General features: G+C 74.1%; 54 protein-coding genes (1 of these 54 running past the window's edge). 28 read left to right on the forward strand and 26 right to left on the reverse strand.

Translation table 11 applies throughout. The annotated features are described in order from the left end of the window. The coding region (locus AB0927_RS09185) for a leucine zipper domain-containing protein (protein WP_366666901.1) at positions 1-288 on the reverse strand (288 nt) is incomplete at its 3' end. A gap of 226 nt (positions 289-514) precedes the next feature. Between AB0927_RS09185 and AB0927_RS09190 the strand changes: the two genes are divergently transcribed. After that, positions 515-1,630 (forward strand): IS630 family transposase, encoded by a 1,116-nt coding sequence (locus tag AB0927_RS09190; protein WP_366666902.1) that lies wholly within the window; start codon positions 515-517, stop codon positions 1,628-1,630. A gap of 37 nt (positions 1,631-1,667) precedes the next feature. Here the strand turns inward: AB0927_RS09190 and AB0927_RS09195 are convergent, their stop codons facing one another. Next, positions 1,668-2,141 (reverse strand): GNAT family N-acetyltransferase, encoded by a 474-nt coding sequence (locus tag AB0927_RS09195; RefSeq protein WP_366666903.1) that lies wholly within the window; start codon positions 2,139-2,141, stop codon positions 1,668-1,670. Between the two features lie 235 nt (positions 2,142-2,376). On the opposite strand from AB0927_RS09195, the gene AB0927_RS09200 reads away from it, so the two are divergent. Beyond that, entirely contained in the window at positions 2,377-2,766 is a 390-nt protein-coding gene (locus AB0927_RS09200; protein WP_366666904.1) for a PPOX class F420-dependent oxidoreductase, read from the forward strand. 23 nt (positions 2,767-2,789) lie between these two features. On the opposite strand, the gene AB0927_RS09205 is transcribed toward AB0927_RS09200, so the two are convergent. The 3 genes from AB0927_RS09205 to AB0927_RS09215 all read right to left on the reverse strand — a co-directional run bounded on the left by AB0927_RS09205 (position 2,790) and on the right by AB0927_RS09215 (position 5,406). Beyond that, positions 2,790-3,206 (reverse strand): zinc ribbon domain-containing protein, encoded by a 417-nt coding sequence (locus tag AB0927_RS09205; protein WP_366666905.1) that lies wholly within the window; start codon positions 3,204-3,206, stop codon positions 2,790-2,792. A 178-nt stretch (positions 3,207-3,384) separates the two neighbouring features. Further along, positions 3,385-4,137 carry a TetR family transcriptional regulator gene (locus tag AB0927_RS09210; protein ID WP_366666906.1) on the reverse strand — a complete coding sequence of 251 codons (753 nt, stop codon included), beginning with the start codon at positions 4,135-4,137 and terminating at the stop codon, positions 3,385-3,387. Between the two features lie 114 nt (positions 4,138-4,251). Then, positions 4,252-5,406, reverse strand: a complete 1,155-nt coding sequence (locus AB0927_RS09215; protein WP_366666907.1) for a CoA transferase — start codon at positions 5,404-5,406, stop codon at positions 4,252-4,254. 536 nt (positions 5,407-5,942) lie between these two features. Between AB0927_RS09215 and AB0927_RS09220 the strand changes: the two genes are divergently transcribed. Further along, the gene (locus AB0927_RS09220; RefSeq protein WP_366666908.1) at positions 5,943-6,785 is read left to right on the forward strand and encodes a hypothetical protein; all 843 of its coding nucleotides are present in this window, start codon (positions 5,943-5,945) and stop codon (positions 6,783-6,785) included. Positions 6,786-7,008: 223 nt separating this feature from the next. Continuing rightward, positions 7,009-7,494 (forward strand): flavin reductase family protein, encoded by a 486-nt coding sequence (locus AB0927_RS09225; protein ID WP_366666909.1) that lies wholly within the window; start codon positions 7,009-7,011, stop codon positions 7,492-7,494. 68 nt (positions 7,495-7,562) lie between these two features. On the opposite strand, the gene AB0927_RS09230 is transcribed toward AB0927_RS09225, so the two are convergent. The 4 genes from AB0927_RS09230 to AB0927_RS09245 all read right to left on the reverse strand — a co-directional run bounded on the left by AB0927_RS09230 (position 7,563) and on the right by AB0927_RS09245 (position 12,562). After that, positions 7,563-10,028: a SpoIIE family protein phosphatase gene (locus AB0927_RS09230; RefSeq protein ID WP_366667098.1), complete on the reverse strand. Its 2,466-nt coding sequence runs from the start codon at positions 10,026-10,028 to the stop codon at positions 7,563-7,565. Between the two features lie 149 nt (positions 10,029-10,177). After that, positions 10,178-10,546: a hypothetical protein gene (locus AB0927_RS09235; RefSeq protein ID WP_366666910.1), complete on the reverse strand. Its 369-nt coding sequence runs from the start codon at positions 10,544-10,546 to the stop codon at positions 10,178-10,180. A 289-nt stretch (positions 10,547-10,835) separates the two neighbouring features. Beyond that, the gene (locus AB0927_RS09240) at positions 10,836-11,753 is read right to left on the reverse strand and encodes a MurR/RpiR family transcriptional regulator (protein WP_366666911.1); all 918 of its coding nucleotides are present in this window, start codon (positions 11,751-11,753) and stop codon (positions 10,836-10,838) included. A gap of 158 nt (positions 11,754-11,911) precedes the next feature. Beyond that, positions 11,912-12,562 (reverse strand): nucleoside/nucleotide kinase family protein, encoded by a 651-nt coding sequence (locus AB0927_RS09245; protein WP_366667099.1) that lies wholly within the window; start codon positions 12,560-12,562, stop codon positions 11,912-11,914. A gap of 124 nt (positions 12,563-12,686) precedes the next feature. On the opposite strand from AB0927_RS09245, the gene AB0927_RS09250 reads away from it, so the two are divergent. Beyond that, a complete protein-coding gene (locus tag AB0927_RS09250) occupies positions 12,687-13,427 on the forward strand; it encodes a beta-phosphoglucomutase family hydrolase (protein ID WP_366666912.1) in 741 nt (246 codons plus the stop codon). Beyond that, positions 13,424-15,781: a glycosyl hydrolase family 65 protein gene (locus AB0927_RS09255; protein WP_366666914.1), complete on the forward strand. Its 2,358-nt coding sequence runs from the start codon at positions 13,424-13,426 to the stop codon at positions 15,779-15,781. Before AB0927_RS09250 ends, AB0927_RS09255 begins: the two co-directional genes overlap by 4 nt. A gap of 14 nt (positions 15,782-15,795) precedes the next feature. Here the strand turns inward: AB0927_RS09255 and AB0927_RS09260 are convergent, their stop codons facing one another. Both AB0927_RS09260 and AB0927_RS09265 read right to left on the reverse strand, forming a co-directional pair. Then, a complete protein-coding gene (locus AB0927_RS09260; protein ID WP_366666915.1) occupies positions 15,796-16,692 on the reverse strand; it encodes a M48 family metalloprotease in 897 nt (298 codons plus the stop codon). Positions 16,693-16,869: 177 nt separating this feature from the next. After that, positions 16,870-17,253: a BlaI/MecI/CopY family transcriptional regulator gene (locus AB0927_RS09265; RefSeq protein WP_366666916.1), complete on the reverse strand. Its 384-nt coding sequence runs from the start codon at positions 17,251-17,253 to the stop codon at positions 16,870-16,872. Between the two features lie 121 nt (positions 17,254-17,374). Between AB0927_RS09265 and AB0927_RS09270 the strand changes: the two genes are divergently transcribed. From AB0927_RS09270 to AB0927_RS09280, 3 genes are all read left to right on the forward strand, one after another. Then, complete coding sequence (locus AB0927_RS09270) at positions 17,375-18,892, forward strand: hypothetical protein (RefSeq protein ID WP_366666917.1); 1,518 nt, start codon at positions 17,375-17,377, stop codon at positions 18,890-18,892. 26 nt (positions 18,893-18,918) lie between these two features. Next, a complete protein-coding gene (gene prcB, locus AB0927_RS09275; RefSeq protein ID WP_366666918.1) occupies positions 18,919-19,773 on the forward strand; it encodes a proteasome subunit beta in 855 nt (284 codons plus the stop codon). 243 nt (positions 19,774-20,016) lie between these two features. Continuing rightward, complete coding sequence (locus tag AB0927_RS09280) at positions 20,017-20,484, forward strand: ALF repeat-containing protein (RefSeq protein ID WP_366666919.1); 468 nt, start codon at positions 20,017-20,019, stop codon at positions 20,482-20,484. A 33-nt stretch (positions 20,485-20,517) separates the two neighbouring features. On the opposite strand, the gene AB0927_RS09285 is transcribed toward AB0927_RS09280, so the two are convergent. The 4 genes from AB0927_RS09285 to AB0927_RS09300 all read right to left on the reverse strand — a co-directional run bounded on the left by AB0927_RS09285 (position 20,518) and on the right by AB0927_RS09300 (position 22,674). Beyond that, positions 20,518-21,078, reverse strand: coding sequence for a YbhB/YbcL family Raf kinase inhibitor-like protein (locus tag AB0927_RS09285; protein WP_366666920.1), 561 nt, complete (start codon positions 21,076-21,078; stop codon positions 20,518-20,520). Continuing rightward, positions 21,075-21,197: a hypothetical protein gene (locus AB0927_RS09290; protein ID WP_366666921.1), complete on the reverse strand. Its 123-nt coding sequence runs from the start codon at positions 21,195-21,197 to the stop codon at positions 21,075-21,077. The genes AB0927_RS09285 and AB0927_RS09290 overlap by 4 nt, the downstream gene beginning before the upstream one ends. 87 nt (positions 21,198-21,284) lie before the next feature. Continuing rightward, positions 21,285-21,971 carry a phosphatase PAP2 family protein gene (locus tag AB0927_RS09295; RefSeq protein ID WP_366666922.1) on the reverse strand — a complete coding sequence of 229 codons (687 nt, stop codon included), beginning with the start codon at positions 21,969-21,971 and terminating at the stop codon, positions 21,285-21,287. A 40-nt stretch (positions 21,972-22,011) separates the two neighbouring features. Continuing rightward, positions 22,012-22,674 carry a DedA family protein gene (locus AB0927_RS09300; protein ID WP_366666923.1) on the reverse strand — a complete coding sequence of 221 codons (663 nt, stop codon included), beginning with the start codon at positions 22,672-22,674 and terminating at the stop codon, positions 22,012-22,014. Positions 22,675-22,885: 211 nt separating this feature from the next. On the opposite strand from AB0927_RS09300, the gene efeU reads away from it, so the two are divergent. The 4 genes from efeU to AB0927_RS09320 all read left to right on the forward strand — a co-directional run bounded on the left by efeU (position 22,886) and on the right by AB0927_RS09320 (position 28,168). Beyond that, positions 22,886-24,925, forward strand: coding sequence for an iron uptake transporter permease EfeU (gene efeU, locus AB0927_RS09305; RefSeq protein WP_366666924.1), 2,040 nt, complete (start codon positions 22,886-22,888; stop codon positions 24,923-24,925). A gap of 38 nt (positions 24,926-24,963) precedes the next feature. Further along, the gene (gene efeB / locus AB0927_RS09310; RefSeq protein ID WP_366666925.1) at positions 24,964-26,235 is read left to right on the forward strand and encodes an iron uptake transporter deferrochelatase/peroxidase subunit; all 1,272 of its coding nucleotides are present in this window, start codon (positions 24,964-24,966) and stop codon (positions 26,233-26,235) included. A 185-nt stretch (positions 26,236-26,420) separates the two neighbouring features. Next, entirely contained in the window at positions 26,421-27,572 is a 1,152-nt protein-coding gene (locus AB0927_RS09315; protein ID WP_366667100.1) for a HoxN/HupN/NixA family nickel/cobalt transporter, read from the forward strand. Between the two features lie 113 nt (positions 27,573-27,685). Beyond that, positions 27,686-28,168 (forward strand): DUF5709 domain-containing protein, encoded by a 483-nt coding sequence (locus AB0927_RS09320; protein WP_366666926.1) that lies wholly within the window; start codon positions 27,686-27,688, stop codon positions 28,166-28,168. Between the two features lie 124 nt (positions 28,169-28,292). On the opposite strand, the gene AB0927_RS09325 is transcribed toward AB0927_RS09320, so the two are convergent. After that, positions 28,293-28,499: a hypothetical protein gene (locus tag AB0927_RS09325; protein ID WP_366666927.1), complete on the reverse strand. Its 207-nt coding sequence runs from the start codon at positions 28,497-28,499 to the stop codon at positions 28,293-28,295. A 208-nt stretch (positions 28,500-28,707) separates the two neighbouring features. Between AB0927_RS09325 and AB0927_RS09330 the strand changes: the two genes are divergently transcribed. Then, positions 28,708-30,552 (forward strand): glycoside hydrolase family 15 protein, encoded by a 1,845-nt coding sequence (locus AB0927_RS09330; RefSeq protein ID WP_366666928.1) that lies wholly within the window; start codon positions 28,708-28,710, stop codon positions 30,550-30,552. Between the two features lie 87 nt (positions 30,553-30,639). Continuing rightward, entirely contained in the window at positions 30,640-30,873 is a 234-nt protein-coding gene (locus AB0927_RS09335) for a hypothetical protein (protein WP_366666929.1), read from the forward strand. A 60-nt stretch (positions 30,874-30,933) separates the two neighbouring features. On the opposite strand, the gene AB0927_RS09340 is transcribed toward AB0927_RS09335, so the two are convergent. Continuing rightward, on the reverse strand, positions 30,934-33,555 hold the full coding sequence (locus AB0927_RS09340) for a SpoIIE family protein phosphatase (RefSeq protein WP_366667101.1): 2,622 nt from the start codon (positions 33,553-33,555) through the stop codon (positions 30,934-30,936). A 364-nt stretch (positions 33,556-33,919) separates the two neighbouring features. Between AB0927_RS09340 and AB0927_RS09345 the strand changes: the two genes are divergently transcribed. After that, the gene (locus AB0927_RS09345) at positions 33,920-35,080 is read left to right on the forward strand and encodes a hypothetical protein (RefSeq protein ID WP_366666930.1); all 1,161 of its coding nucleotides are present in this window, start codon (positions 33,920-33,922) and stop codon (positions 35,078-35,080) included. A gap of 1 nt (position 35,081) precedes the next feature. Here the strand turns inward: AB0927_RS09345 and AB0927_RS09350 are convergent, their stop codons facing one another. The 6 genes from AB0927_RS09350 to AB0927_RS09375 form a co-directional block, all read right to left on the reverse strand. After that, positions 35,082-35,780: a 2-phosphosulfolactate phosphatase gene (locus AB0927_RS09350; RefSeq protein WP_366666931.1), complete on the reverse strand. Its 699-nt coding sequence runs from the start codon at positions 35,778-35,780 to the stop codon at positions 35,082-35,084. A gap of 28 nt (positions 35,781-35,808) precedes the next feature. Beyond that, a complete protein-coding gene (locus tag AB0927_RS09355; protein WP_366666932.1) occupies positions 35,809-36,099 on the reverse strand; it encodes a hypothetical protein in 291 nt (96 codons plus the stop codon). Positions 36,100-36,124: 25 nt separating this feature from the next. Next, positions 36,125-37,309: a hypothetical protein gene (locus AB0927_RS09360; protein ID WP_366666933.1), complete on the reverse strand. Its 1,185-nt coding sequence runs from the start codon at positions 37,307-37,309 to the stop codon at positions 36,125-36,127. Between the two features lie 183 nt (positions 37,310-37,492). After that, positions 37,493-38,857: an FAD-dependent oxidoreductase gene (locus AB0927_RS09365; RefSeq protein WP_366666934.1), complete on the reverse strand. Its 1,365-nt coding sequence runs from the start codon at positions 38,855-38,857 to the stop codon at positions 37,493-37,495. 171 nt (positions 38,858-39,028) lie between these two features. After that, a complete protein-coding gene (locus tag AB0927_RS09370) occupies positions 39,029-39,721 on the reverse strand; it encodes a lipoprotein (RefSeq protein WP_366666935.1) in 693 nt (230 codons plus the stop codon). 63 nt (positions 39,722-39,784) lie between these two features. After that, positions 39,785-40,426, reverse strand: coding sequence for a class I SAM-dependent methyltransferase (locus AB0927_RS09375; protein WP_366666936.1), 642 nt, complete (start codon positions 40,424-40,426; stop codon positions 39,785-39,787). Positions 40,427-40,652: 226 nt separating this feature from the next. On the opposite strand from AB0927_RS09375, the gene AB0927_RS09380 reads away from it, so the two are divergent. Continuing rightward, positions 40,653-41,105, forward strand: coding sequence for an NAD(P)H-dependent oxidoreductase (locus AB0927_RS09380; protein ID WP_366666937.1), 453 nt, complete (start codon positions 40,653-40,655; stop codon positions 41,103-41,105). A 9-nt stretch (positions 41,106-41,114) separates the two neighbouring features. On the opposite strand, the gene AB0927_RS09385 is transcribed toward AB0927_RS09380, so the two are convergent. Continuing rightward, positions 41,115-41,861 carry a polysaccharide deacetylase family protein gene (locus AB0927_RS09385; protein ID WP_366666938.1) on the reverse strand — a complete coding sequence of 249 codons (747 nt, stop codon included), beginning with the start codon at positions 41,859-41,861 and terminating at the stop codon, positions 41,115-41,117. Continuing rightward, positions 41,858-43,282 carry a UDP-N-acetylglucosamine--N-acetylglucosamine transferase gene (locus AB0927_RS09390; protein ID WP_366666939.1) on the reverse strand — a complete coding sequence of 475 codons (1,425 nt, stop codon included), beginning with the start codon at positions 43,280-43,282 and terminating at the stop codon, positions 41,858-41,860. The genes AB0927_RS09385 and AB0927_RS09390 overlap by 4 nt, the downstream gene beginning before the upstream one ends. A gap of 192 nt (positions 43,283-43,474) precedes the next feature. Between AB0927_RS09390 and AB0927_RS09395 the strand changes: the two genes are divergently transcribed. The 10 genes from AB0927_RS09395 to AB0927_RS09440 all read left to right on the forward strand — a co-directional run bounded on the left by AB0927_RS09395 (position 43,475) and on the right by AB0927_RS09440 (position 53,849). Further along, the gene (locus tag AB0927_RS09395; RefSeq protein WP_366666940.1) at positions 43,475-43,888 is read left to right on the forward strand and encodes a BlaI/MecI/CopY family transcriptional regulator; all 414 of its coding nucleotides are present in this window, start codon (positions 43,475-43,477) and stop codon (positions 43,886-43,888) included. Positions 43,889-43,892: 4 nt separating this feature from the next. Beyond that, positions 43,893-44,936, forward strand: coding sequence for a M56 family metallopeptidase (locus tag AB0927_RS09400; RefSeq protein WP_366666941.1), 1,044 nt, complete (start codon positions 43,893-43,895; stop codon positions 44,934-44,936). Between the two features lie 156 nt (positions 44,937-45,092). Continuing rightward, positions 45,093-46,082: an ATP-binding cassette domain-containing protein gene (locus AB0927_RS09405; protein WP_366666942.1), complete on the forward strand. Its 990-nt coding sequence runs from the start codon at positions 45,093-45,095 to the stop codon at positions 46,080-46,082. Continuing rightward, positions 46,079-46,927, forward strand: coding sequence for an ABC transporter permease (locus AB0927_RS09410; protein WP_366666943.1), 849 nt, complete (start codon positions 46,079-46,081; stop codon positions 46,925-46,927). Before AB0927_RS09405 ends, AB0927_RS09410 begins: the two co-directional genes overlap by 4 nt. 23 nt (positions 46,928-46,950) lie before the next feature. Then, complete coding sequence (locus AB0927_RS09415) at positions 46,951-48,294, forward strand: sensor histidine kinase (protein WP_366667102.1); 1,344 nt, start codon at positions 46,951-46,953, stop codon at positions 48,292-48,294. Continuing rightward, positions 48,291-48,947 carry a response regulator transcription factor gene (locus AB0927_RS09420; RefSeq protein ID WP_366666944.1) on the forward strand — a complete coding sequence of 219 codons (657 nt, stop codon included), beginning with the start codon at positions 48,291-48,293 and terminating at the stop codon, positions 48,945-48,947. Before AB0927_RS09415 ends, AB0927_RS09420 begins: the two co-directional genes overlap by 4 nt. Before the next feature lie 281 nt (positions 48,948-49,228). Next, the gene (locus tag AB0927_RS09425; protein WP_366666945.1) at positions 49,229-51,304 is read left to right on the forward strand and encodes an acetoacetate decarboxylase family protein; all 2,076 of its coding nucleotides are present in this window, start codon (positions 49,229-49,231) and stop codon (positions 51,302-51,304) included. A gap of 42 nt (positions 51,305-51,346) precedes the next feature. Beyond that, entirely contained in the window at positions 51,347-51,637 is a 291-nt protein-coding gene (locus tag AB0927_RS09430; protein ID WP_366666946.1) for a hypothetical protein, read from the forward strand. Between the two features lie 652 nt (positions 51,638-52,289). Continuing rightward, entirely contained in the window at positions 52,290-53,165 is an 876-nt protein-coding gene (locus AB0927_RS09435) for a helix-turn-helix transcriptional regulator (RefSeq protein ID WP_366666947.1), read from the forward strand. A gap of 198 nt (positions 53,166-53,363) precedes the next feature. Continuing rightward, positions 53,364-53,849 carry a hypothetical protein gene (locus AB0927_RS09440; RefSeq protein WP_366666948.1) on the forward strand — a complete coding sequence of 162 codons (486 nt, stop codon included), beginning with the start codon at positions 53,364-53,366 and terminating at the stop codon, positions 53,847-53,849. Positions 53,850-53,892: 43 nt separating this feature from the next. Here the strand turns inward: AB0927_RS09440 and AB0927_RS09445 are convergent, their stop codons facing one another. Then, on the reverse strand, positions 53,893-55,083 hold the full coding sequence (locus AB0927_RS09445) for a PP2C family protein-serine/threonine phosphatase (protein WP_366666949.1): 1,191 nt from the start codon (positions 55,081-55,083) through the stop codon (positions 53,893-53,895). A 176-nt stretch (positions 55,084-55,259) separates the two neighbouring features. Here AB0927_RS09445 and AB0927_RS09450 point away from each other — a divergent pair, with 176 nt between their 5' ends. After that, positions 55,260-55,976, forward strand: partial view of a hypothetical protein gene (locus AB0927_RS09450; protein WP_366666950.1) — the 5' portion only. 96 nt of this gene lie beyond the right edge of the window; the window shows 717 of its 813 coding nt (coding positions 1-717); its start codon is at positions 55,260-55,262; its stop codon lies off the right edge, out of view.

Here is a 55,976-nt window from a genome sequence, read left to right on the forward strand (position 1 = left end):
CAGCAGGTGCGCGATGCGGGCCGGTCCCCACCGGCGCAGGACGCGGATCTTGATGATGCGGCGCTCGGTGCGGGTCGGGGTACGGCGGGGGCTGGAGTGCGGGCGGGAGGAGCGGTCGCGCATACCTGCCTCGCCGAGCTGCCGGTAGCGGTCGGCCCATCGCTGGGCCGTGGTCGGCGAGACCTGGAAGCGTTCGGCGGCCCGGCGCAGGGGCCAGCCGTCCTCGACCACGCAGCGGGCCAGACGCAGGCGACCGGTCTCGGTCAGGGGTGCATTACGGTGGACCACGAGGGCCTTTCTGGTTGGTGTAGACGTCGCAATCCACACCGAACCGGAAGGGCCCTCACCCGTTCAAGATCCCTCAGCCGAGACCTGGCTCACCCGTCCACAACCTCCCCGGACAGAACAGCTAGTGCTGCGACCGGGATGGTTCACCGTGTTGCGGCTCGCGGTGGCGGGTGCCGGGCCGGTTGGATGTGAGGCGACGACGACCCGTCCGACAGGTGGAGGTGCGGTGGCAGAGCCCGTTCGAGTCCGCAGACTGTCCGATCAGGAGGGCCAGCGACTGCAGCAGATCGTGCGCCGGGGTAGCACCAACTCGGTGCGCTACCGGCGCGCGATGATGCTGCTGGCCTCGGCAGGCGGGAACCGAGTGCCGGTGATCGCCAAGCTGGTGCAGGCCGATGAGGACACAGTGCGCGACGTGATCCACCGGTTCAACGAGATCGGGCTGGCCTGCCTGGACCCTCGATGGGCGGGAGGCCGTCCCCGCCTGCTCAGCCCTGACGACGAAGATTTCGTCGTGGCGACGGCCACCACCCGCCCAGCGAAACTCGGCCAGCCCTTCACCCGCTGGTCGTTACGCAAGCTCGCCGCCTACCTGCGCCGTGTCCACGGGCGGCTAATCCGCATCGGCCGCGAGGCCCTGCGCTGCCTGCTCGCCCGCCGCGGCATCACCTTCCAGCGGACCAAAACGTGGAAGGAGTCCACCGATCCCGAGCGCGACAGCAAGCTGGACCGCATCGAGCATGTCCTGGAGCATTTCCCCGACCGCACCTTCGCATTCGACGAGTTCGGCCCGCTGGGCATCCGCCCCACCGGCGGGTCCTGCTGGGCCGGACAAGGCCACCCCGACCGGGTCCCGGCGACCTATCACCGTACCCACGGAGTCACCTACTTCCACGGCTGCTACTCGGTCGGTGACGACACACTCTGGGGCGTCAACCGCCGCCGCAAAGGCGCGGCCAATACCCTCGCGGCCCTGAAGTCGATCCGGGCCGCCCGCCCGGACGGCGCCCCGATCTACGTGATCCTCGACAACCTCTCCGCACACAAGGGCGCCAAGATCCGCGCCTGGGCCCGGAAAAACCGGGTCGAGCTGTGCTTCACCCCGACCAACGCCTCCTGGGCCAACCCCATCGAGGCTCACTTCGGACCGCTGAGGCAGTTCACCCTGGCCAACTCCCACCATCCGAACCACACCGTCCAGACCCGGGCCCTGCACGACTACCTGCGCTGGCGCAACGCCAACGCCCGCCATCCCGACGTGCTGGCCGCCCAACGCCGCGAACGCGCCCGGATCCGCAGCGAGAAAGGCATCCGCTGGGGCGGTCGCCCCCTCGCGGCCTGACCCGATCAGTAAGGCCCCCGGGGCCGCCGGGGCGCGGTCAACGTGCGTTGTTCGGTGTCCAGCGAAGGGTCATGTCGGGCAGATTCTCCATGTTCCGGCGGCCGTCGCTGGTGTCGAGGACAGTGAAGCCGTGACGTTCGTAGAATGCGCGGGCATCGGTGTTCTGCTCAAAGACGTGCAGGGACACGCCGTCAGGGCTGTGCCGTCTGACCTCGTCGAGCAGTAGCGTGCCGATGCCTTGGCGGCGGACGTCCGGCCGCAGATAGAGGTGTTCGAGCATGTCACCCTCAAGGGCGGCATAGCCGAGGATCTCCGCATCGCGCACCGCCACCCACAGGCGGCATGTCTTGAGCAGAACGTCCTCGATCCACCGGGTGACCTGGTCGTGACTGCGCTTTTGCGGGGGCAGGTACGGCATCGCCGCCACTCGCGAGGCCATGTGGATGCGTGCGATCACCGCCGCGTCTGCCGCATCAGCGAGCCGGATCTCTGTCACGCCAACATCGCTCATGGCCGGCGAATCTACAAGACCAGCCGAGACGCAGCCAACGGATAACCCGGTGAACCATCCCGGTCACAGCACTAGATCGGGACAAACACCGTTGCCCGCGCCCCGGATCCGGCCGTAACCTCACCATCCACTCCCGCTCAACAGGGCACCCAGCACGTGAAGTTGCCACGTTTTCGCAGGTCACGTCGGAGTTGCGGTAGAGCGTAGTCCGGAGGCGCGGTCTAGACTCCCTGTCATGGACGACGACTCGCGGTCGGCCCGGCTCGCTGCCGGAAAGTACCTGCTCATCACCAGCTACCGCAGGAACGGCACTCCGGTCGCCACCCCGGTGTGGGTGGTCCGGGACGGCGGGAGTCTCGGCGTCTGGACGGCCGCCGACAGCTTCAAGGTCAAGCGCATCCGCAACCGCGCGGACATCCTCGCCGGCCCCTGCGACCTGCGCGGCAACCCCACCGGCGACCAGCTCCCCGCCACCGCCGAGATCGCCGACCCGGCCACCACCGCCCGCTACCGCACCCTGATCGCCCGCAAGTATGGCCTCCTCGGCCGCCTCACCCTCCTGGGCAGCCGGCTGCGGCGCGGTGTGGACGGCACGGTCGGCATCCGGGTGACCCTCGGCGACTGACGGGGAGCGGGCGTGCGGGTCGCTCAGGTCCAGGCCCGGTACGGCTCGTCCACCAGCTGGAAGACCGGCTCGCCGCGCACCGGGTCCTTGGTGGTCGACAGCCGCACCCGGTCACCGCTGTGGATGCCGACCGGCGGGCCCATGACGCGGCCCCGTACGACGAAGCCCTCGGCCATCTCGATCAGCGAGACGTTGCGCGCCGCCGGGGTGTTGCGGTGCACGACCGAGGAGTGGCGGACGGTGCCGGTCCCCTCGCTGCGCTCGGTGCACAGCTCGCTGCCCTGGCACACCGGGCACAGCAGCCGGTGGTACATCGCGGTCCCGCACCAGGTGCAGCGCTGGAAGAGGATGGCGTCCCTGGACTCCGCGGGGACGGGATCGAGCACGCCCGCCGCGGAGCCGGCCGCCGGATGCGGGGCGCTCGCTGAGTGGTGGTACATCCTGGTCAACTCCCTGCACTCGGCCGGAATCCCGCGTGCGCGTCCCGTGCACGCGTGCGCCCGGCGGCCCGACCGCCGCGCACGACCGACAGGGTATGGCACTCAGTGTCATGCGTAAAGGTACTGGGTGCCGCAAAAATGAACCCGAGGCCACCGGGGCGACCAGGGCGCGGCACACTCAGCCGCGATCCAGTGCCGTCTCCAGCTCCTGCACCACCCGCCACAGCGGCGCGTCCCGGCGCGTGACGAGGACCAGCACGTCGTCCGGGCGAGGGGAGCCCTCGTCGTCCGGCGCGGACTCGCGCCCTACCAGGACAGGGCCGTCCACCGGGTCGGCAGGGCTCCCGAACTCCCGCTGCACGTAGTCGAGAGCGTGGTCCACCGCCGCGACCGCGTCGCCCTTGCCGTCCGAACGCAGCCAGGAGCGCAGGGCGTTGTTGTGCGCGGCGACCACCGAGGCCGCGATCACATCGGCCCGCAGTGTCCCGTCGGGGCGCCCCGCGAACCGGCCGCGCAGGTACTCGGCCATCGCGCGCTCGTAGCGCCACACCACCGACAGCTCGGACGCCCGCAGGCCCGGCACCTTCCGGGTGAGGCGGTAGCGCTGCACCGAGAACTCCGGGTTCTCCGTGTACATGTGCAGCACCATCCGGGCCGCGTCGCACACCCGCCGCACCGGCTCGCCCTCCTCGCCGTCCGCCGCGAGGAAGGCGGTCATGCCGGCGAGGCAGCGCTCGTGGTCGGGGAAGACCACGTCCTCCTTGGCGGGGAAGTAGCGGAAGAAGGAACGCCGGCCGACCCCGGCCAGGGACACGATGTCGTCCACCGTGGTCTGTTCGTAGCCGTGTTCCGAGAAGAGCCGGAAGGCCGCCGCGACCAGGGCGTCCCGCATCGGCGGTTTCGCGGCCGGCGCCGCGCTGCTGGACCTCATGGACGGGAACGTAGCATCCGGAGCAGCTTGGTGACACTCAGTGCAGCAACTGGCAGGGATGTGAGGGAACTGAGTGCTGTGTGAGGGGGCGTTCGCAACTCCTGGCCCGCCGGGTCAGGAGTCCAGCCAGTCGGTGATCTCGCCGGTGTGCTCGCCGAGGCGGGGCGGGCGCCGGTCGTAGCGGGGCGGGGTGCGGGACAGGGAGATCGGGTTGGCGACGAGATCCAGGGCGGCTCCGTCGCCGCCGTCCACCGAGGCCCGCGGCGCCAGGCCGAGCCGGTCGGCGAGGGCGAAGGCCTGCGCGAGGTCGTTGACCGGGCCGCAGGGGACACCGAGGGGCGTGAGGTGCTCGAACCACTCGGCGGCGGTCCGGCGCGCGAGCGACTCGCCCAGTTTCCCGGCCAGTTCGTCGACGTGGGCCACCCGGTCGGCGTTGGTGGCGAAGCGCGCGTCCTCGGCCAGCTCGGGCGCGCCGATGCCGTGGCAGAGCGCCGCGAACTGGCGGTCGTTCCCGACGGCGATCACCAGCGGCTGGTCCTTGGCCCGGTACACCTCGTAGGGGGCGATGGAGGGGTGCCGGTTGCCCATGATGCCCGGCACCCGGCCGGCCAGGGTGTATCCGGCGGACTGGTTGACCAGGCTCGACAGCAGGGTGGTCAGCAGATCGACCTCGATGAGCTGTCCCTCGCCGGTCGCGTCCCGGTGCCGCAGCGCGGCCAGCACGCCGACCGCGGCGTGCAGCCCGGTGAGCACGTCCACCAGCGCCACCCCGGTCTTCACCGGCTCCCCGGGCGCGGGTCCGGTGACGCTCATCAGCCCGCCCACGGCCTGGATCAGCAGGTCGTACCCGGGCAGCGCGGCCCCCGGCCCGGACCCGAAGCCGGTGATCGAGCAGTACACGATGCCCGGATTGGCGGCGCGCACCTCGTCGTAGCCGAGTCCGTACTTGCGCAGCGTCCCCGGCCGGAAGTTCTCGAACAGCACATCGGCGCGGCGCGCCAGTTCGGCGGCCCGGCGCCGGTCGGCCTCCTCGCGCAGATCGAGGGAGACCGAGCGCTTGTTGCGGTTGACGGACAGGAAGTAGGTGGCCTCGCCGTGCGCGTGCGGCGGGCCCCACGCCCGGGTGTCGTCACCGCCCGCCGGATGCTCCACCTTGATCACGTCGGCGCCCAGGTCGGCGAGGAGCATCGTCGCGTAGGGCGCGGCGAGCACCCGCCCGAAGTCGGCGACGAGGACGCCGCCCAGCGGCAGCGGGTTGGCGGCGCTCATGACTTCGTCCCTCCGGAGGCGTGCGGATGACCGGGGGTCCTAGGGCCTCTCGTCTGGATCATGCCGGGCTCGCGGGCTCTGGCATCGCTCCCTGATCCGGCCTGATCCAGACGAAAGGCCCTGGGCCGCCGGACCGATCCGGTCCGCGTCGCTCCACCGCCTGCGATGGGCCGCAAATCGCCACTCCTTTCGGCACGCCTGCGCACGCCGTGGTGTACCGGGGCGCGCGGGCCTGGCTGGGCCGCCATTGTGGGGGCGGCCGGCCCCTGGGCGCACTGGACGAAATGGCCTGCTCGCAGGGGTGGGGATGCGCCGATCTGTCGATGGTGCCGCGCCACCTGCGCCCTCCAGTCCGGTCGCACCGACAACCCCGGCAGCGGCTCGGCCCGTACACGGGACAGACCGTGCCGGTCAGCCCCGCACCGGACGGCTCCGGCGGGTGCCCGCCCGGGCGGTCGGGCGCGCACGGTAGGGCGTAACCTTTCTGCGCCCGCCCCGCCGCCAGGCCGACCGCAGCGCCGCCCAAGGAGATCCGCATGCCCGCCGCTCGCCCCCGCCTTCTCTACGTCACCGACCTGGCGTACCCGGCCCGCGGGCGCCGCTACTGCGACGAGGACGTCTTCCTCACCTCCCGGCTGCGCGCCCACTTCGACCTCGCCCTGTGCCATCCGCTGGACGCGACGGCCCTGATGGACGGCTTCGACGCCGTCGTCGTCCGCAACAGCGGCCCCGTCCTCGGCTACCAGCGGGCCTACGACGCCTTCCGCGCACGCGCGCTGGAACGCGGGACCCAGGTCTACAACCCGCTCACCGGCAAGGCGGACATGGCCGGCAAGCAGTACCTCCTCGACCTGACCGCCGCCGGGTATCCGGTGATCCCGACCGTCGACCGGTTCGAGGACCTGCACCGGCTGCCGCCCGCGCAACGTTATGTGGTCAAGCCCCGGCTCGGCGCGGACTCCCTCGGCCTGCGCGTCGTCCCCGCCGCCCGCGTCGACGCGCACGCCGGGGACGACGTCCTGATACAGCCGCACGTCGACTTCGCCTACGAGGTGTCCTTCTACTTCGTGGACGACGACTTCCAGTACGCCCTGTACGCACCCGACCCGCGCCGCCGCTGGGAGCTGAAGCCGTACGCGGCGACCGCCGCCGACCTGGAGTTCGCCCGGCGCTTCGTCGACTGGAACGATCTCGGCCACGGCATCCAGCGCGTCGACGCCTGCCGCGCCCCGGACGGCGGCCTCCTGCTGGTCGAGCTGGAGGACCTCAACCCCTATCTGTCGCTGGAGGCACTCCCGGAGGCCGACAGGGACGCGTTCGTCGGCGCGTTCACGGCGTCCCTGAGCCGGTTCCTGGGCGGAGCGTTCGCCGCGGCCTGACGGCGCCTTCCCGCACGCGCGACGCGGCCGGCGGGACGATTCGTCCGGCGGGACGATTCGGGGGCGGCGCGCGGGGAACGCCGGTGCACGGGACGATGGGTGCGCGGAGATGATGGGCGCACGGGACGCTGGGTGCGCCGAGACGATGGGCGCGCGGAACCAGCGGCGCCCGGAACCATCGGTGCACGGGCACCCGGAGCGGCGGCGGACGGAGCGGAGCGTTATGGCGCGGGCGGAGGACGGCTTCCTGGGGCGGCTCAACCCCGACATGTGCGTGGTCACGGCCGCGGCCGGCGGCGCGCGGGCGGGCTGCCTGGTCGGCTTCGCCTCGCAGTGCTCCATCCAGCCGCCCCGGTACGCCGTGTGGCTGTCCAAGGCCAACCGCACCTACCGCGTCGCCCGCGCGGCGCACTGCCTCGCCGTGCACCTGCTCACCAGCGACCAGCGCGCCCTCGCGGAGCGCTTCGGCGGCCGGACCGGCGACGAGACCGACAAGTTCGCGGACCTCGCCTGGGCGCGGGGGCCGGGCGGCGCGGTCGTCCTCGGGGACGTGGCGGCCTGGTTCGTCGGCGGCATCGTGCACCGCGTCGACGGCGGCGACCACGTCGGCTTCGTGCTCGACCCCATGGAGTGGGGCGAGGGACGGCCGGGTGCCCTGATGCGGCTGTCCGACGCGGCCGGCATCGAGGCCGGTCACCCCGCGGACTGACCCCGCGCGAAACACCACGCCGCGAAGTGCCGGCCCCCGCCTACCGGCCCCCGCCTACCGGCCCCGGTCTACCGGCCCCCGGCCTCCCCGCCCCCGGCCTCCGCACTCCCGGGCTCCCCGATCCCCGCCTCCGACGCGTCCACCGCTTCCTCGGCACGGTCCCGCGACCGCGACGGCATCCGGATGTCCACCACGCACACATCGTCCCGCCGCTCGTCCGCCAGCATGGCCGCGAGCAGTGCCTCCAGGGACGCGGACACCCCGTCGCCGGAGGCGCGCACCGCCTCCGTGAGCCGGGCAAGGCCCGTGTCCAGCCCCTCACCGGGCCGCTCGACCAGGCCGTCGGTGTACAGCAGCAGCCGGTCCCCGGGCTCCAGGCGCAACTCCGCCGATTCATACGACGGGTTCGCGGTCGCGCCGAGCAACAGGCCGCCGGGGCGGTCGAGATAGCGCACCTCGCCACCGCGCACCAGCAGCGGCGGTGGATGACCGGCCTGGGCCCACTCCAGGAGCCGGCGGTCCGGGTGGTAGCGGGCCATGACCATGGTTGCCGTCATCTGGCTGTCCCGGGTGTGCAGCAGCAACTGGTTGAGCCGTGCCAGGGCGACCGTGAGCGAGGAGCCGGTGCTGACCATCCCCTTGGCGGTGAACCGCAGTTGGGCCATGGTGGCCACCGCGTCGATGCCGTGCCCCGCCACGTCACCGACCACGAACAGCGCGTCGTACTCGGGCAGTTCGATGGCGCTGAACCAGTCGCCCCCGACATGGATCCCGGCCTGCGCGGGCAGATAGGCGACTTCGACCCGTAGCCCGGCCAGCCGCACCGGCTTGCTGGGCAGGGGCAGCAGGGCGTGCTGGAGCCGGGCGGCGAGGGCGCGTTCGGCCTGGAGGATCCCGCGCTGGAGCAGCATGGTGCGCTCGCTCTTGACCAGGGCGAGTTCCGCGCTGCGCTGTGCGGTGAGGTCCTGCACGAAGCCGTGCACCTCGGCGGGGGTGCCGTCCGGCTCGCGCACGGCCTCGGCGACCATCCGCAGATGCCGTACGCCCCCGGGCACCTCGATGCGGAACGGCACGTCGAACGGCCGTCCCAGGCGCACGAGTCCCGCGATCGCGGCGGCCAGCGGATCCGCGTCCTGCGGCAGGGCCAGCTCCGGCAGCTTCTCCAGCTCCAGCGGTCCCTGTTCGGCGCCGCGCCCGAGGACCGCGTAGGTCTGCGCGGACCAGGAGATCTCCTGGGTGACCAGATTCCAGTTCGCCCAGCCGAGGTTGCCGAGCCGCTGCACGTCGGCCAGGCGCTGCTCCTGCCGGTCCAGGGTGTCGTGCCGCAGCCAGGACACCACCAGGCCCTCGCCCAGCGGAGCGGCCCGCACGGAGAAGGTGGCGGTCACGGCCACCCCGTCGCACACCTCCTGGTAGGCGAACGGCTCGCTCTCGAACGGCACCCCGCTCTCCAGCGTCTCCAGATAGCCCCGCCACAGCGGTTCGCCCGCCACGGACGGGTAGCTCTCCAGGATGCGCCGGCCGATCATGTCCCGGCCGGTACGGCCGGACACGTCGACCGCCTGCCGGGTGGCTGCGTCGATCCGGTAGTCCGCCACCTCACCGGCGGCGGTGCGCAGCGGGGTCAGCAGGATCGCGGCACCCGGCATCGTGTCGAACACCGCCCGCACGGTTTCGGCGACGCCCGGTACACCGGGGCCGGCCTCCCTCGCGGTGTCGAAGGCGCTCAGCCGTCCCGTGCACAACCGGGCCGCGGCGACGAGCAGCCGGCGCTCGCGCGGCTCGAACGGCCCGTCGTGCCGGCGCAGCACCCCCAGCGCGAACCGAGCGGTCCCCCCGGCCGGCAGGGGCAGCCACACCCGGCTCGGCCACCGCTCCGGCGGGTCCCCGATCAGCAGATGGAGGGTGCGGTCGGCGCGCAGGTCCTCCAGCCACAGCGGTTCGTCCGCCGCCAGGGCCTCGAACACGGGCACCCCGCTCAGCGGGGGCACGTGCCGCCACCGGGCGGCGAACAGCGCGTCGGTACCGGCATGTCCGACCAGTTCCAGACCGCCCTCGGCCCGCTGCTCGTACAGCAGCACGGCGTCGGCCCGCGCCTGGGGTGCCAGGTGGTCCAGGAGCCGCCCGGCCAGCTCGTGCGGGGAGCCGACCCGGATCAGGTCCCGGCCTATCCTCCCGAGCACCTCCGCCATCTCCGGGTCACCGGCGGCCGGGGCCGCGAGCGGGGCGGGCGCCGGGCGGGGCGGCGCGGGGGTCGGTGGTGCCTGGACCGGCGGTGCCTGGGGCGGCGGAAGGGAGCCCAGCGTGAGCCAGCACTGTTCGACCAGGGTGCGCCCGCTGACCTCGGCACGCCGGCGCAGCTCCTCGTGGGCGGCGTCCGGGGTGCACCCGGTGACCGCCATCAGGACACCCTTGGCCCGCTCGAGGACCGCCGACGTCGCGGCAAGGTCGCGCAGCCGCTCCAGCTCGGCGCGCTGGCGGGCCACGACCTGGGCCAACGCGGCGCTGTCGGCGCCGGTGCCGGGGTCGTCCATCGGGGGCACGGACTCGCTCGTCACGCGATGAGCATCGCACATTCGGGGGCGTTCGATCACTCGTCCGTGGGGACCGGAGGGCCCGGGCTCTCCACCCGCCCTTCCCAGGTGTCCCACCTGGGAAGGCGTGGGTCCGGGCGCGGAGCGCGTCAGCGGGGGGCCAGGGCCACGCTGACCGCGCGGACGCTGCGGGCGATGTGCTGGAGTTGCAGTACCTCGGCGGCGTACATCTTGATCGTGTGTTCGATGACCGACTCGGGCAGTCCGAGCGTCGGCAGTTCGGTCCGCGCCGTCTGCAGAGCGGTACGGGCCACCCGGATCTCCTCGTGGACCTGGATCTGGGCGTGCCGGGCGAGCAGCACGGGGTGCCGGATCAGCGCCGGATAGCTGGCATAGCGTGCGGGGATCAGCTCGCGCAGCCACTTGGCGGCCGAGCGCTCCCAGTCGTACGAGCCCGGGGTCTTGACCTGGCAGGGCCAGTCGGGGCTGATGCGCGTGCTGGTCAGGGGCATGATCACTTCCGGTCTGCGGCGTCGTGAGGGGTGGGCCGACGAGATGCGGGCGGCCCCGGCCTAGGGGGTGACCGGGGCCGCCCCCGGTGCGGCACAGGGGCGCCGCACCGCCGGACGTCCCGGACGCCGAGGGGTAGGCGACGGCGGCCGAGGGCGTCCGCGCGGGCGATCCGCCAGCAGAGTATTTATATATGCGGAGCCGTTTGCAAGACGTATGAAAACATTCATGCGGGAAATGGGGTGAAAAGTCCCGGTACAGGGGTGGGTAACCGCAAGATCTTCACGGGCGGGCGGCTCAGTCCCTGACGAAGAACTGGTGCTCGTCGGACACCTGCTCGTACTTCTCCAGCCGTGCCTGTGTCCGCTCCGGGTCCGCGTCGGTCATCGCCTGGAGCAGTGCCGCGGCCATCAGGCCGGGCGCCGCGTAGGAGTCGAAGACCAGCCGGGAGCCGGTGCCGGTGGCGAAGGTGACGTCGGCCTCGTCGGCCACCGGCCCGAGCGCGAGGTCGGTGATCAGTGCGACCTTCAGACCGGCGCGGTGCGCCACCCGGACCGCTTGCAGGGTCTCGTGCGAGTGCCGGGGCATGGCGAACGCCAGCACCCAGCTGCCGCCGGCCTCGCGGGACTGGAGCAGCGCGTCGTAGGCCACGCTGCCGCCCCGCGTCACCAGCCGTACATCGGGGTGGATACGACGTGCCGCGTACCCGAAGTACTCGGCCAGCGACTCCGAGATGCGCAGGCCCAGGACGGTCAGCGGGGTGGAGCGGGACAGCTCGCGGCCGATGTGGATCACTCGGTCGGGGTCGGCGAAGTCGCGGCGCAGGTTCTCCAGGTTCGCGATCTCGGCATCCACGGCCGCCTGGAGTTCGTTGGCGCGGTTCGCCTCGCCGGGCCCGCCGGCCAGGGTCTTCAGCGCGATCGACTGCAGCCGCTCGCGCAGCGCGGGGTAGCCGCTGAAGCCGACGGCACCGGCGAAGCGGGTCACGGACGGCTGGCTGACCCCGACCCGGTCCGCCAGCTCGGTGATCGACAGGAAGGCGGCCTCGGTGATGTGCTCGATCAGGTACTGGGCGATGCGGCGCTGCCCGGGCGACAGCCTGGGTCCGTCGAACATCTCCCTGAGCTGGGAGGTCGGGGCGGCCTCGGCCGCCGGCGTGGTCCTGCCCGAGGTGATCGCTGATGCCTGTGCGCGGGCCTGCTGCGGCGAGGGCACCGGTCCGTCTCCTTTGTCTCCCACGAGCACTCAACATAGCTCACCCAAGGCCGTGACCAGCGGGTTGGCGAGCAACCGAGCGCTCGGGCGCACCGGGCGGCGCCCCGGCCCGCCCCGGGAATTGGCCGGGCTCACCAGGGAGCGGCCGGGCCGGGGGTTCACGACGGCGACGGCAGCGCCTCCACCGGAACCAGCAGGTCCGCCCGCTCCCGCGTCGTCGCCACCAACTCGGCGTTGCGCTGGTCCGTGCCCAGCACCCAGGCGCGCGCCGCCGCGGGCTCCTTGCCGAACTCCTCGTGCCGGGCCACCAGTCGGCGGATCCGCTCCTCCTCGGGAAGCTCGCAGTACCACACCTCGTCCAGGCACGACCGCACCCGCGCCCACGAACCCTCCTCCAGGAGAAGGTAGTTGCCCTCGGTCACCACCAGTCGCGCGGTCGGCGGCACCGGGATCGCACCGGCGAGCGGCTGCTCCAGGACGCGTTCGAACCCGGGCGCGTACACGACCTCCTCGGTGTCCTCGCGCAGCCGCCGCAGCAGCGCCGCGTACCCGGCCGCGTCGAAGGTGTCCGGCGCGCCCTTGCGGTCGCGGCGCCCCAGCCGGTCGAGTTCGGCGTCGGCCAGGTGGAAGCCGTCCATGGGGACCTGGGCGGCCCACGGCGACCCACCGGCGTTCAGCGCGCGCACCAGATGCCCGGCCAGCGTGGACTTGCCCGCGCCGGGGCCGCCCGTGATGCCGAGCAGGGCGCGCCGGCCGTCACGGCAGAGGGCGCGGGCGCGGGCGAGGAGGTCGTCGAAGGTCGGGGACACAGGGGACACAGGGGACACAGGGGCGGTGGTCGGCGGCACACAGCAGAGTGTGTCACCCCGAAACCGGCGACTTTGTGGCGCGGGACACTCACTGGAGTGCCCTTCATGGGGAACAGTCCTCGGTATGACTCAGCTCGGTCTGCCCGACGACATCCAGGCGTGCCTCTTCGATCTCGACGGGGTCGTCACCAAGACGGCCGTGGTGCACGCGGCGGCGTGGAAGGAGACGTTCGACGCGTTCCTGCGCTCCCACGAGGGCGAACAGGCACGGCCGTTCGACGCGGTCGCCGACTACGACGAGTACGTCGACGGCCGCCCGCGTGCCGACGGGGTGCGCGCCTTCCTCGACTCGCGCGGCATCCGTCTGCCGCAGGGCACCCCGGACGACCCGCCGGGCGCCCTGACGGTGAACGGCCTCGGCAACCGGAAGAACGAGCTGCTCCTGGAGAAGATCCGCACCGGCGGCGTCGAGGCCTACGAGGGCACGCTGCGCTACCTGGAGGCGGTGCGGGCCGAGGGGCTGCGCACCGCGATCGTCTCCTCCAGCGCCAACTGCCGCGACGTGCTGCGGGCGGTGGGCGCCGAGCACTTCTTCGACGTGCGGATCGACGGCGTGGTGGCCGCCGAGCGGCACCTGCCGGGCAAGCCGCACCCCGACACCTTCCTCGCCGCCGCCCGCGACCTCGGGGTCGAACCGTCCCGGGCGGCCGTCTTCGAGGACGCGCTGGCCGGCATGGACGCGGGCCGCGCGGGCGGCTTCGGGTACGTCGTCGGCCTCGACCGGGTCGGCCAGGGCGACGCCCTGTACGCGCACGGCGCGAGCGTCGTCGTCAAGGACCTCGCCGAACTGGGGGGCGAGCGGTGATCACCCAGGGGTCGTACGCCGTCGAGCCGTGGGCCGTCCGGGAGACCGCCCTCGACCTCGACGTCCTCGCCCAGAGCGAGTCCGTGTTCGCGTTGTCCAACGGCCACGTCGGCTGGCGCGGCAACCTCGACGAGGGCGAACCGCACGGTCTGCCCGGCAGCTACCTCAACGGCGTGCACGAGGTGCACCCGCTGCCCTACGCGGAGGCCGGCTACGGCTACCCGGAGTCGGGCCAGACCGTCATCAACGTCACCAACGGCAAGATCCTGCGCCTGCTCGTGGACGACGAGCCGTTCGACCTGCGCTACGGCCGACTCACCGCCCACGAGCGGGTCCTCGACCTGCGCCGGGGGGTGCTGGAGCGCACCTGCGAGTGGACCTCCCCGGCCGGCTCCACGGTCCGGGTGCGCTCGACGCGGCTGGTCTCGCTCACCCAGCGCGCGGTCGCCGCCATAGCGTACGAGGTGGAGGCCGTCGACGCCCGCAGCCGGGTGGTGATCCAGTCCGAGCTGGTCGCCAACGAGAGCCTGCCCGGCTCCGACGGCGACCCGCGCGCCGCGACGGCCCTCCAGTCGCCCCTGGAACAGGAGGACCATTCCGCCTCGGACAGCAGGCTGCGCCTGGTGCACCGGACCCGGCGCAGCGGCCTGCGCGTCGCGGTCGCCGCCGACCACGTCGTCAGCGGGCCCGAGCGCACCACCACCCGCAGCGAGAGCGGCACCGACCTCGCCCGGCTGACCGTCACCTCGGTCCTGGAGCCCGGCCAGAGCCTGCGCGTGGAGAAACTGGTCGCCCACGGCTGGTCGGCCACCCGCTCGCTGCCCGCGATGGCCGACCAGGTCGACGCCGCGCTCGCGGCCGCCGCCCACGACGGCTGGCCCGGCCTGCTCGCCGACCAGCGGGCCTGCCTGGACGACTTCTGGGCGCGCGCCGACGTCGAGGTCACCGGCGACGAGGAGATCCAGCAGGCCGTCCGGTTCGCCCTGTTCCATGTGCTGCAGGCCGGGGCCCGCGCCGAGCGGCGCGCCATACCCGCCAAGGGCCTGACCGGGTCCGGCTACGACGGGCACGCCTTCTGGGACACCGAGATGTTCGTGCTGCCGGTGCTCACCCACACCGCGCCCGCGGCCGTCGCCGAGGCGCTGCGCTGGCGGTACGCCACCCTGGACGAGGCCCGCGAACGCGCGGCCCAACTGGGCCTCGCCGGGGCCGCGTTCCCCTGGCGGACCATCGCGGGCCCGGAAGGCTCGGCGTACTGGCCGGCCGGCACCGCCGCCTTCCATGTGAACGCCGGCATAGCCGACGCCGTCGTGCGCTACGTCGAGGCCACCGGCGACACCGCCTTCGAACGCGAGGCCGGGGTCGAACTGCTGGTGGAGACCGCCCGGTTGTGGCGCTCCCTCGGCCACCACGACGTCCACGGCGTCTTCCATCTCGACGGTGTCACCGGACCCGACGAGTACAGCGCGGTCGCCGACGACAACACCTACACGAACCTGATGGCACGTCAGAACCTGCTGGCCGCCGCCGATGCCGCCGAGCGCCATCCGGACGTCGCCGCCCGGCTCGGGGTGGACGAGGAGGAGAGCGCGGTCTGGCGGGACGCGGCCGCGGCGATGCACGTGCCGTACAACCCCGAACTCGGCGTCCACGAACAGCACTCCGGGTTCACCCGCTACCAGCGCTGGGACTTCGAGGGCACCCGGCCCGACCAGTACCCGCTGCTGCTGCACTTCCCGTACTTCGACCTCTACCGCAAACAGGTCGTCAAACAGGCCGACCTGGCGCTGGCGATGTACACCTGCGACGGCTACTTCGCCGAGCGGTACGACGAGGAGCAGATCGCCCGGAACTTCGCCTACTACGAGCCGCTGACCGTGCGCGACTCCTCCCTGTCCGCCTGCTGCCAGGCCGTCGTCGCCGCCCAGACCGGCCATCTCGGCCTCGCCTACGACTACACGGCCGAGGCGGCCCTGATGGACCTGCACGACCTGGAGCACAACACCCGCGACGGGCTGCACATCGCCTCGCTCGCCGGCACCTGGATGGCGCTGGTGGCGGGCTTCGGCGGGATGCGCCGCGAGGGCGAACGGCTGCGCTTCGCCCCCCGGCTGCCCGAACGGCTCGCCCGTCTCGCGTTCCACGTGGAGTTCCGGGGCCGCCGGCTGCGGGTGGAGATCGGCCCGGACAAGACGACGTACGCGCTGCTGGCCGGGCCTCCGCTGACCCTGCGGCACCACGGCGATCCCGTGACGGTCACCACGAGCGAGCCGGCCGTCCGCGCCGTGCCGCCGGCCGCGCGCCGGGCGGCGCCGGAACAGCCGCGGCACCGGGCGCCGAACGGGGCCTCGTGACGTGGAGCGGCTGATCAGTGCGGTGTGCTGCCCGTCAGCAGCCTGAGGAGATCGCCCGTGGCGTCGGCCGCGAGGAGCGGCGGCAGGGTGCTCAAGGCGAGGACGGCCAGCGCGGCGGAGCCCAGGCTCGGTTGCGGGCCGGCCCGGAGGGCGGCGATGCGGCGGGTGACGGCGCGGTCGGCGAAGTGCAGCGCGCAGGCGGTGCGGGGCCGCTCCGCGGTGAGCGCGGCCTGCGCCAGCGCGCGGGCGGTGGTACGACGGTCGCCGACCGCGGCCGCCGCCTGTTCGTCGGCCGACCGCTCCACCAGGTAGGCCACGGTCGAACGCACCGGACACAGCAGCGGGTCGGCGGCCGCCGCGAGCGTGGCCGCCGTCACCAGCAGGCCGTGCCGATGGGCGAGATGGGCCCGCTCGTGCGCGAGGAGCGCCCGCCGCTCGGCGGGCCCGAGCGCGCTCAGCATCGCCGAGGTGACCAGGATCCGGCCCGGCCGCCCGGGAACCGCGAACGCCCGCGGCACCGCCGAGGCGGCCACGATCAGCTCCGTGTCCGCCGGCTGCCCCGCGCACAGTCGCCGCAGCGCCCGGCGGGTGCGCCGTTCGGCACGTACGGCACGGTGCACCCGCACCGCGATGACCACCAGCGCCAGACACGCCGCGAGCCCGACCACCTCCGGCACCGGATCGGCCGGTGTCCGCCCGCCTGCCCCGGCCCCGCGCACCACCGGCGGCACGTCCCCGAGCAGCGCGGCACCGAGCAGCACCAGCGACCACGCGGTGGCCCCGGCGGTCAGTACGGCGGCCACGGCCAGCACCCGCGCGGCCGGCGCCGGCGCGACGTACCGGCCGGTCAGCGGGGCCGCCACGGCGAGCAGCAGCGACAGCGCCAGGGGGCTGTACACATCGAATCTCATGCGCGAGACCTCATGTCGTGGACGTCGTGCGCGGAACCTCGTGTGCCTGACCTCAGCGCCCGACCTCGTGCGTCGGACCTCGTGCATCGGACGTCATGCGTCCGCCCTCATGCGTCCGCCCTCATGCGTCCGCCGTCATGCGTCCGCCGTCATCCGCCCGCCGTCACGCGTCTGCCGTCATGCGTCGCCTTCGGCGAGCAACGCGCGCAGTGCGCGCTCCTCCTCCATGCTCAGGCCGGTCACGAACTGCTGGAGCGCCGCGATCGGGTCCGGACCCCGGTCCAGGGCCTGGTGCATGGCCTCGGCGGTCAGCTCGGCGGCGTTCTTCGCCGGGCGGTACGCGCCGCGCCGCCCGTCCGCGTCCCGCAGCACCAGCCCCTTGTCGTACAGGCGTTTGAGGATGGTGTGCACTGTGTTGTACGCGAGGCCGCCGCCGATCTCGGCCTGGATCTCCGCCGGGGTGAGCGGCCGGTCGGTGGCCCACAGAGCGGCCAGCACCTCGCTCTCCAGCTCCCCGGCACTGCGCCGTTCCGCCCTGCCCCGGGACCCTCTGCCAGCCATGCCCCAACCTTACAGCGCGTAGGGGCCGGGGCCGGCGGGCGGGTTTGAAGAGGGATCTCCGCCGAGTCTGTGATGTGGTGGTGTCTTCCGGTTCCGCCCTGTCCGGGGGGAAGGGGTGACGATGACCGGCAGCGCCGACGCCGCACTCGCCGGGACGCGGGCCGAACGCTCCCGGCGCCGGTCCGACGGCCGCCGCGGCCTGCGGGCCGCCCGCCCGCTCGCGGCCGTGGCCGCGGCCTTCACCCTGGCCCAACTGCTCCTGGTCCGGCCCGGCATGGGCCTCGGCTGGGACGAGACGGTGTACGTCAGCCAGGTCGGCGCGGCAGCTCCCGCGGCCTTCTTCAGCGCGCCCCGGGCCCGCGGCATCTCCCTGCTCGTCGCGCCCGTCGCCGCGTGGTCGTCCTCGACGGTCCTGCTGCGCTGCTACCTCGCCGTCCTGTCCGGCCTCGCCCTGTACCTGGCGCTGCGGACCTGGCGCGGCCTGTTCCCGGCCCGCGTCCTCACCCTCGCCGCCGCCCTCTTCGCCTCCCTGTGGGTGACCCTCTTCTACGGCCTCCAGGCCATGCCCAACTACTGGGTCGCGGTGGGAGCGTTGGCGGCGGTGGGCGCCTACCTGCGGGCGGGCGCGCCGCGTTGCGGCCGGACCGCCCTTCCGGTTCTGGCGGCGAGTGCCGCGCTGATGGGCTGGATGCGCCCGGTGGACGCGGTGTGGGTCGTCGTGCCGCTGCTCGCCGTCGGCCTCGGACGCCGGCACTGGAGGCGGTTGGCGGCGCTGCTCGCCGGGCTCGCGGCCGGGGTGGCCGAGTGGGTGATCGAGGCGTACGTGCGCTACGACGGCCTGCTCCACCGGCTGTCCGAGGGCTCGGCCATCCAGGGCGGCCTGGGCTGGCACCTCGCCGTCGTCGACCAACTGCGCAGCCTCGGCGGACGCACCCTGTGCCGGCCGTGCGCCGGCGCCCCGCCCGGCCCGCTCGTCACCGCCTGGTGGTTCGCGCTGCCCCTCCTCGCCGCGCTCGCCCTGCTCCTCGCGGTCCGTGCCGGACGAACGGCGGCCACGGCGCTGCCGCTCGGGTGCGCGGCCTCGGCCGCCTTCCCGTACCTGTTCCTGATCGGCTACGCGGCGCCCCGCTTCCTGCTGCCCGCCTACGCCCTGCTCGCGATCCCCGTCGCCGCCGCGCTGCTCCGCCTGGTGAGCGCCCCGCCCCGGCCGTGGCGCCCGGTTGCCGTCACCGCGCTCTGCCTGGCCCTCGCCCTGCACCTCGGGGTCCAGCTGACCGTCCTGGTGCGCACGGCGAACAGCGCCACGAGCGGCCACCGCGCCTGGTCGCGCACCGCCGCCACCCTGCACCGGCTGGGCGTCCGCGCGCCCTGCCTGGTGACCGGCGACGAGGCCCTCCCCGTCGCCTTCTACGCGGGCTGCTCCTCCGCCGCCACATCCGGCCCCAACGCCGGCACCACCGCGGACGCCATCGCGCGCACCGCCCGGCGGATTCCGGTGGCCACCCTCGTACCGGCCGGCGCGCGACCGCCGGCGTACGCCCGTGACTGGCCGTGGATTCCGGCCGAAAGCCGACGGCTGTACTACACGCTGGGGGCCGGGGCGTTTCCGGTCCGGCCCGGTCAGGTAGGACACGGGTGACATCGCGTGCGACGGAGGGGAAGCAGATGACGGGGAACGACACCGCTGGGCTGTTGGACGAGGCGTTCTTCACGCCGGGCAGTTCGTCCTTCGCCGAGTTCCTGGCCGCCTACCGGCCCGGCATGCTGCCGACCAGGGCCCCGCTTCCCCCCGGCGTGACCGCGGCCCCCGGCCGCTTTCCGCACGGCACCACGGTGCTCGCGCTCACCTGCGGCGACGGCGTGCTGCTCGCCGGGGACCGCCGGGCCACCATGGGCAACCTGATCGCCCAGCGGGACCTGGAGAAGGTCCACCCCGCCGACGACCACACGGCCGTCGCCTTCGCCGGCACCGTCGGACTCGCGCTCGACATGGTGCGGCTCTACCAGGTCGAGCTGGCCCACTTCGAGAAGGTCGAGGGCATCCCGATGACCCTGGGCGCGAAGGCGACGCGCCTCGCCACCATGATCCGGCAGAACCTCGCCCAGGCCATGCAGGGCCTCGCCGTCGTCCCCCTGCTCGCCGGATACGACGTCAGCGCGCCCACGGGCGAGGGCGGCCGCATCTTCGCCTTCGACGCGGCCGGCGGGCTGTACGAGAAGCGGGAGTTCCACGCCGAGGGCTCCGGCTCCCCGTATGCCCGCGGCGCGCTCAAGAAGCTCTACCGGCCGGGCCTGACCCGCCGCGAGGCCGCCCTCGCCGCGCTGCACGCGCTGTACGACGCCGCCGACGACGACTCGGCCACCGGCGGGCCCGACCTCAACCGGCGCATCTTCCCGATCATCTTGTTCATCACCGAGGACGGCTTCGAGCGGCTGCCGGAGGCCGAGACAGAGGAGCTGACCCGCGAGATGGTGCGCCAGCGCGACGACCGCCCGGACGGCCCGCACGTCGCGCCGTGACCCTTCACGGGATGTCATGCGAACGGCAGCGAACAGAGCCCGAAGACTGCCGGATTCCGGCAGTGAACCGCGCCGGGGGCAGGGCCTAGATTTCCGTTCGGCGGACGAGGCGCGGCCGGGGGAACGGCCGTAGGCCGAGGCGTTCCGACGCCGGCATCGGTCGGGCCGGCCTCGTCCGCCGCGTCGGGGGCTCGGACCCCTGACGCGCCCTGTTCTCCGGGAGTCCGCAAAGAAGGTGCACACATGAGACCGGCCCGCGCCGCCCTGACCGTCGCGGCCACCGCGCTGGTGCCGGCCCTGCTGCTCGCCGCTCCGGCCTTCGCCGCCGACTCACCCGGCGCCGTCACCACGGGTGTGACCGCGTCGGCGACGGACGGCTCCACCGCGCCGGTCGACGAGATGTCCGACGACGACGTCCGGGTCGCGGTCCTCCGCATCCTGGCCACCGCGCAGGAGAACGGCGACAAGGCCGTCGTGCGAGAGGCCACCGCCGCTTTGGACGACGGTTCTCCCGAAGCCCTGCGGACCTTCCTGGAGACCGGCTACCGCCTCGCCCAGGCCGAGGACGACAGGGTCGCCGTCTTCCGCATCCTCGCCGGCCCCGACACCAGCGACGCACTCCGCGCGGCGGCCGAGCAGGCCCTGGACGACGGCAGCCCCGAAGCGCTGCGCTACTTCCTGGAGTACGGACGCTACGAGGTGGACGCCTAGAAAACCCAGGGCCGAGCCGGACCGTCGCCCGGGTCAGCGCTCGTAGACGCCGGTCAGGCGCGCGCGGGCGAGGACGGGTGCGGTGACGGCGGCCAGGAGGGCGCGGGGGCGGGCCCGGTCCAGGCGCGGGATGTCCACGGGGGCGGACAGCGCGAACAGCTGGAAGATGTAGCGGTGGGGGCCGTGGCCCTTGACGGGGGCGGGGCCGTGGTAGCCGCGGCCGATGGTGGAGCGCAGCAGCCGCACTCCGGGGCCAGGCCGCCGTCCGTCGAGGGCGCCCGGATCGAGGTGCCCGGACGCCGGGTCGAGCAGGGCGAGGCAGTGCACGGCGGGCTTGGTCAGGGGGACGTCGATGTCCTCGACGACCAGCAGGAGCTGTGCGGTGCCGGACGGCGGCGGGGTCCAGGCCAGGTGCGGGGAGAGGTCGGCGCCGCCGATCGTCTTCGCGCACTGCTCCAGCGGTATCGCCTCCCCGTCGCCGAAGTCCCGGCTGGTCAGGGTCAGCGGCTCGGGGCCGTTCAGGTGGGGCATGTTCCACGCCAGGTGGGTCTCGCCCGCCCTGCGGTTCTTCAGGAGTCGGCCCAGCAGGCTCATCGTGTGACCTCCAGCATGTCGATGATCTCGGCGGTGGTGGCGGCCTCGCCGAGCCCGGGGAAGACGCGTCCGACGCCGTGGCGGCGGAACTCGCCGGCCGCGATCGTGATCAGTGCCATGGTGGTCGGGTTTCCTGTGGACGGGCGAGGGGGGTGTGTCGGGGCGCACTCCGCGAAGGACGGACGGGGACACCTCCGCCGTGGAACTCAGCCTGTTTCCGCCCCGGGCTCCGGGCCCGGGGCGCCGGGGCGCAGGCCGGCGGGCAGCCACCGGGCGGCCGCCGCGAGCAGCAGGCCGAGCCAGCCCGCCGCGAACAGCCAGCCGCCCAGCACATCGGTGGACCAGTGCACCCCCAGATAGATCCGGGTCAGTCCGACCCCCGCGCCCCAGCAGGCGACCAGCGCCGTCAGCAGGCCCCGGCCGCGCGGGGAACGCAGCCACAGCGCCGTGATCAGCAGTCCCGCCGTCAGCGCCGAGGTGGTGGTGTGACCGGAGGGGTACGACCAGCCGGAGGCGAGCGCCCGCCAGTCGGCGTGCGGGGGCCGGGCCCGGCCGACGAGGTCCATCACGCCGTACCGCACGGCCTGTCCCAGGCCGAGGCAGAGCAGGCCCAGCACCACGGCGGCGGTTCGCTGCCGGGTCGTACGGCCCGCGATCAGCCCGGCCACGACCACCAGGGCGTACGGCACCACGCCCGTGCCCGTGTCGGTCAGCCCGCGCGCCGCGGCGGCGGCCGTCGGCGGCCGGTGGCCGAGGGACCAGGCGAGCAGGGCGCGGTCCGGGGGGAGCGGGGTGCCGTGCCGGAAGACCACGACCAGGGTCAGGGCCGCGAAGGCCGTCCATGCGATCAGGCCCACGGCGGCCGCCGACGCCGCTATGCCGCGACGGCTCACGACAGCGACGGCCGACCCGAGGAGGACACCGGGCCCCTCGTCACGGCGTCTCCTTCGCGGCCGCCCGGCGTGAGCGCAGCACCTCCGCGGCGAGCGGGATCAGCGAGACGACGACGATCAGCGCGATCACCGGCAGCAGGTACTTGTCGACATTCGGCACCGAGGACCCCAGCGCGTACCCGCCCAGGGTGAGGCCGAGGCTCCACGCCAGGCCGCCGATCACCTGCCACAGGGTGAACGTGCGGGTCGGCACGCCGAGCGCGCCCGCCATCGGGTTCAGCACCGTACGCACCACCGGCACGAACCGGGCCAGCACGATCGCCTTCGCGTGGCCGTACCGGTCCAGCAGTTCCTCGGCGCGGCGCGCGCCCTCGCGCAGTTTCGCCGAGCGGCTGCGGGCCAGCAGCGTGCCGCCCGCCTTGCGGCCGATGAGGAACCCGCACTGGGAGCCCACCAGCGCACCGAGCGCCGCCGCGACCAGGAGCGGGCCGAGCGAGAGATGCAGCCCGCGGTCGGCCGAGCCCGTGCACAGCAGGCCCGCCGTGAACAGCAGCGAGTCCCCGGGCAGGAAGAACCCGATCAGCAGGCCCGTCTCCGCGAAGAGCACCACGCCGACGCCGAAGACGCCGAAGGCGGCCAGCAGCGAGTGGGCGTCGAGCACGTTGACCGCGAGCTGCGACGCCAGATGTGGGGGAGTGGCCACAGCCGCACGCCCTTTCCTTCGACTTGCTTCGACAACATGTGACTACACATTTGTAGACGGTAGCCCGGCGCCCCCGCGAACGCGCACAGGGGATCTTTCCGGGCTTTACCCTGGCATTGCCGATTCGTGACCGGTTGCCAATGAAGGTGTGGTCATCATGGTCGCGAAGGTAAGGCATGCCTTCGCTAAGTTACCGGGAGGGTCGCAGGGCATGTGGGACGACGCGTTTCCGAGTTTCCTGATCGGACTGAGGGAGGGACTCGAAGCCGGACTCATCGTCTCCATCCTGGTCGCCACCCTGGTGCGCGCCGAGGCACGCTCCCGGCTGCCGCAGGTGTGGACCGGTGTGCTGGCCGCGATCGCCGTCGCGATGAGCTTCGGCGCGGTCCTCACCTTCACCGCCGCGTCCATGCCGCAGACGGCCCAGGAGGCGTTCGGCGGCATCCTCAGCGTGATCGCCGTCGCGTTCGTCACCGCCATGGTGTTCTGGATGCGCCGCTCGGCCCGCAACCTCTCCAGCGAGCTGAAGCAGAAGGTCACCGGAGCCCTCGCCATGGGCTCCGGCATGCTGATCCTCACCTCCTTCCTGGCCGTCGGCCGGGAGGGGCTGGAGACCGCGCTGTTCCTGTGGACCACCGCCCAGGCGGCCGGTGAGTCCGCGGGCCCGCTGACCGGCGCCGCCGTCGGCCTGGTCCTCGCGACCGGCCTGTGCTGGGGCCTGTACCGCAGGGTCCTGAAGATCAACCTGACGAAGTTCTTCACCGCCACCGGCGTCGTCCTCATCGTCATCGCCGCGGGCGTCCTCGGCTACGGCCTGCGCGACCTACAGGAGGGCGGCGTACTGCCCGGCAAGGCGGCCTACGCCGTCGACCTCGCCGGCAGCATCGACGCCGGGTCCTGGTACAGCACCCTGGTCCAGGGCGTCTTCAACCTGACGCCCACCATGACCTGGCTCCAGGTGGTCGCCTACGTCGCCTACCTCGCCGTGGTGATGACCCTCTTCGTGCGCGGCGTGCGCGCCACCGCCCCCAAGCCCGCTCCCGCGCCGGCGCGGCCCGCCGCCGAGGGGTCCGACCCGAAGCCCGCGGCCCGGCGCCGCCCGGTCTGGGTGGTCCCGGCCGCCGTGGTCGCCGTACCCGCAGTCATCGCCGGACTCTTCGTCGCCCTCGGCCGGCCCAAGCCCGCCGGGGACCAGACCGTCGCCGTCTCCGCGAGCGACTGCGGCAAGGGCTTCACCGCGCCCAAGCCCGGCCGGCAGACCTTCCGGATGCAGAACACCGGCAACCAGGCATCCGAGGTCTACCTGGTCGACCCGTCCACCAACGCGGTCTACGGCGAGATCGAGGGCCTCGCCCCCGGCACCACCCGCGACCTCGTCGCCACCGTCGCAGGCGGCACCTACGCCTGGCGCTGCGTCCCCGCGAACGGTAAGGCCGTCACCTCCAAGCCGGTCACCGTCACCGGCGGCGGCGCGGCCAAGCCGGTCGCCCCCGTCTCCGAGCAGGACCTCACCGCGCCCCTGGCGTCGTACAAGGCGTACGTCGGCAAGGGCCTGGACACCCTCGTCGGCCAGACCCGCACCCTCCAGCACGACATCGAGGGCGGCCATCTGGACAAGGCCCGCACCGACTGGCTCACCGCCCACCGCACCTACGCCTCCCTCGGCGCCGCCTACGGCACCTTCGAGGACTTCGACCAGAAGATCGACGGCCGCGCCGACGGCCTGCCCGGCGGCGAGCACGACAAGGACTTCACCGGCTTCCTCCGCCTGGAGTACGGCCTGTGGCACGGCCAGTCGGCCAAGGAGCTGACCGGTCCCGCCCGGCAGCTCAGCACGGACGCCGCCGGGCTGCGCAAGGCCTTCCCGAGCCAGGACTTCGACCCCGGCGACCTGCCGCTGCGCGCCCACGAGATCCTGGAGAACACCCTCCAGTTCGAGCTGACCGGCGACACCGACGAGGGCAGCGGCACGAACCTCGCCACCGCCGACGCCAACCTCACCGGCACCCGCGAGCTGCTCACCGTCCTCAAGCCGCTGCTCACCCACCGCGCCCCCACGGTGCTGCCCACCGTCGGCACCGACCTCGACCGGGTGCAGAAGCTGCTGGACGCGGCCCACGACGGCGGCCACTGGACCCCCGTCGAGAAGCTCCCCGCCGCCGACCGGCAGCGCCTGAACGGGGCCACCGGCCAGCTCCTGGAGGACCTCGCCCCGATCCCGGACCTGCTGGAGATCCGGAAGTCCGCCTGATGATCACCGCGCACCCGCACCCCGAAGGGAACCCGCCCATGTCCACCGCCGACACGCCGTCCTGCCCCGTCGGTCCCGCCCGCCGCTCCTTCGTGCGCGGTGCGCTGGGCGCCGGCGCCGCCGGAGCGGTCCTGGCCGGCGGCGGCTTCGCGCTCGCTCAGAGCGGCGGCACGGCCGAGGCCCAGGCGAGCGGCCCGGACGGCCGTACCAAGGTGCCCTTCCACGGCGCCCACCAGGCCGGGATCACCACCCCGCAGCCGGCCGCCGCCGCCTTCGTCTCCTTCGACGTGACAGCCGACGACCGGGACGGCGTCGCCGACCTGCTGAAGACCATCACCGAGCGGGCCCGCTTCCTCACCTCCGGCGGCGCCCCCACCGACCTCGGCGTCGGCGCGCCGCCCTCCGACAACGGCATCCTCGGCCCCGAGGTCCCCGCGGACGGCCTCACCCTCACCGTCGGGGTCGGCTCCTCCCTCTTCGACGACCGCTACGGCCTCGCCAAGGCCCGGCCGGCCCGGCTCGTCCCCATGCGGACCTTCCCGAACGACAACCTGGACCCGGCCGAGTGCCACGGCGACCTCTCGCTCCAGATCTGCGCGCAGAGCAGGGACACCGTGCTGCACGCCCTGCGCGACATCGCCCGGCACACCCGCGGCGCGATGCAGGTCAAGTGGCGCATCGACGGCTTCCAGAACGCGCCCCGGCCCACCGGCGCGCAGCGCAACCTGCTCGGCTTCAAGGACGGCATAGCCAACCCGGACGTCAACTCCGCCCGCGAGACGAACAAGCTGATCTGGGTCGGCGACGGCCAGGGCGAGCCCGCCTGGGCCACCGGCGGCAGCTACCAGGTCGTGCGGATCATCCGGATGCTGGTCGAGTTCTGGGACCGGGTCTCGCTCACCGAGCAGGAGAAGATGTTCGGCCGCCGCAAGGACACCGGCGCCCCGCTGGACGGCGCCAAGGAGACCGACGTCCCCAACTACGCCAAGGACCCGCACGGCAACGCGATCCCGCTGGACTCCCACATCCGCCTCGCCAACCCGCGCACCGCGGCGTCGGACAGCTCCCGCATCCTGCGCCGCGGCTACAACTACGACCGGGGCGTGGACAACGTCGGCGACCTCGACATGGGCCTGGTCTTCTGCTGCTACCAGCAGGACGTCAAGCGCCAGTTCGAGGCCGTGCAGACCCGGCTGATCGACGAACCCCTCGTGGACTACATCTCCCCGACCGGCGGCGGCTACTTCTTCGCCCTGCCCGGGGTCCGGGACGCCCGCGACTGGCTGGGCCGGGGCATGTTCTCCGCCTGACCCGACACCCGCCCCTTTGCCGCTCTCCTGCCCTGGGGGAGCGGCCTTTTCCTGCTCACGGGCTTTTCCCGGCCATGGGTAAGGTCTGTCACGCCCTTTACTGCACATGAGTTGCAAGTACGGGACCATGGCACATGGTCGTGCTGTGCGGCCGTACCCGTATGACGTGAGGAATGACCTTCCCGATGACGGCCGCCCCTGGTTCCGCTCCGTCCGTCCCCGCTCAGGCCGGCCCCAGGCCGTCGGCCTGGCACCGCGTCCGGCGTTCCATGACGCGCCAGGAGTGGATCAGGCTCGGCTCGATGGCCGCCTTCGTGCTCGCCCTGCACGTCATCGGCTGGGGCGCGCTGGTCGGCGTGATCGCGCCGCAGCACTTCAGCGTCGGCGGCGAGTCCTTCGGCATCGGCATCGGCGTGACCGCGTACACCCTGGGCATGCGGCACGCCTTCGACGCCGACCACATCGCGGCGATCGACAACACCACCCGCAAGCTGATGGGCTCGGGGCAGCGCCCGCTGTCCGTCGGCTTCTGGTTCTCCCTCGGCCACTCCAGCATCGTCTTCGGTCTCGCCCTGCTGCTCTCCCTCGGCATGAAGAGCCTGGCCGGACCGGTCCGCGACGACGACTCGCACCTCCACCAGGTCACGAGCCTCATCGGTACGACCGTCTCCGGCGCCTTCCTCTACCTCATCGCCGGGATCAACCTCGTCATCCTGGCCGGCATCTGGAAGGTCTTCCGGAAGATGCGCACCGGCCACTACGACGAGGCCGCGCTGGAGACCCAGCTCAACAACCGGGGCTTCATGAACCGCCTGCTGGGCCGGGTCACCGGCTCGGTCACCAAGCCGTGGCAGATGTACCCGCTGGGCCTGCTGTTCGGACTCGGCTTCGACACGGCGACCGAGATCGCGCTGCTGGTCCTCGCCGGCTCCGGCGCCGCCTCCGGCCTGCCCTGGTACGCCATCGTCACCCTGCCGGTGCTGTTCGCGGCCGGCATGTCGCTGCTGGACACCATCGACGGCTCGTTCATGAACTTCGCCTACGGCTGGGCGTTCTCCAAGCCGGTCCGCAAGGTCTACTACAACCTCACCATCACCGGCCTGTCCGTCGCCGTCGCCCTCATCATCGGCTCCGTCGAACTCCTCGGTCTGTTCGCCGACAAGATGGACCTGCACGGCTTCTTCTGGGACTGGGTCGCCGGGCTCGACCTCAACACGGTCGGCTTCGTCATCGTCGGCCTCTTCTTCGCCACCTGGGCGCTCGCGCTGCTGGTGTGGAAGGCGGGCCGCATCGAGGAGAAGTGGACCTCGGGCCTGGCCGAGCAGTCCGCCGACTGAGCCCGAGCGGTCCGCCGGCCGAGCCCGAGCGGCCGAATCCGGCTCCGGCGGGGTTGACGTCCCGGCTGCGGGAAACGCGGACCGGGACCGCCGCGCGAGCACCGAAGGAGGCGATGATGAGCGACGCGCAGACTCCCATGGGGGACGACGCCTACCAGCCCACCGGGACCAACGAGGAACAGGAGGACGCCGCGCCCCTGGACCCGCAGGACACGGTCGGCGAACGCTCCTACGACGACATGCTCGACGAGGGCTACTCCCCGCCCGAACGCCCCCTCGGCGTCACCAAACACGGCACCACCGCCGCCGAGCAGCGCGCGGGCGAGACCCTGGACGAACGCCTCGGCCAGGAGGTGCCCGACCAGGGCGCACCGGTCGGCGACGACATAGGCGACCTGGCCGGCGGCGAGGGCGAACCCGTCGACCCGGAGGCGGGCGACGCCCGCGCGGGCCGCCTGCTGGCCCCGGACGAGGGCGCCCACCCCGGCACGACCAAGGAGCAGGTAGCCGAGGACGTGGGCATCGACGGGGGAGCGGCGGGCGCGGAAGAGGCCGCGGTGCATGTCGTGCCGGACGACACGGACCTGCCGGAATGACCCGACGAACCGTGGCTCGCGGCGCGCGGAGCCTCTCCTGAGCAGCGGACGGACACCGGCTGAGCAGCGGACGGGCACCGGCCGGGCGGTGATGACGCCGCCCGGCCGGTGCCCGTCGAAAAACCTATGGCAGCAGCTTCTCGATCGCCGACGGACCCTCCGTCTCCAGCTTGCGGCGCGCCCAGTCGAGCGTCTTCGGGGTGATGTCCCTGCCGGCCGCCATCACCAGGTCCTCCGGGGTGACGTCCTTCTGGGGAGCCGAGTGGAGCAGAGAGTCCGGGGTGCGGTGGTCGTCGGGCGACCGGGACCCTCCAGTTGCGGATGTCGACATGTTGCCTCCTCCTCGGTCCGGATGACCGCATCCGTGCCGGTGCCGCCGAACGGGGCACCCTCTCACCATTGCCCGCCGCGGCACACCCTGCATCCGGAAGGCGCGTCGGCGACGGGTGAGGAGCGCGTGCCCACTCCATCGCGCCGTACTCACTCCTAAGCTGGATACATCGGGGACGACATCGCGCACCCGCCCCGGGAGGCCGCCGATGAGCCAGACACCGTTCGCCGCGGACACCTCCGCGGGCCCCCGCTACCTGCCCATCGCCGAGCACGGCCTGATCGGCGACCTGCGCAGTGTCGCCCTGGTCGGCAGCGACGGCACCATCGACTGGTACTGCTCGCCGTCCTTCGACTCGCCCAGCGTCTTCGCGGCCATCCTGGACGCCGAGCGCGGCGGCTGCTTCGAACTGGCCGCCGCCGTCCCGGCCCGCACCAAGCAGTTCTACTTCCCCGACACCAACGTGCTGATCACCCGGTTCTTCACCGAGGAGGGGGTCGGCGAGGTACAGGACTTCATGCCCGTCACCGCCGGCGCCGGGCAGTCCTGCGAGACGGTGCGGCACCGGCTGATCCGGCGGGTGGTGTGCGTGCGCGGCCGGGTCCCCTTCCGCGCCCTGATCGCACCCCGCTTCGACTACGGCGCCGCCCCGCACACCGTCCGCGAGACGGACGGCATGCTGCTGTTCGAGTCGCCGGACCTGGCGCTCGCCCTGACCGCGACCGTGGCCGTGGAGTGCGACGGCCGCGACGCGCGTGCCGAGTTCAAGCTCGGCGAGGGCGAGACGGCGGTCTTCGCCCTCGACCAGGCCGGCGCGGCGATCGCCCCGCGCGGCTGCGCCCACGCCGAGGCCGAGCACGAGTTCAACGCGACCGTCACCTACTGGCGGCGCTGGCTGCAGCAGTCCCGCTACCGGGGCCGCTGGCGCGAGATGGTGCACCGCTCCGCCCTCACCCTCAAGCTGCTCACCTACGCCCCCACCGGCGCCATCGTCGCCGCCCCCACCGCCGGCCTGCCCGAGCAGCTCGGCGGCGAGCGCAACTGGGACTACCGGTACGTGTGGGTGCGCGACGCGGCCTTCGCCGTCTACGCGCTGCTGCGGCTCGGCTTCAGCGGCGAGGCCGAGGCGTTCATGCGCTTCCTGACCACCCACATCAGCCCCGGCGACGGCGCGCCCTCGGGCCCGCTCCAGATCATGTACGGCATCGACGGCCGCACCGACCTGCCCGAACGCGAGCTGCCCCACCTGGAGGGCCACCAGGGCTCGGCCCCGGTCCGGGTCGGCAACGCCGCCGCGAAGCAGCTCCAGCTCGACATCTACGGCGCCCTGATCGACTCCGTCTACCTCTACGACAAGTGGGCCCAGCCCATCTCCAGCGACCAGTGGGACGACGTGACCCAGCTCGTCGAATGGGTCTGCGCGCACTGGGACCAGCCCGACGAGGGCGTGTGGGAGACCCGGGGCGGCCGCAAGAACTTCCTGTACTCGCGGCTGATGTGCTGGGTCGCCGTCGAACGCGCCATCCGGCTCGCCAACCGGCGCGGCCTGCCCGCCGAACTGCTCCGCTGGCGGCAGACCCGGGATACCATCTACCGGCGGATCATGGACCGCGGCTGGTCCGAGCGGCGGCACGCCTTCGTGCAGCACGAGGACGGCGACGTCCTGGACGCCTCCGTGCTGATGATGCCGCTCGCCAAGTTCATCGCCCCGACCGACCCCAAGTGGCTGTCCACCCTGGACGCCCTCACCGAGGAACTGGTCTCCGACTCGCTGGTCTACCGCTACGACCCCCTGGTCAGCCCAGACGGCCTGCGCGGCGACGAGGGCACCTTCTCCATCTGCTCCTTCTGGTACGTCGAGGCACTGGTGCGGGCAGGCCGGGTGGACGAGGCCCGGCTGGCCTTCGAGAAGATGCTCACCTACGCCAACCATCTCGGCCTGTACGCCGAGGAGATCGGCCGCACCGGTGAGCAACAGGGCAACTTCCCGCAGGCGTTCACCCACCTCTCGCTGATCAGCGCCGCCTTCAACCTCGACCGCGCCCTCGGCTGACCCGGCCGCAGCGGTGTGTCCGCAGGTCGCACGGGTACCCGGCCCGACGAAAGGCGACAGACAGGCCGACACAAGGAGGAGACCCGCATGACCAGCACCAGCGAGACCGGCCACCTCACCGGCACCCGCGACAAGGACTACAACCTGATCTGGTACGTCGAGTCGTGCCTGAACAACGCCCTGCGCCTGGAGACGTACATCCAGGACGCCGAGCGCGACGGAGACAGCGAGACCGCGGAACTGTTCCGCAAGGCCCAGGCGGACAGCCGCAAGGGCGCCGAACTCGGCAAGCAGCTGCTGCGCTCGCGCCTGGGCGGTTGACCGCCGGGCCCCTCGACCCCGCGTCCGGACGGCAAGGTCGCCGGGCAGCGGCCGCTCCGGCTACGGCAGCGGCTGCTCCGCCCAGATGATCTTGCCGTTCGGCGTGTAGCGGGTGCCCCAGCGGTCGGCGACCTGGGCGACCAGGAACAGTCCCCGGCCGCCCTCGTCGGTGCTCGCCGCGTAGCGCAGATGCGGGGAGGTCGTGCTGCGGTCGGAGACCTCGCAGATCAGGGCGCGGTCGCGCAGCAGCCGTACCCGGATCGGCGGCCGCCCGTAGCGGATGGCGTTGGTGACCAGCTCGCTGAGGATCAGCTCGGTCGTGAACGCCAGGTCCTCAAGACCCCACGTGTCCAGCGCCCGGGTGACCGCGGAGCGCACCTCGGAGACGGCCGCCGGATCGGACGGCACCTGCCACTCGGCCACCCGGTCCGGGCCCAGCACCCGGGTCCGGGCCACGATCAGCGCCACGTCGTCGCTCGGCCGGGCCGGCAACCGCTCCAGCACCGAACGGCAGGTCGCCTCCGGAGAGGTGTCCGGCGTCTGGCGCAGGGCGTCCGCCAGCAGCTCCAGGCCGACGTCGATGTCCCGTTCCCGGTCCTCCACCAGACCGTCGGTGTACAGCACCAGCCTGCTGCCCTCGCCCAACTCCAGATCGACCGTCTCGAACGGCAGCCCGCCCAGGCCCAGCGGCGGCCCGGCCGGCATCTCCGGGAACTCCACGCGCCCGTCCGAATGCGCCAGCGCGGGTGGCGGATGGCCCGCGCGGGCCATGGTGCACCGCCGCGACACCGGGTCGTACACCGCGTACAGGCAGGTCGCGCCGGTCACCGCGGCGCCCTCGTCCGGGTTCTCGTCCTGGTCGATCCGGCTCACCAGCTCGTCCAGCAGACCGAGCAACTCGTCGGGCGGCAGGTCCAGCGCGGAGAAGTTGTGCACCGCCGTGCGCAGCCGCCCCATGGTCGCCGCCGCGTGCAGGCCGTGCCCCACCACGTCGCCCACCACGAGCGCCACCCGGGCCCCGGACAGCGGCAGCACGTCGAACCAGTCGCCGCCCACCCCGGACTGCGCCGGCAGATACCGGTAGGCGATCTCCAGCGCGCCCTGCTCGGGCAGCGTCCGCGGCAGCAGGCTGCGCTGGAGCGTCACCGCCATGCTGTGCTCGCGCGTGTACCGGCGGGCGTTGTCGATGGACACCGCGGCCCGCGCCACCAGCTCCTCGGCGAGCGCCAGCTCCTCGGTGTCGAACGGCTGCGGCTTCTCCGAACGCCAGAAGTGCGCGAGGCCCAGCACCAGACTGCCCGCCCGCAGCGGCACGGTGATCAGCGAGTGGATGCCGTAGTGCAGCACCTTCTCCGTGCGCTCCGGCTCCTGCGCCCGCCAGCCCGGCGCGTCGCGCAGCCGGGGCTCCACCACCGACCGCCCGCTCGCCAGGCTGCGCGCCTGCGGTGAGGACGGCACCAGCCGGATCCGCTCGTCCACCGGATACAGCGGGGGGTCCTTGCGGACGCCCACGCTGGCCACCCGGCGCAGCGCGCTCCCGGGCCGCGGGTCCTCGCCGTTCAGCACCGGCTCGAACAGGTCCACGGTCGCGAAGTCCGCGAACCGGGGCACCGCCAGCTCCGCCAGTTCCTCGGCGGTACGGGTCACGTCCAGACTGGTGCCGATGCCCACCCCGGCGTCGTACAGCATGTTGAGCCGCTCCCGGGCCACCTCCGCCCGCCCGGACACCGCCCGCAGCTCGGTGGAGTCGCGCAGCGTGGTGACGCTGCCGGCCGGTCCGCCGCGCAGCTCGGTGGGCCGCTGGTTGATCGCCAGGAGGCGGTCCTTGACCAGGTGCACCTCGTCCGTGGCCACCCGCCCGGAGGTCAGCAGCCGGGCCGTGTCGTCGTCCAGGCCCAGCTCCAGGACGTGCCGGCGCTCGGCGTCCCCGGGCAGGTCGAGCAGGCGCTGCGCCTCGTCGTTGGCGAGCAGCAGCCGGCCGTCGCGGCCGACGATCAGCACCCCCTCGCGGACCGCGTGCAGCACCGCGTCGTGGTGCTCGTACATCCGGGTCATCTCGTACGGCCCGAGACCGCGCGTCTGGCGCAGCAGCCGTCTGCTGACCAGTGCGGTGCCGGCGGTGGCCAGCGCGAGTGCCGCCGCGGCCGCCGCGAGCAGCAACGGGAGCTGCTGGTCGGCCGTCCCGCCCACGTGCGCGGTGGTGATGCCGGCCGACACCAGCCCCACCACGGTGCCGTTCGCGTCCTTGACCGGCACCACGCTCTGCACCAGCGGGCCGAGCGTGCCGTTGACCTTCTCCACGACGATGCCGCCGGACACGGCCGGGCCGATGGTGCCGACGAACTTCTTGCCTATGCGGTCGGGAAGGGGGTGCGTGTAGCGGATGCCCTGCGTGTTCATCACGACGATGAAGTCCACGCCGGTCGCCTTGCGGGCGGCCTCGGCCTGCGGCTGGAGCACCGCCGACGGGTCGGGGGAGCGCAGCGCGGCGGCCGTGCCGGGCGCGTTGGCGAACGTCTGCGCCACGGCGAGCGAGCGGTTACGGGCCTCGGTGTCGCTGTCGTGGCGCACCTGGAGCACCTGGGCCACCACGGCCGAGACCACCAGCAGCAGCACGATCACCACCTGGAGCACGAACACCTGGCCGGCGACGCTGCGGCCGGTCACCGCCGCCCACAGCATGCCGGGGCGGTCGCCGTTCGCGCCGGGGCCGTCCGGCGGCGGGGCCAGCGGTGCGCGCGGGTGCCCGAAAGGTCGGGGCGGCCGGGACACGGGCCGGCCGGGCAGTCGCACCATGTGCCCATGTCTACACTGCCCGACGCCATCAAGCGAGAGCGTCACACCGGGGCCCGGCGTCGTGGGAGGTGGAACGGCAGTACGAGGGGTGACGGCGGGGCGGCGCCGGACCGCGCGTGCGGCGGGGGACTCACACCACTGCCTCACCCGGGTGGCGGCGCGGGGGAGCGGCTCCTAGTAATGGACTGCGTACTGCGCGTGCCGCGGACGGGGGAGTCAGGTGCGGCCGCACTCCTGCACTGGAGCCGAGATGACCACCCGCTCTTCGTCCACCTGTCCCGACGACTCCCTCATACGCCCGGCACCGGTCACGGTCGGTGTCCGCGTGCCGCCGGTCCGGGTCCTGACCCGGACCGCACCGCCACCCGGGTCCCGGCCCGAGCGGTCGCCCGGAGCTGCGCACGAGGGGGACGGCCGGTACGACGATCCACTGCTCGGCCTGGTCCGTACGGCCGTCACCACCCGCCCGCTGGAGGACGTCGTCCGCCTCGTCACCCTGCTGGAGGGCTCCCCCGAGCACGCGCGGACCCTGGCCGAGGCGGTGCGCACGGCTGGACTCGACCGTTCCGTGGCGGACGTCACCCGACTGGCGGCCCTGCTCACCCGGCCGCCGAGGGACCCCGCCGGCGCCGACGCCGTACTCCGCGCCGCCGCCGGGCAACGCCCCGTGGCGGACGTCAGCCAACTGCTGCGGCTGCTGCACCGAACCCCGCTGGAGCCTCGCTGCGGGCGGACCGCCGTCGAGGCGGTGGCCACCGGCCGGTCCGTCGAGGAGCTGGCCGAGCTGATCGGCAGGCTGGCCGCGGACCACCCCGGGCCTGAGCGTCCGCCCGAGGCGCCGGAAGGCGAGGCCTCGGAGGGCGAGGCGGCGGCTCCTGAGCCCGCCGCCCCTCCGGAGAGCGAGCCGAGATGGCCCGGGACCCCACCACGCCGGGCGCCACGGCTCAAGGTCCTCCGGCTCGCCTCCGCGCCCGCCCTGGCGCCGGTTCCCCGGAAGCCCCCCGTCCTCCGTTCCCCGGCCGAGACCGGCGTGCGCGCCGCCGCCGTCCTGGTCTTCCTCTGCGGAGCCGCCCACGCGCCCCGCTACTGGGCCGGGCTGTCGCACGGACTCCTCGGCGCCACGCTCGTCGCCTCCGCGCTGTGCATGCTCCTGGGCCTCGCCCTGCCCGCGCGGGCGGCGCACGCCCGGCTCGGCGCGGCGGCGGCCGCCCTCGCGGTCACGGCGGGGCTCGGCGCCGGGCAGGCGCTCGGCGGGCGGTTCGGGCTGCCGGACCCGGCGCGGCTGTGGGCGGCGACGCTGGCCCCGCCGTGGCTCGCCGGTACGGCCGCGGCGCTCGCCGCGCTCGCCGCCCTCGCGGTGGTGCTGGCCGTCCTGCTCGGGGTCAAGGGCCCCGGCAGCAAGGGGAGTTGACTCAGCTCACGGGTCCGCCGGCGGCCACGGGCCGCAGCACGAGGTGACCGTCCACGCGGGCGGCGGCCATCGCGAAGGGGGCGCTGTCCGCCGCCAGACACAGCTCCACGTCCTCGGGGTGCACCCCCGCCCAGCCCCGGCGCACCCCCTCGGCGAGCCGCGCCGCGGCGGCGGAGCGACGGGCCCGCGCCAGATAGGGGTCGGGGCGGGTGCCGGCCTCGCGCACCCGGGCGGCGATGTACTCGGCGCAGGCCAGATCCTCCTCGGCCCGCCCGTCGTCCCCGGTGACGACGAAGGTCACCGTCCGCGCGCCCGTCCCGCGCAGCACCTCGGCGGTCGTCCCGGCCACCGGGAAGCTCGCGCACAGCACGAGCCCGGCGTCCGCCACGGCCAGCGCCCCGGTCGTACCGGCGGTGGTCTTCTGCACGATCGTGCGGCCGCGCACATCGAGCGAGCGCAGCCGCGCGGGCGAGTTGGCGAGGTCGAAGCCCGGCACCGGAGCCCCGTCCTGGAAGGCGAGCCAGCCCGGATTGCGGGCCTTCAGCTCCAGCGCCTCCTCCCGCGTGCCGGCGAACACGATCCGCTCGGCACCGCGCCGGAACGCCGAGGCGGCCACGGTGAACGCGCGCATGACGTCGATGACGACGGCGATGTCCGGGGCGGCCGGCGCGTCGGATATCCCGGTGAACACGGTCTGCATCGCACCATGGTCCGCCACCCGCCGCGGCTCACGGCAGCCCGGGCGTCCCCGGTGGCCCCGGGCGGGCGGCGCGCAGGCTGCGCAGGGCGAGGAGCAGGACGCCGATGTCGTCCAGGTAGACCGGATCGGGCAGCAGGTCGGCGGGGAGCAGCAGATAGGCCACCGCGCCCCAGAACACCCAGCGCGGTCCCGTCGGCAGCCCGGCCCGCAGCAGCGCGCGCCGGGTGCGCACCAGGCGTACGAGCAGGGCGACGGCGCCGGCGAGCAGGCCCGCGGCGACGACGGCGGCGACGATCAGCAGCAGGGTGGTGGAATCCATCGGGGCTCCTTGTGCGGCACGGGGCCTACGACGGCAGCTCGGGGGACGGCGGGTCGGTGCCGTCGGCGGGGCCCTCGGGGGCCGCCTTCGCCCGGCCGGGCAGACCGGGGAACCGCAGCCGTTCGAACGTCCGGGTGAGCTGCTGGAGCGGTGCCGGGGTCCGGGCGGCGGGCCGCTGCTGCGGCAGGGCGGGCGCGGGTACGTCGCGGTAGGCGGCCAGCGCCTCCAGGGCCTGCTCGGCGGCCTGCTTGTACAGGTCCCGGGACTTCGTCATGGCCTCCAGGGCCTCGGCGTACATGGCGACCAGCCGCCGCTCCCGGTCGAGCTGCTCCTGGTGGGTCATCAGGGTCCAGTTGTCCCTGAGGTCTGCCAGCGCCTCCGCCGCGTCCCGCGGTGCGGGCCGGGGCAGGGCGACGAAGTGCCGCAGGGCGGCGAAGAGTTCGGTGGGCTCGGAGCCGTCCAGGAAGACGCTGCGCACCCGGTGCGGTGCGCCGTCGTAGTCCGTCGGCGCCGGGTCCGGCGGCAGGAGTACGGCGCCGCCGCGCGGCACTTCGACGCCGAGGTCCTTCAGCGCCCAGTTGACGCCGCGTAGCTGGTGCGGGGCGGCGCGGTGCTCCACGACGCGGTGCCGGAGGCCGGGCGGCAGCAGGCGGGCCAGCGGCAGCCGGCCCTGTTCGTCGGGGGTCATGGCCTCGTGCACGACCAGATTGACGCACCAGGCCTCGCGGGCCGCGTCCCGCAGCCGGCGGCGCATCTCCTTGTCGTCCGCGGGCAGCGCGTTGACCTGCCGGAAGCGCAGGCCCGCGACCGTGGCGTGGTGGTCCCAGGAGCCGTCGTCGCCGGAACCGCCCTCGGGCCAGAACAGCGTCGCGGGCGAGGGCCAGCCCTCGTCCCAGGGCCGCTCGGCCTCCGCGACGAGGCGCCACTCGTGGCCCTGCGGCCTGTTCCGGCGGGGTTCGAGGGTGAGCCGGGCCCGTACGGTCACCGTGCCGCCGGCCCGCCAGCGCGCCTCGAAGATCCTGGGGGGTGGGCCGCCCTCGGACGTGTCCTCGGGCGCGGGAGGCTCGGCGAAGTCGTCGATGTCCCCGCTCTCCTTGTGCCGGCGCAGGGTGCGGCGGACGACGTCCTCGGGGGCGGGACCGGTGTGACGGCCGCTGGCCGCCCAGACGGACTGCGGGATGGCGGCGCGGTCGGTGGCGGAGTTCGACATAGGCCAATCTGCTGATGGGGGCGGGTGCGCCTCCCAGTATCGCCGCTCACCCCGCCGAAACGTAGACGGCCCCGCGCCCGCGCGCCGCACCGGCCCCGCCGGCGGTTCCGCGGCCGCCCATGCCAGGACCCACCCGCGTGCCCCACCCTCGGGGTGCGCGGGTGGGGCACCCGTGCCGGAGGGTCAGGCGCCGCTCGCGCGGAGCATGTCCTCACGCTCGACGATCTTCACGCGCTCGCGGCCCTGCGGTTCGCCCAGGGCGCGCTCGGCGGCGTCGAGGCGGTACCAGCCCTCCCACGTGGTGTAGCGCACGTCGCGCTCGGCGAGGAAGGCGTCCACGGCCTCCGGCGCGGGCGAGGCGGGGGTGTGCAGCCGGCCGGCCGCGTGGTCGGCGAGCAGGTTCGCCACCGTCTCGTTGGCGTCGCCCTTGGTGTGGCCGATGAGGCCGACGGGGCCGCGCCGGATCCAGCCGGTGACGTAGGTGGACTGGAGGTGCGTGCCGCCCTCCTCGATGACCCGGCCGCCCTCGTCCGGGACGGTGCCCGAGCCGAGGTCCCAGGGCAGCTTGGGCAGCTTCTCGGAGAGGTAGCCGACCGCGCGGTAGACGGCGGTGACGTCCCAGTCCTTGAACTCGCCGGTGCCCTTGACGTTGCCGGTGCCGTCGAGGGCGGTGCGCTCGGTGCGCAGGCCGACGACCTTGCCGTCCTCGCCGAGGATCTCCGCGGGGGACTCGAAGAAGTGCAGGAACAGCTTGTGCGGACGGTCGCCGACGTCGCGGATCGCCCAGTTCTCCAGGGTCTTGGCGACCATGTCGGCCTGCTTGTTGCCGCGCCGGGTCTCGATCGAGCCGGCGTCGTAGTCGATGTCCTCGGGGTCGACGATGACCTCGATGTTGGGGGAGTGGTCCAGCTCGCGCAGCTCCATCGGGCTGAACTTCGCCTGGGCCGGGCCACGGCGGCCGAAGACGTGGATCTCCAGCGCCTTGTTGGCCTTCAGGCCGTCGTAGACGTTCTGCGGGATCTCGGTCGGCAGCAGCTCGTCCGCGGTCTTGGCGAGGACGCGGGCCACGTCCAGGGCCACGTTGCCCACGCCGAGCACCGCGACCTTCTCCGCCTGGAGCGGCCAGGTGCGCGGGACGTCCGGGTGGCCGTCGTACCAGGAGACGAAGTCGGCGGCGCCGTAGGAGCCGTCCAGGTCGATGCCGGGTATGGACAGCGCGCGGTCGGCCATGGCGCCGGTGGAGAAGATCACCGCGTCGTAGAAGGCGCGCAGGTCGTCCAGGCTGATGTCCGTCGGGTAGTCGACGTTGCCGAACAGCCGGATCTGCGGCTTGTCCAGCACCTGGTGCAGGGCGGTGACGATGCCCTTGATGCGGGGGTGGTCGGGCGCGACGCCGTAGCGGATCAGGCCGAACGGGGCGGGCATGCGCTCGAAGAGGTCGATGGACACGCCGGGGTCGGCGGCCGTCTCGGACTTGAGCAGGGCGTCGGCGGCGTAGATCCCGGCGGGGCCGGCTCCGACGATGGCTACCCGCAGGGGGCGCGGCATGATCAGTTCCCTTCGAGTGAAACAGTCGACTCGATCGGGAAGCCTAAGCTAAGGCAGTCCTAAGTAGGTACGGGGGTCCCGCCTATGACCTCATAAGGACACCTTATGACTTCCCCAGGGGTGCCTTATGAGTGCCGTCGGGGGTCCCCCCGGGCACCGGCTCCGGCCGTCTCAGGCGGCCTGGACGGTCCGCCGGGCGAGCTCGTACGCGGGCAGCATGGCGTCGTGCTCGTCCGTGTCCATCCCGCCCAGGTGGACGACGACCGGACCGTCCGGCGTGTCCACGGCGAAGGCGCTCTCCTTCTTGGTCTCGTCCAGGAGCTTGCTGGTGTACAGGTACTCCACCTCCACGCCGTGCAGGCCGCCGTCCGCCGTGAAGTCCCGGTACGTCTCCTCGCTGACGTCGCCCTCGGCGGCGACGAACCCCCGCAGCACGCCGCGCAGGTCGTCGTGGGCCGCCTCGCCGGTCCAGACGCGCAGGAAGCCGATGTTCCCGGCCGGTTTGGCGTCGATCTCGCAGGCGGCCGTCACCGGGCCCTGGCGCAGGAGCGCGTCGGTGAGCGCCCCGGTGAGGTCGTCGTCGGCGCCCTTCGACGCCTTGGCCGCGGACGCCCCCGCGTCGATCGACTCGGCCTTCCAGTCCTTGGCGATGTCGAAGCGGACGGGCAGCGCGCAGGGCGAACCGGCGGCGCCGATCGTGCTGCCGCGCACCGTCGCCGGGGCCTTCGTCCCGGCCCCCGCCGCGTGCGTGCTCGCCGGGTCCTTGCCCGTACCGTGCCCCGCCCCCGCGCAACCGCCCAGTACCGCCGCGAGCGTCACCGCCGCGACCGCCCGGACCCCGGCCTTCCCCACCCTGACCTGCATTGCCGTCTCCCCTCCGGTTCAGCGCGCTCACTGTAACCGAGGGCGCGGAACCGGGGAGAGGCCCTATTCGGCGGGCCGTCGGCAGTACAGGAACACGTGCGGCTCCGGTGCGGCGTCGGGGTGCGCCGGCGCGAACTCGGTGCGCTCCTCCGCCAGTACGGTCAGTCCGGCCCGGCCGGCCAGTGACCTGAACGCGTCCGTGCCGAAGCTCGTCACCCGCACCGGCTGACCCATGAAGAGTCCCTCGGCGTTCTCGATGTCGAAGGGTACGGTCGCCAGCACCACGAACCCGCCGGGGCGCACCGCCCGCGCCAGCCGGCCCACCACGGCCTCCTGCTCGGCCCGGTCCATCTGGAGCAGCGAGAAGTAGGCGCAGGCCGCGTCGAACGACCCCTCCTCCAGCGGGAGTTCACGGATGTCGGCCCGGCGGAACTCGGCTCCGGGCACCTGCCGCGCGGCCAGCTCGACCATCACCGGGGACACGTCGACGCCCAGTACCCGGTGACCGGCGTCCGCCAGGGTCTCGGCGGTCGGCCGGCCGGTTCCGCAGCCGACGTCCAGCACCCGGCTGCCCGGCGCCAGCCGCTCCAGCAGCCACCGCAGGGACGCCCGGTGCGCCTCGGAGGAGGCGAACGCCTTCTCGTAGTCGAGACCCAGCGCGTCGAACACCACGGCCGCCGGCACCCGGCGTTCCTCCTCGGCCACCACGGCTCCTCCCGTCGCACGGCACGGACCCGCATCGCGCGGACCGGTACGGCATCGATCGGCACGTCACCGATCGGCTCGGCACGGACCGGCGCGGCACGGACCGGCACGGGGCCGATCGGCTCCGCACCGACGCCCGGCATCCTCGCACCCGCGCGGCGCGCCCACAACGGCACGGGCGAAGGCCCGTTTGCGCACCGCGCGCCGGACCCGGCAGGGTGCGGGTGTGCCCACCTTGCTGATCGTCCACCACACCCCGTCGCCCCACTGCCAGGCCCTGTTCGAGGCCGTCGTCTCCGGTGCCACGGCACCCGGGATCGAGGGCGTCCGGGTCGTTCGCCGCGCGGCCCTCGCGGCCACCGCCGCCGACGTCCTCGAAGCCGACGGCTACCTCCTCGGCACCCCCGCGAACCTCGGCTACATCTCCGGCGCCCTCAAACACTTCTTCGACCAGATCTACTACCCCTGCCTGGACGAGACCCGCGGCCGTCCCTTCGGCTACTACGTCCACGGGGGCAACGACGTCACCGGCGCGGTGCGCGCCCTCGACTCCATCACCACCGGCCTCGGCTGGCGCCGCGCGGCCGAACCGGTCACCGTCACGGGTGAACCCGGCCGCACCGGCACGGAGGCCTGCTGGGAACTGGGCGCCACCCTCGCGGCGGGCCTGTCCGACTGACCCGCCCGGTCACGCCGCCCGGCGGCCCCCGGCCCAGCCGTGCTCGCGCAGCGGCCCCACCTCCAGGCCCCGCTGCTCACAGGTGTCCAGGATGCGCGGCAGGGCGCCGAGGGTGGCGCGCCAGGAGCCGGGGGCGGAGGTGCAGTCGGAGTCGTGGAGCAGGATGGTGCCGCCCCCGCGCAGATCGCGGACGACGGTCCGGTGCACCGATGAAGGGGTGGCCCGGGCGGTCCAGTCTTCGCCCCAGCAGGTCCACAGCACCGGCGTCAGGTCCAGCCGCCGGGCGGCCAGATGGGCGGCGGCCGACATCACGCCGTAGGGCGGCCGGAACAGGGCCGGGCGCCGGCCGGTGAGATCGCCGACCAGGTCCCGCGCGCGGGCGAGGTCGTCGTGGGTCGCCCGGGGACCGCGCAGCAGCAGCGGGCGGTGCAGCCAGCCGTGGACGCCGATCTCATGGCCCTCGGCGGCGATCTCGCGCACCAGCCCGGGGCTGCGCCGGGCCTCGCGGCCGAGCAGGAAGAAGGTCGCGCGGACCCCGCGCGCGGCCAGCGCGCCCAGGAACAGGGGAGTGGAGCGGGGATCGGGCCCGTCGTCGAAGGTGAGGGCGACGTGCCCGGCCCGGCCCCGCCCGGACAGCCGGGGCATGGCGCGGTTGCGCAGGGGGCCGAACGTGGAGATCACCGGCGCGGCGTGCACGGCGGCGAGGACGGGCAGCGCGGCCAGCGCGGTGCCGCGCAGGGCGGGGGTGACGGTCATGGGCGGTGGCTCTCCGGGTGCGGGGCGCCCGGGGCGCCGGTGTGCGGGGTGTCCGAGGCGTGGCCGTCGCCGTCGAAGTCCAGTTCGTGGCCGAGGGCGTGCATCAGGCGGGGGCCGTCGTCGGTGGTGGCGACCGCCGTGCCCAGCGCGGTCGCCCACAGGGCGCACGCCACCGCCGCGACGGCGGCGAGCCGCCGCGGGCGCCGGCTGTGCCGTCGTGCCGGGGCCGGTGCGGCCGCGCCCGCGGGGGCCGCGCGGGCGATGCGCGCGATCTCGGCGGCGGGGCCGTGCGCCGGGTCCGCGAACAGCGCCAGTCCGGCCGCGCGCTGCCGCAGCCCGCGCGCCCCCTCGGCCAACTCGGACACCACCGGGGCGAGTTGCCCGGCATCCCGGATCCACGCGGCGACTCCCGCCTCCGCCAGGGCGGCGGCGTTGGTCTGCCCGTGGCCGGGTATGCAGCGGTAACTCGCGACCGGCAGCCCCGCGGCGAACGCCTCCAGGGAGGTCAGCCCGCCGGCGTTCTGCACCAGCACGTCGGCGGCGTGCATCAGGCCGGGCATGTCCTCCACCCACCCGAAGGCGTGGTCGACGCCGTCGGCCCGCAGCCGGGCGGCCAGCGCCTCGTTGCGGCCGCACACCACCACGGGGACCGCGACCCCGGACGCCCGCAGCTCCAGGGCCACCTGCCGGACCGGGCCCACCCCCCACGAACCGGCGACCAGCAGGGCCAGCGGCGCGTTCGCGGGCAGGCCGAAGCGGGCACGGGCGGCGGCGCGCGCGCCCTCGTCGGCCGGGCGGAAGCGCGGGTCGGTGACCGGTCCGGTCACCCGCACGTCCCGGGCCCCGGCGTCCCGGGCCTGTCCGGCGGGCACGGCGTGTGCCGCGAGATGGACGTCGATGCCGTCGGCCACCCACAGCGGATGCACCGAGAAGTCGGTCAGATAGGTGAGCGCCGGGACGGTCAGCCGGCCGGCCCGGCGCAGCCCGCCCAGGACGCGGCTGGCGCCCGGGTAGGTGGAGACGACCGCCCGGGTGCCCGCCGGCAGTGCCCGCAACACCCGCTCCTCGGCCCCGCGCAGCAGCGCCGCGGCCAACGGGCCGCCGCCGCCCGCGCGTTCGGTGCTGCGATAGATGCGCTGGTAGGCCCAGGGCGCTGTGAGCAGCATCCGGTGGTAGCCGTCCCGGATGAGCCGGCCGGTCCCGGCGGGCAGCAGGTCCAGAAGGTCGAGCCGGTCCACCACGAACCCGTCCGCCGTGAGCCGGCGGGCCAGCTCCGCGGCGGCTCCGTCGTGCCCGGCACCGACGCCGGCGGACAGGAGCGTGACCCGTTCGGCCGCCGCGGCGGGCACGGCCGGCGGCGCGGCACGCAGGGTGGCGGCCGCCAGGGCCCGCAGATGGGCCGTACTTCCGAGGTGGGGCATGGGTGTGCCTTCCGCGCGAGAGCAGCGAGAACAGCAGGAGGGAGGTCCGCGCGGGTGCCGGGCGGAGCGACCGGAACTCTACAACATGTAGTAGATGATCTCGTACGAGATGTAGTAGCAGGCGGGTAGGCTGGACACCGAAGCGTCAAGCCCAGGCAAAAGGCCGACAGGGAGCGGGAGGAGGAGCGAGAAGTGCGCGAGCGAGGGAGCGGCGATGCCGGGGAGCCGGCCGGCCGGAGGGCGCGCGGCGAACTGGAGAGCGGCGTGCTGGCCGTGCTCTGGGCCGCGGACGGACCGCTGACCGCCCGGCAGGTCCTGGCCGGGCTGCCCGGCGACCTGGCGTACACCACCGCGCTGACCATCCTGTCCCGCCTGTACGACAAGGGGATGCTGGTCCGGCGGCGGGAGGGCCGCGGCTACGCCTACGCCCCCGCGCGGGACGAGGCGTCCGACACCGCCGCCCGGATGCGCACCCTGCTGGACCGCGGCTCGGACCGGGAGGCGGTGCTCGCCCGGTTCGTCTCCGAACTCTCCGCGGCGGACGAGCAGTTGCTCCAGCGGCTGCTCACCGGGTCCGAGCCGGACCGCCCCGCCGAGGAGTCGTGACCGGGTGACCTTCACCGTCTACGTGCCGCTGCTGGTGACCGTCGTCCTCGGGGTGCTCGCCCCCCGCGTCGCCCGCCGGCTGCCGCCCCGCTCCGCCGCCCGCTCCCTGGCCTGCGCCGCACTGGTGACGGCCCTCGGCTGGCTCGGCTCGCTCGCCCTGCTGTCCTTCACCGGTCTCGCGCAGATCCCCGAGGTCGCCGAGCAGGGCCACTGGTCGGTGGCCGCGCTGCGCGCCGAGGACCCGGTCTCCCTCGCCGTCGCGGCACTCGGCGCGCTCGGCCTGGCCGCCGGGGCCGGCTCGCTCGCCGTGGCCGTCGTACGGGCGACGCGGCACCTGCTGTGGGCCCGGCGGGAGGCGGCGGCGCTGCCCGGCGGCACCGAACTGGCCGTCCTCGACGACGAGGTGCCCCAGGCCTTCGCGCTGCCCGGCGCGCCCGGCCGGATCGTGGTCTCCCGGGGCATGCTGCGCTGCCTGGGCGACGACGAGCGCGCCGCCCTGCTCGCGCACGAACGGGCCCATCTGCGCGGCCGGCACCACCTCTACCTCGCCCTGTGGCGGTGCGCGGCCGCCGTCACCCCGCTGCTGCGGCCGCTCGCCGACGCCGGAGGCTTCGTGCTGGAGCGCTGGGCCGACGAGGACGCCGCCGCGCATGTGGGCAGCCGTAGGGTGGTCGCCCGCGCCGTCGGCCGCGCCGCCCTGGCCTCCGCCGCCGTGGCCGGCCGTCCCGCGCTGGCCGCGACCGGCGGGGCCGTGCCGCAGCGGGTGCGGGCCCTGCTGGCCCCGCCTCCGCCGCCCCGGGCCCTGCCGTTCGTGGTCGGCGCCGCGCTGCTCGCCCTGTGCTGCGCCAGCCTCGCCGAGGCCGTCTCCGACAGCGAGCGCATGGTCGTGACCGCGCGCTCGGCCGAGTGCGCCTCGGCCACCGCCCCCGCGGACCCGGCCGGTCCGGGCCTCGCCGCCCCGGTCGCCGCCGACCCGGACCCCCGCGCGGACGGCGCGCCGCACCGGCACCACCACTGCCACCCGCGCCGGCACGACAGGCCGGCGTAGTACGGCGGTACCACCCCCTCTGCCCCGTTCAGCCCCCAGTACCACGGGTTCGTGGGGTTTCGGCGCCTAGCGTGGCGGTTGAGACGTCAGACGTGGCGGACGCCGCGGCCCGCGAGGGCGCGACGGACGCCGCGGTCCGCGAAAGAGGGAGCCCGCATGATCGAGGCACGACGACTGACCAAGAGGTACGGCGAGAAGACGGCGGTCGACGGACTGGACTTCGTCGTCAGGCCCGGCACCGTCACCGGCTTCCTGGGCCCGAACGGCGCCGGCAAGTCCACCACCATGCGCATGATCGTCGGCCTCGACGCCCCGACGAGCGGCTCCGTCACCGTGGGCGGCCGCCACTACGCCGGCCACCGCGCCCCGCTCCAGGAGGTCGGCGCGCTGCTGGAGGCGAAGTCCGTCCACCCCGGCCGCTCGGCCTACCAGCACCTGCGGGCGCTCGCCCTGACCCATGGCATCCCGCGCCGCCGCGTCGACGAGGTCGTCCAGCTCGCCGGGCTCGGCAGCGTCGCCGGGAAGCGGGCCGGTTCCTTCTCGCTCGGCATGGGCCAGCGGCTCGGCATCGCCGCCGCCCTGCTCGGCGACCCCCGCACGGTGATGCTGGACGAGCCGGTCAACGGCCTCGATCCCGAGGGCGTCCTGTGGATCCGCAACCTGCTCACCTCGCTGGCGGCCGAGGGCCGGACGGTCTTCGTCTCCTCCCACCTGATGAGCGAGGTCGCCCAGGTCGCGGACCACCTGATCGTCGTGGGCCGGGGACGGCTGCTCGCCGACACGACCGTGCGGGACCTGGTGCGCGCGGCGGGTGGTGACACCGTCAGGGTCGCCACCGCGGACCCCGGACGCCTGCGGGAGGTGCTCGCCGGGCCGGGCGTGGAGATCACCGGGCGCATCGGCTCGGAAGAACTCCAGGTCAGCGGGGTCACCGCCCGTGAGATCGGGCTGACGGCGGCCGAACACGGCATCCCCCTGTTCGAGCTGAGCACCAAGGCGGTGACGCTGGAGTCGGCCTTCATGGAACTGACCCGGGACGCCGTCGAGTACCACGGCACCACGGGCACCGACCGTGCGGGCACCACTACCGGTACCGAACGCGCGGGCACCACCACCGGCACCGACCGCACCGGGAGCGCCGCATGAGCACCCTCACCGAGACCACCTCGGCCGCCGGGAACACCGGGGCCGCGTCCGGCCGCCCCGCCTACCGGGTGACCGGACGGCGCGTCCTGGCCTCCGAATGGGCCAAACTCTGGTCCCTGCGCTCCACCTGGATCACCCTCGGACTGGGACTGCTGTTCCTCGTCGTCTTCGGCGTCATCGCCGCCTACCGCTACCAGTCCATGCTCGGCTCACCCCGCATGGACAAGGAGTTCGCCCGCTCCACGGCCCTCAGCCTCTCCCTCTTCGGCGCCAACTTCGCCCAACTCGCCCTCGGCGTACTCGGCGTACTGGTCACGGCGGGGGAGTACTCCACCGGCATGATCCGCTCCACCATGGCGGCGGTGCCGCGCCGGCTGCCCGTGCTCTGGTCCAAGGCGGCGGTGTACGGGCTGATCGCGCTCGTCGTCGGCACGGCCGGCGCGTTCGTCGCCTTCCTCGTCGGCAGCCGGGTCGTCTCCGGCACGCCCGCCGCCCTGACCCTGGGTCACCCGGGCGTCGTGCGCGGCCTGTTCGGCGCCGGGCTCTACCTGGGGCTCGTCGGGGTCATCGGCACGGCCCTGGGCGCCCTGCTGCGCTCGGTGGCGGGCGGCATCTCCGTCCTGGTCGCCGCCTTCATGCTCGTCCCCGGCCTCGCCTCCCTGCTGCCCGCTTCCTGGCAGGATCACATCGGCCCGTACCTGCCGAGCAACGCGGGCCAGGCGGTGTACGCGCTCACGCACGACGCCACCACGCTGTCCCCCGGCGCCGGGCTGCTGGTCTTCCTCGGCTGGACCGCGCTGGTGCTGGCGGGGGCGGCGTACCGGCTGCGGCGGGGGGACGTCTGACGGGGACCCGCGCCGTGACCGCACTGTCTCCCGCCGCGCCCGTCCCCGGGCCCCCGGCGGTCACGGAGGACCTCGGCGCGATCGGGCCGCTGGTCGCCCGGCTCGGCCGGGCCGGCCGGCGGCTGCGGCACGCCGACCGCGCCCGGCCCTGGGCGCTGGACACGGCCGTGGTGGCCGTCGTCTTCCTGCTGTTCTGTCTGCCGGACCTGCTGCACGGCGGGGTCGTCGACGCCGACGGACCGCGGCGGTTCCGGCTCGCGTTCACCCGGCCGCCGCTCTGGGCCATGCTCGCCGCGCAGGCGGGCCTGGTACTGCCGCTGCTGTGGCGCAGGCGCCGTCCCGCGACGGCCTTCGGCGCCGTCGCCCTCGTGTTCGTCCTCCAGTGGGCGATCGGCGCCGCCCTGCACGCGGACGTCGCGCTCCTCATCGCCCTGTACAGCCTCGCCCTGTACAGCCTCGCCCTGTACAGCCTCGCCCTGCACGGCCGGCCCCGCCAACTGCCCTGGGCCTGCGCGGTCATGGCCGCCGGCCTGTGTCTGGTCGCGGTACGGGTGTCGGTGGTCGTGTCCGTGACGGACGCGCTGTTCTTCCTGCTGAGCACGGCGACCGCAGCCCTCGCGCTGCGCCTGGTGATCCGGATCCGCCGTGCCCAGCTCGCCGCGCTGCGGGACCGGGCGGCGCGCCTGGAGACGGAGCGCGACCAGCGCAGCAGACTGGCCGCCGCCTCGGAACGCGCCCGGGTGGCAAGGGAGATGCACGACATCGTCGGCCATCACCTGTCGGTCGTGATCATCCTCGCCGACGCGGGCGCCCGCGCCACCGCCACCGCCACCGGTCCCGAACGCGGCGCGGAGGCCCTGCGCCTCATCGGCGACACCGGCCGCCGGGCACTGGGCGAACTCCGGCGCGTCCTGGGCGTGTTGCGGGACACCGACACCCCGTCCACCGGTCCCGAACTCGGCCCGCAGCCCGGCCTCGCGGACATCGACACCCTGTGCCACGGCGTGCGTGCCGCCGGGCTCGACGTCGTCCACCGGACCGCCGGGAACGTCGAATCCCTGGACGAGGGCGTGCGGTTGACCGTCTACCGGATCGTGCGGGAAGCCATCACGAACACCCTCAAGCACGCGGGCACCGGCACCCGGGTGGAGCTGGCGATCGACGTCGAGGACACCCGCCTCGGCATCCGGGTCCGCGACACCGGCACGGCCGCCGGAGCCCGCCGACAGGCGGACGGACAGGGCCTGACGGGCATGCGGGAGCGCGCGGCGCTGTACGGCGGGCACGTCAGCGCGGGCCCCGCGCCGGGCGGCGGCTGGACCGTGTCGGCCACCCTCGACCTCACCCCACGGGAGGGAGCGCCGTGACCACCGTGCTCATCGTGGACGACCAGCCGCTGCAACGGTACGGCTTCCGTATGCTGCTGGACTCCGTCCCCGACACCGAGGTGGTCGGTGAGGCCGCCCATGGCGCGGAGGCCGTCCGCAGGACCGCCCAATTGTGCCCGGACGTCGTCCTGATGGACATCCGCATGCCCGGAATGGACGGCATCGAGGCCACCCGCCGCATCGTCGCCGCCGGGGACCGCTCACGCGTCCTGGTGCTGACCACCTTCGACCTGGACGAGTACGTGCACGCGGCCCTGCGCGCCGGCGCCAGCGGCTTTCTGCTGAAGGACGCCCGTCCCGACGAACTGCTGGCCGGCATCCGAGCCGTCGCCGGCGGCGACGCGGTGATCGCCCCCGCCCTCACCCGCCGCCTCCTGGACGCGTACGCCCGCTACGGCTCCGCCCGCACCGACGACCCCCGGCTCGACCGCCTGACCGAGCGGGAACGCGAGATCCTGGTCGCCATCGGCAACGGCTGGACCAACGGCGAGATCGCCGCCCGCCTCGTCCTGTCCGAGTCCACGGTCAAGACCCACGTCGGCCGCGTCCTGGCCAAGACGGGCGCCCGCGACCGCGTCCAGGCGGTGATCTTCGCGTACGACCTCGGCCTGGCCCGCCCCCACGCGCGCTGACGCCGGACCCCTGTCCTCCCGGCCCGGCCCCACGCCGCCCCGGGTCATCCCTAGGCCACACGAGTGACCCACGCCCGCCGGAAAAGCGGGGCGGGTTCCGCGAGCCACCCGCCCGGCGGCCCGTCACCGGGCGGCCCGCTCCCGGCGCGCTGCCCGGCCCGACCGCACCCGGCACGGCGCGGACGAAGGTGCGGGGCCGGTGGGGCTGGCCCACGATGGACGCGGGTCGTGTCCCGCCGACGCGGCCGCAGCCGTACGTAGTCGAACCGAGGGAGCGTCGGATGCGAGCGGACGGCACCGCACCCGAAGGGACCGCGCCGGGCGGTCCGGACCCCGGGGAAGTGCTGCGCGGCTGCGCGCGGGACGTGCTGGAGGTCGCCGAGGGCATCCGCGCGGTCTCCGACCGCACCGCCGCCACCCTGTTCGCCCCGGACCTGACCGCCGCCACCCGCCGCCGCCCCCGCGGCGCCCTCGCCGGGCGCTGGGCACTGCTGCGGGCCCTCACCGGAAGGCCGGGCCTCGGCGGCCTGGCGGGCCCGGGTACGCGCGGCGGCCTGCCCCGCGCGCTCGGCGGGGAGAACCTGGCCGTGCCGGTGGCCCTCACCGCCCTGCGCCTGCGGATCACCGCGCTCCTCGCCGACCACCCCGAACTGGCGCGCGCCCCGGGCATGCGCCTGCTGACCCGGGCCCTCGCCGCCGACCGCGACCAGGACGCCGTACGGGCCCTGCGCGCCCTGCTCCGGGACCGTACGGCCCAGCGCGCCCTGTCCGGGCTCGCGCCGCTGATATCCGAACTCCTCACCGTCCGCGCCCTGTTGGACGGACAGTCCGAGGGGGCCGGCACCGCCGAGGGCGGCGCCGAGGCCGTCGAGCTCACCGACCAGCGCCGGCGGACCCTCGCCACCGAGGGCTCCCTCCTCGGCTTCCTGCGCAACATCGAGGTGCTGTCCACCGACGGGCGGATCCTCGTGCAGAACGTGCGCGGCCCCGACGGCGTCGTCCGCTACGTGCTCCAGGCCCCCGGCACCGCCCCCGGCCGCCCCCGCGCCGACGCCCCGCAGGACCTGATGGGCGCCTGGCGCGACCTGCGCGCGACGGACTCCCCGTACACCCGCTCCCTGGTGCACGCCCTCGCCGTCCACGGCATCCCGCGCGGCGCCGAACTCGCCCTGATCGGCCACGGCGAGGGCGGCAACGCGGTCCTCAACCTCGCCCAGGACGAGGAGTTCTGCCGCACCTACCGCGTCACCCACGCCATCGCCGTGGGCTCCCCCTACGGCGACCGGAAACCCGCCGACCCCCGCACCTGGGTCGCCACCGTCACCAACCAGTACGACCTGGTGGCCGCCCCGGACGGCCACCGCACGGACCCGGCGGCCCCCTCGGAGCCGGTCGGCCCCACCCGCTACCACGTCGAATACGCCGGACCCACCCGCGAGTTCCCCCTGTGCCACCGGCTGCGCGAGTACATCGAGCACCTGAGGTCCCTGCTCCCCGGGGCCCGCGCGGACATGGACGAGGCGCTCGCGCCCTACCGCGGCCCCGTCGTGCGCACCCAGGCCTACCAGCTCAAGGACCGCGCCCACCCGCCCGCCGGCCATCCCTTCCTCACCCTCGCCACCGCCCCCGTGCGCACCACGGTGGGCCCGGTCGACGTGCCCGTGCGCTACTACGACTCCGCCGCCGCGCACCTCTGCTTCCCCGTCGACCCCGCCGCCGCCCGGAGCCTGCTGCCCGACGCGGACTGGCTGAACCCCAGCCGGCTCGGGCCCCGGGCCCTCGCGGTGCTCTCCGTGCACGAGCACCGGTGCACCACCATCGGCCCGTACACCGAGATCGCCCTGTCCGTCCTGGTGGACGACCTGTGGCGGCCGCGACCGTACGACGCCGTCACCGATCTGCTGCGCCGCGTCGACCTGCGCCGCACCGGCCGCTACGTCCTCTCGCTCGCCGTCACCACCGAGGCGGCCCGCGTGGTCGCGCAGGAGGTCTGGGGCCAGCCGGCGCTTCGGATGCGCGCCGAGGCCGACCTGACGGGCCGGGAGATCCGGGCCCGGTCCGAGGAGCTCGGGCTCGTGGTCGAGGGCCGCCTCGGACCGGGCGTGCGCTGCCCGGACGCCGACCGGGCCCTGTACGGCCGCCGGGGCACCGGCACGGTGCGCACCCTGGTCCGGGCCCACGGCAGGCTCCGGCTGCACCCGGGCGCGGGCGTCCGGGTACGGCTCGACACCGCCGCCGCCGAACCCCTCGCCGGGCAGCTGCGCAGGCTCGGCATCCACGCGGCCCGGCCTCTGTTCGTGCTCGCCTGCCCGCAGTTCACGGCACACCGCGGCGGCGGTGCGGTGCTGGCCCGCTGAAGTCTCAAGCGCCGTGAGAATCCAGCCGAGTTGGGAGTCCCCATGGTGACCGAGTCCCCCCGGGCGAGCACCGGCGGTGCCGATGAAGTTCTGGCCCACGTGGGCCGGTTGCGGGCCGACGCCGGGCTCATGGACGGCTACGCCCGGCGTCTGCGCACCACCGCCGGCACGCTCGCCACCTGTCCCTCGGCACCCGGGTGGAGCCGCCCCGCCCTGGAACGACAGGCGGCCGCCTGTGCCTCGGCGGCGGACCGGCTGCGCGCCGCCGCCGAGGCGCTGCTCAGCCATGCGCGCGCCGACCGGCCCGCGCAGGGCACGGCGGCGTCGTCGTAGCGGGGTGCGGTCAGCCGGGCTGTTCCTCGGAGCCGGGCTTCGGGCGGGCGCGGGTCCAGGAGGGGTCGACGATCGGGAGGGGGAGGGGGAGGGGGAGGGGGAGGGGGAAGCGGTGAGCGGTGTGGTGCATGGGGATCCTTCGGACTGGTGGGGGGTGGGTCCGCGACGATGGTGTGAAGAGCGGGTGGGCCGAAGAGCCTTAGCCGGACGGTGATGCCGTCCCGCGCCCGTGCTGATCGTCGAGGCCGGGGCGGCGGGCGTCCGTGCGGGACGACCGGTCGGTTCCGCCGTCCGGGGGCGGGCGGTGCAGTGGTCGGAGGAAGGAGGGCGGAGCCATCGCCGTGCGCCTTTCGTCCGGCCTCGCGTGGAATGCGCCCGGCCTCGCGTGGTGGGGGTGTCGGTCGGCCGGCCGCGCGCAGCAGACGGCACACCGCCCCGGACGAGGCCGTGCCGCGGCCCGTCCCCCGACCGGCCGCGCCGCCTGCTCCTCGGTCGGCCGGAGCAGTCGCTCCACTTTCCCATCTGCCAACAACGGGCCGCAACCTGCGAGTTGAAAATGGCAGCCGGCCGTGTGCATGCTGCCTGCATAGGGCACACATATGCGAGCGACGGTGTGCGAGGGCGACCCTGATGCCTGCTCCCGGGGGTGGGGATGACCACGGAGACCGACTGGGGCGGCGCTCCCCGCGCGCTGCGCATGATCCTCGGCCGGCGGCTGGCGGAGCTGCGGATCAGGGCCGGGCTCGGATACGCCGAGGCGGCCACCGCCATCGGGGTCAGCCACTCCACGATCCGCCGCATGGAGGCCGCCACGGTGGCCCGCCTGCGCCTCGCGGACGCCGAGAAACTCCTCCAGGTCTACGGCATGACCGACCGGCGCGAGATCGACGCCTTCCTGCGCTCGGTGCGCGAGGCCAACAAGCGCGGCTGGTGGCACGGTTACCGCGACGTCATGCCCGACTGGTGCGCCGCCTACCTCAGCCTGGAACAGGCCGCCGACCACATCGTCGGCTACGGGAACCAGTGCGTGCCCGGCCTGTTGCAGACCGAGCGGTACGCCCGCGCCCTGCTCCGCGCGACCCACCCGCACGCCCCCGCGGAGGCCGTCGAACGCCGGGTCGCCGTGCACATGCGACGGCAGCGACTCCTGGCCAGGACCGAGCCCCCGCGGGTGCGGGTGGTGATGGACGAGACCGTGCTGCGCCGGACCGTCGGCGGCCCCGCGGTGATGCGCGCGCAGATCGACCACCTGGTCGAGATCGGCCGGCTGCCCCACGTGACCGTGCAGCTCATGCCGTTCGCCCATGGCCCGCACCCCGCGACGCCCGCGGCCGCCTGCCATCTCTTCCGCTTCCGGGCCCGTGAACTGCCCGACACCGTCTTCGTCGACGGTCTGCTCGGGGCCGCCCACGTCGACAAGCCCGAGCACGTCGACTCCTACCGCCAGGCCCTGGACCGCCTCGCCGCCCAGGCCGCGCCCGCGGCCCGGACCGAGACCCTGCTCGGCGCGATCCGCGGGGAGCTGTGAGGACCGCCGCGGTCTTTGGCGGGGAGCGGGGCACCCGCATGGCCCTCGGCCGGCTCGCCCGGCTGCCGGAGGAACGGTAGAACCGGATACATGACCGGATCGGCACGCGCCGGGGCCGGTCATCGATGCAACACGGTCTTGCCGGCCGTCGACGGCCGGGACCGGCCCGCCCGTCAGGAAACCGGGGGAACGAGACAGATGTCCGTCCGCAGCCGCACCACCCTGCTCACCGCCCTCGCCCTCGCCGCCGGCCTCGGCCTGGCCGCGGGGACACCCGCACTCGCCCGCCCCTCGGCCGTCCGCCCCAGCGACGCCGCCCAGGGCGACGCGCGCAACGTCACCCAGCACGTCGCCGACTTCTACGGCGCCTACATCGACGCCGCCTGGGCCGGCGACGACAAGGCCGCGGACGCCGGCGCCAAGGCCCTGCGCGCCTTCTACCTCTCTCCGGCCGCCCAGCAGAAGGTCGCCGCCTACGAGACCGAGAAGCACGCCGACGGCATCCTGTTCGCCCAGAACCTGCCGGTGCGGTGGCAGGTGACCTACACCGGTTCGGGCGCCGGCCACGCCACCAACCAGGTGACACTGACCTGGAGCGACGGCCCCCACGCCGAGGTCACCCGGATCGACGTCGAGTCCGACCTGCGGACCCTGAAGATCACCGACCTCAGGCCGGCCGGCTGACCCGGCGGCACGGTCGTACGGCCCCGCTCCCGCTGGAGCGGGGCTACGGCCGCTCCGCGCCCGCCGCGTCAGGTCGTACGGCCGGCCGCCCGTGACCATGCCCATGGCCGTGGTGGTGCCGGTCGACGGGGGCGCGGTGCAGCGCGATCAGCGCGGCGTCGTCGCCGAGGCGGCCCCCGGCGTGGGCGAGCAGATCGCGCCGGATGTGGTGCAGCAGCGCCTCGGGGCTGACGTCGGTCCACCGCGTCACCCGCTCCGCGAGCGGATAGAACCGGCCTTGGGCATCCCGTGCCTCCGCGACCCCGTCGGTGTAGAGCAGCAGCGTGTCACCGGGCGCGAAGGAGAAGGCGTCCAGCGTGTGCTCCGTGCTCGCCGACAGCCCCCGCACGCCGAGCGGGGGCGAGGGGTGCAGGCTCGGCGTCGTCACCCCGTGCCCCGGGCTCAGCAGCAGCGGCGGCGGATGCCCGCAGCTGGTCATCCGGGTGATCTGGTCCCGGTCCGGGATCTCCACCAGCAGCGCGGTGGCGAACCGCTCGCCCGCCTCCTCCGCAGGCTCCAGATCGGCCGTGTACCGGGTGACGCTCTGCTCCAGCGCGCTGACCAGCTCCTCCAGCGCCCGATGCCGGTGGGCGCCCTCCCGGAACGCGCTGAGCAGCAGCGCGGCCTCGCCGATGGCGGGCAGGCCCTTGCCGCGGACGTCGCCGATCAGCACCCGTACGGCGCCGTCGCACCGGGTCGCCGCGTACAGGTCGCCGCCGATCTGCGCCTCGTCCTCCGCGGCCAGGTACAGCGAGGCGATCCGCAGTGGGCCGATCCGCTCGGGCAACGGCCACATGAGCACGTGCTGCGCGGCCTCGGCGACCGTGCGGACCTGGGCCAGCTGGGCCTGCCGCCGTTCGCGCAGGGCGCTGTAGAGGACCACCAGGACCGAGAGCACCGCGATGGTGATGACCTGCACGATGTGGTTCGAGGTGCCGATCCCGCCGTGGGCCGCGCCGACGAGGACCTGCGCGCCCGTGGCCAGCGCGCCGACGGCGGCCGTGGTCCGGGGGCCGGCGAAGGACGGGGTCAGCGCGGGCGCGATGACCAGGGCCGGACCGAGGTGGATGCTTTCCGGCGACCGTATGTCCACCACCGTGATCACCACGATGAGCGTGACCGGCAGCAGCAGCAACGCGTGCGACGACAGCCAGAACCGCCGGGGACCCGCCGTCGGCCCGACCCGCAATCTCATGCCTACCAGCGTGCTCCCGGCCGGATCGAGCGGCCACTCGCCCCGGCGGGGCGTCGCGGAGCCGCCCCTTCCGAGTCCCCGCGGGAGTGCGGTGTCGCCCCGGCCGCCCCGGGTACCCGTACGGCCCCCCGGGGCCCGCCCAGGCCGCCGGGGCACGGTGCCGCGAAGGGAGGGCCATGACGCACAACCGGGAGGAGACCGCGTCCGCACGGCGGCAGGACGTCCCGGAGGTCACCGAGCTGCGCCTCGCGACCGACGGACCGCAGCCACGTCCCCCGGACGGAGCCGGTACACCGCCGCAGACCCCGCGAGGGCAGGGGACACCGGCACAGACCCCGCCGGAAGAGGAGACGCGGCCCCGGACCCCGCCCGCACACCGCGGCCCCGAGGGGCCGCACGGATCCGACGCGCCCGACCTGCCGCACGACCGCAGCCAGGCCATCCTGGAGGCCGCCAAGCAGATCGGCGCGCTCCTCAAACGCGCCGGCCACCCCTTCGCGCTGGCCGGCAGCGTCGCCGTCTACGCCCACGGCGGCAGCCGCTACCTCCAGCACGACGCCGACTTCTGCGTGCTCCCGGACGACGCCGACGCCGTGGCCGCCACCCTGCGCGAGGCCGGGCTCGCCGTCCGCACCCCGCCGGAGGACTGGCTGCTGAAGACCACCTGCCACGGGCAGAACGTCGACATCATCTTCGCGCTGGCGCACGAGCCCGTCACCCGGGACATGCTCGACCGGGCGCACGTCCTGCCCGTCGACTCCGTGCTCATGCCGGTGCTCTGCCCGACCGACCTCATTCGCAGCCTGATCAGCGCCTTCTCCGAGCATTACTGCGACTTCGGGGCCGTGCTGCCGGTGGCCCGCGCCGTGCGCGAGAAGGTCGACTGGGACGTG

Origin of the sequence: Streptomyces sp. NPDC048106 (assembly GCF_040706415.1) — a bacterium.
Classification (GTDB): domain Bacteria; phylum Actinomycetota; class Actinomycetes; order Streptomycetales; family Streptomycetaceae; genus Streptomyces.

Excerpts from the sequence above, each read along its gene's own strand:
- AB0927_RS09195 (WP_366666903.1), bottom strand. The coding sequence starts at position 2,141 with ATGAGCGATGTTGGCGTGACAGAGATCCGGCTCGCTGATGCGGCAGAC.
- AB0927_RS09200 (WP_366666904.1), top strand. The coding sequence starts at position 2,377 with ATGGACGACGACTCGCGGTCGGCCCGGCTCGCTGCCGGAAAGTACCTG.
- AB0927_RS09205 (WP_366666905.1), bottom strand. The coding sequence starts at position 3,206 with ATGTACCACCACTCAGCGAGCGCCCCGCATCCGGCGGCCGGCTCCGCG.
- AB0927_RS09210 (WP_366666906.1), bottom strand. The coding sequence starts at position 4,137 with ATGAGGTCCAGCAGCGCGGCGCCGGCCGCGAAACCGCCGATGCGGGAC.
- AB0927_RS09215 (WP_366666907.1), bottom strand. The coding sequence starts at position 5,406 with ATGAGCGCCGCCAACCCGCTGCCGCTGGGCGGCGTCCTCGTCGCCGAC.
- AB0927_RS09220 (WP_366666908.1), top strand. The coding sequence starts at position 5,943 with ATGCCCGCCGCTCGCCCCCGCCTTCTCTACGTCACCGACCTGGCGTAC.
- AB0927_RS09225 (WP_366666909.1), top strand. The coding sequence starts at position 7,009 with ATGGCGCGGGCGGAGGACGGCTTCCTGGGGCGGCTCAACCCCGACATG.
- AB0927_RS09230 (WP_366667098.1), bottom strand. The coding sequence starts at position 10,028 with ATGGACGACCCCGGCACCGGCGCCGACAGCGCCGCGTTGGCCCAGGTC.
- AB0927_RS09250 (WP_366666912.1), top strand. The coding sequence starts at position 12,687 with ATGACTCAGCTCGGTCTGCCCGACGACATCCAGGCGTGCCTCTTCGAT.
- AB0927_RS09260 (WP_366666915.1), bottom strand. The coding sequence starts at position 16,692 with ATGAGATTCGATGTGTACAGCCCCCTGGCGCTGTCGCTGCTGCTCGCC.
- AB0927_RS09265 (WP_366666916.1), bottom strand. The coding sequence starts at position 17,253 with ATGGCTGGCAGAGGGTCCCGGGGCAGGGCGGAACGGCGCAGTGCCGGG.
- AB0927_RS09270 (WP_366666917.1), top strand. The coding sequence starts at position 17,375 with ATGACCGGCAGCGCCGACGCCGCACTCGCCGGGACGCGGGCCGAACGC.
- prcB (WP_366666918.1), top strand. The coding sequence starts at position 18,919 with ATGACGGGGAACGACACCGCTGGGCTGTTGGACGAGGCGTTCTTCACG.
- AB0927_RS09280 (WP_366666919.1), top strand. The coding sequence starts at position 20,017 with ATGAGACCGGCCCGCGCCGCCCTGACCGTCGCGGCCACCGCGCTGGTG.
- AB0927_RS09285 (WP_366666920.1), bottom strand. The coding sequence starts at position 21,078 with ATGAGCCTGCTGGGCCGACTCCTGAAGAACCGCAGGGCGGGCGAGACC.
- AB0927_RS09290 (WP_366666921.1), bottom strand. The coding sequence starts at position 21,197 with ATGGCACTGATCACGATCGCGGCCGGCGAGTTCCGCCGCCACGGCGTC.
- efeU (WP_366666924.1), top strand. The coding sequence starts at position 22,886 with ATGTGGGACGACGCGTTTCCGAGTTTCCTGATCGGACTGAGGGAGGGA.
- efeB (WP_366666925.1), top strand. The coding sequence starts at position 24,964 with ATGTCCACCGCCGACACGCCGTCCTGCCCCGTCGGTCCCGCCCGCCGC.
- AB0927_RS09315 (WP_366667100.1), top strand. The coding sequence starts at position 26,421 with ATGACGGCCGCCCCTGGTTCCGCTCCGTCCGTCCCCGCTCAGGCCGGC.
- AB0927_RS09320 (WP_366666926.1), top strand. The coding sequence starts at position 27,686 with ATGATGAGCGACGCGCAGACTCCCATGGGGGACGACGCCTACCAGCCC.
- AB0927_RS09325 (WP_366666927.1), bottom strand. The coding sequence starts at position 28,499 with ATGTCGACATCCGCAACTGGAGGGTCCCGGTCGCCCGACGACCACCGC.
- AB0927_RS09330 (WP_366666928.1), top strand. The coding sequence starts at position 28,708 with ATGAGCCAGACACCGTTCGCCGCGGACACCTCCGCGGGCCCCCGCTAC.
- AB0927_RS09335 (WP_366666929.1), top strand. The coding sequence starts at position 30,640 with ATGACCAGCACCAGCGAGACCGGCCACCTCACCGGCACCCGCGACAAG.
- AB0927_RS09340 (WP_366667101.1), bottom strand. The coding sequence starts at position 33,555 with ATGCTGTGGGCGGCGGTGACCGGCCGCAGCGTCGCCGGCCAGGTGTTC.
- AB0927_RS09345 (WP_366666930.1), top strand. The coding sequence starts at position 33,920 with ATGACCACCCGCTCTTCGTCCACCTGTCCCGACGACTCCCTCATACGC.
- AB0927_RS09350 (WP_366666931.1), bottom strand. The coding sequence starts at position 35,780 with ATGCAGACCGTGTTCACCGGGATATCCGACGCGCCGGCCGCCCCGGAC.
- AB0927_RS09355 (WP_366666932.1), bottom strand. The coding sequence starts at position 36,099 with ATGGATTCCACCACCCTGCTGCTGATCGTCGCCGCCGTCGTCGCCGCG.
- AB0927_RS09360 (WP_366666933.1), bottom strand. The coding sequence starts at position 37,309 with ATGTCGAACTCCGCCACCGACCGCGCCGCCATCCCGCAGTCCGTCTGG.
- AB0927_RS09365 (WP_366666934.1), bottom strand. The coding sequence starts at position 38,857 with ATGCCGCGCCCCCTGCGGGTAGCCATCGTCGGAGCCGGCCCCGCCGGG.
- AB0927_RS09370 (WP_366666935.1), bottom strand. The coding sequence starts at position 39,721 with ATGCAGGTCAGGGTGGGGAAGGCCGGGGTCCGGGCGGTCGCGGCGGTG.
- AB0927_RS09385 (WP_366666938.1), bottom strand. The coding sequence starts at position 41,861 with ATGACCGTCACCCCCGCCCTGCGCGGCACCGCGCTGGCCGCGCTGCCC.
- AB0927_RS09390 (WP_366666939.1), bottom strand. The coding sequence starts at position 43,282 with ATGCCCCACCTCGGAAGTACGGCCCATCTGCGGGCCCTGGCGGCCGCC.
- AB0927_RS09405 (WP_366666942.1), top strand. The coding sequence starts at position 45,093 with ATGATCGAGGCACGACGACTGACCAAGAGGTACGGCGAGAAGACGGCG.
- AB0927_RS09410 (WP_366666943.1), top strand. The coding sequence starts at position 46,079 with ATGAGCACCCTCACCGAGACCACCTCGGCCGCCGGGAACACCGGGGCC.
- AB0927_RS09425 (WP_366666945.1), top strand. The coding sequence starts at position 49,229 with ATGCGAGCGGACGGCACCGCACCCGAAGGGACCGCGCCGGGCGGTCCG.
- AB0927_RS09430 (WP_366666946.1), top strand. The coding sequence starts at position 51,347 with ATGGTGACCGAGTCCCCCCGGGCGAGCACCGGCGGTGCCGATGAAGTT.
- AB0927_RS09435 (WP_366666947.1), top strand. The coding sequence starts at position 52,290 with ATGACCACGGAGACCGACTGGGGCGGCGCTCCCCGCGCGCTGCGCATG.
- AB0927_RS09440 (WP_366666948.1), top strand. The coding sequence starts at position 53,364 with ATGTCCGTCCGCAGCCGCACCACCCTGCTCACCGCCCTCGCCCTCGCC.
- AB0927_RS09445 (WP_366666949.1), bottom strand. The coding sequence starts at position 55,083 with ATGAGATTGCGGGTCGGGCCGACGGCGGGTCCCCGGCGGTTCTGGCTG.